The organism is Paracoccus sp. 228, assembly GCF_000967825.1.
In the GTDB taxonomy this organism is placed as follows: Bacteria; Pseudomonadota; Alphaproteobacteria; order Rhodobacterales; family Rhodobacteraceae; genus Paracoccus; species Paracoccus marcusii.
The window spans coordinates 825,880-873,379 of record NZ_JYGY01000002.1; the positions used below are offsets into that span (position 1 = coordinate 825,880).

General features: G+C 65.9%; 53 protein-coding genes and 1 tRNA gene. 41 read left to right on the forward strand and 13 right to left on the reverse strand.

Annotated elements, in window-relative coordinates; all coding sequences use genetic code 11:
* From SY26_RS09390 to SY26_RS09490, 22 genes are all read left to right on the forward strand, one after another.
* The coding region (locus SY26_RS09390; protein ID WP_198143129.1) for a helicase RepA family protein at positions 1-1,495 on the forward strand (1,495 nt) is incomplete at its 5' end.
* Positions 1,492-1,791: a hypothetical protein gene (locus tag SY26_RS09395; protein ID WP_046000214.1), complete on the forward strand. Its 300-nt coding sequence runs from the start codon at positions 1,492-1,494 to the stop codon at positions 1,789-1,791. The genes SY26_RS09390 and SY26_RS09395, both read left to right, overlap by 4 nt.
* Positions 1,784-1,981, forward strand: coding sequence for a YodC family protein (locus SY26_RS20475; protein ID WP_046000215.1), 198 nt, complete (start codon positions 1,784-1,786; stop codon positions 1,979-1,981). The genes SY26_RS09395 and SY26_RS20475 overlap by 8 nt, the downstream gene beginning before the upstream one ends.
* Before the next feature lie 358 nt (positions 1,982-2,339).
* Positions 2,340-2,591 (forward strand): AlpA family transcriptional regulator, encoded by a 252-nt coding sequence (locus SY26_RS09405; protein ID WP_046000216.1) that lies wholly within the window; start codon positions 2,340-2,342, stop codon positions 2,589-2,591.
* 71 nt (positions 2,592-2,662) lie between these two features.
* Positions 2,663-3,850, forward strand: a complete 1,188-nt coding sequence (locus SY26_RS09410; protein ID WP_046000217.1) for a phage portal protein — start codon at positions 2,663-2,665, stop codon at positions 3,848-3,850.
* Positions 3,847-4,047, forward strand: coding sequence for a hypothetical protein (locus SY26_RS21090; protein WP_157020457.1), 201 nt, complete (start codon positions 3,847-3,849; stop codon positions 4,045-4,047). Before SY26_RS09410 ends, SY26_RS21090 begins: the two co-directional genes overlap by 4 nt.
* Complete coding sequence (locus SY26_RS09415) at positions 4,034-4,426, forward strand: hypothetical protein (RefSeq protein ID WP_046000218.1); 393 nt, start codon at positions 4,034-4,036, stop codon at positions 4,424-4,426. Before SY26_RS21090 ends, SY26_RS09415 begins: the two co-directional genes overlap by 14 nt.
* Positions 4,423-5,952: a phage major capsid protein gene (locus SY26_RS09420; protein WP_046000219.1), complete on the forward strand. Its 1,530-nt coding sequence runs from the start codon at positions 4,423-4,425 to the stop codon at positions 5,950-5,952. Before SY26_RS09415 ends, SY26_RS09420 begins: the two co-directional genes overlap by 4 nt.
* 2 nt (positions 5,953-5,954) lie before the next feature.
* Positions 5,955-6,110, forward strand: a complete 156-nt coding sequence (locus tag SY26_RS21095; RefSeq protein WP_157020458.1) for a hypothetical protein — start codon at positions 5,955-5,957, stop codon at positions 6,108-6,110.
* Complete coding sequence (locus tag SY26_RS20480; protein ID WP_046000220.1) at positions 6,110-6,469, forward strand: HNH endonuclease; 360 nt, start codon at positions 6,110-6,112, stop codon at positions 6,467-6,469. Before SY26_RS21095 ends, SY26_RS20480 begins: the two co-directional genes overlap by 1 nt.
* Positions 6,466-6,939, forward strand: coding sequence for a hypothetical protein (locus SY26_RS09430; RefSeq protein WP_046000221.1), 474 nt, complete (start codon positions 6,466-6,468; stop codon positions 6,937-6,939). The genes SY26_RS20480 and SY26_RS09430 overlap by 4 nt, the downstream gene beginning before the upstream one ends.
* A complete protein-coding gene (locus tag SY26_RS09435) occupies positions 6,939-7,385 on the forward strand; it encodes a hypothetical protein (RefSeq protein WP_046000222.1) in 447 nt (148 codons plus the stop codon). Before SY26_RS09430 ends, SY26_RS09435 begins: the two co-directional genes overlap by 1 nt.
* Positions 7,386-7,388: 3 nt before the next feature.
* Positions 7,389-7,700, forward strand: a complete 312-nt coding sequence (locus tag SY26_RS09440; protein WP_046000223.1) for a head-tail connector protein — start codon at positions 7,389-7,391, stop codon at positions 7,698-7,700.
* Positions 7,700-8,110, forward strand: a complete 411-nt coding sequence (locus tag SY26_RS09445) for an HK97-gp10 family putative phage morphogenesis protein (protein ID WP_046000224.1) — start codon at positions 7,700-7,702, stop codon at positions 8,108-8,110. Before SY26_RS09440 ends, SY26_RS09445 begins: the two co-directional genes overlap by 1 nt.
* Complete coding sequence (locus SY26_RS09450; RefSeq protein ID WP_046000225.1) at positions 8,110-8,520, forward strand: DUF3168 domain-containing protein; 411 nt, start codon at positions 8,110-8,112, stop codon at positions 8,518-8,520. The genes SY26_RS09445 and SY26_RS09450 overlap by 1 nt, the downstream gene beginning before the upstream one ends.
* Positions 8,517-8,834 carry a phage head closure protein gene (locus SY26_RS09455; protein WP_046000226.1) on the forward strand — a complete coding sequence of 106 codons (318 nt, stop codon included), beginning with the start codon at positions 8,517-8,519 and terminating at the stop codon, positions 8,832-8,834. The genes SY26_RS09450 and SY26_RS09455 overlap by 4 nt, the downstream gene beginning before the upstream one ends.
* A complete protein-coding gene (locus SY26_RS09460; protein WP_046000227.1) occupies positions 8,831-9,217 on the forward strand; it encodes a phage terminase small subunit P27 family in 387 nt (128 codons plus the stop codon). The genes SY26_RS09455 and SY26_RS09460 overlap by 4 nt, the downstream gene beginning before the upstream one ends.
* Positions 9,217-10,875, forward strand: a complete 1,659-nt coding sequence (locus tag SY26_RS09465) for a terminase large subunit (RefSeq protein ID WP_046000228.1) — start codon at positions 9,217-9,219, stop codon at positions 10,873-10,875. Before SY26_RS09460 ends, SY26_RS09465 begins: the two co-directional genes overlap by 1 nt.
* Positions 10,876-10,911: 36 nt before the next feature.
* The gene (locus SY26_RS09470; protein WP_046000229.1) at positions 10,912-13,326 is read left to right on the forward strand and encodes a tape measure domain-containing protein; all 2,415 of its coding nucleotides are present in this window, start codon (positions 10,912-10,914) and stop codon (positions 13,324-13,326) included.
* The gene (locus SY26_RS09475; RefSeq protein ID WP_046000230.1) at positions 13,326-13,676 is read left to right on the forward strand and encodes a hypothetical protein; all 351 of its coding nucleotides are present in this window, start codon (positions 13,326-13,328) and stop codon (positions 13,674-13,676) included. Before SY26_RS09470 ends, SY26_RS09475 begins: the two co-directional genes overlap by 1 nt.
* Before the next feature lie 1,239 nt (positions 13,677-14,915).
* Positions 14,916-15,188 carry a hypothetical protein gene (locus SY26_RS09485; RefSeq protein WP_046000232.1) on the forward strand — a complete coding sequence of 91 codons (273 nt, stop codon included), beginning with the start codon at positions 14,916-14,918 and terminating at the stop codon, positions 15,186-15,188.
* Positions 15,185-15,385 (forward strand): hypothetical protein, encoded by a 201-nt coding sequence (locus SY26_RS09490; protein WP_046000233.1) that lies wholly within the window; start codon positions 15,185-15,187, stop codon positions 15,383-15,385. The genes SY26_RS09485 and SY26_RS09490 overlap by 4 nt, the downstream gene beginning before the upstream one ends.
* Positions 15,386-15,510: 125 nt before the next feature.
* Here the strand turns inward: SY26_RS09490 and SY26_RS09495 are convergent.
* Both SY26_RS09495 and SY26_RS09500 read right to left on the reverse strand, forming a co-directional pair.
* Positions 15,511-15,600, reverse strand: a tRNA-Ser gene (locus tag SY26_RS09495).
* Positions 15,601-15,642: 42 nt separating this feature from the next.
* The gene (locus tag SY26_RS09500; protein ID WP_052715207.1) at positions 15,643-16,146 is read right to left on the reverse strand and encodes a hypothetical protein; all 504 of its coding nucleotides are present in this window, start codon (positions 16,144-16,146) and stop codon (positions 15,643-15,645) included.
* A 119-nt stretch (positions 16,147-16,265) separates the two neighbouring features.
* Between SY26_RS09500 and SY26_RS09505 the strand changes: the two genes are divergently transcribed.
* Positions 16,266-16,676 carry a SufE family protein gene (locus SY26_RS09505; RefSeq protein WP_045982037.1) on the forward strand — a complete coding sequence of 137 codons (411 nt, stop codon included), beginning with the start codon at positions 16,266-16,268 and terminating at the stop codon, positions 16,674-16,676.
* On the opposite strand, the gene mnmA is transcribed toward SY26_RS09505, so the two are convergent.
* Positions 16,648-17,817 (reverse strand): tRNA 2-thiouridine(34) synthase MnmA, encoded by a 1,170-nt coding sequence (gene mnmA, locus SY26_RS09510; RefSeq protein WP_157020459.1) that lies wholly within the window; start codon positions 17,815-17,817, stop codon positions 16,648-16,650. The genes SY26_RS09505 and mnmA overlap by 29 nt on opposite strands.
* Before the next feature lie 177 nt (positions 17,818-17,994).
* Between mnmA and SY26_RS09515 the strand changes: the two genes are divergently transcribed.
* The 4 genes from SY26_RS09515 to recG all read left to right on the forward strand — a co-directional run bounded on the left by SY26_RS09515 (position 17,995) and on the right by recG (position 23,440).
* A complete protein-coding gene (locus SY26_RS09515) occupies positions 17,995-18,270 on the forward strand; it encodes a DUF1153 domain-containing protein (protein WP_042249233.1) in 276 nt (91 codons plus the stop codon).
* 99 nt (positions 18,271-18,369) lie between these two features.
* Positions 18,370-19,080: a response regulator transcription factor CtrA gene (ctrA, locus tag SY26_RS09520; RefSeq protein ID WP_042249236.1), complete on the forward strand. Its 711-nt coding sequence runs from the start codon at positions 18,370-18,372 to the stop codon at positions 19,078-19,080.
* 77 nt (positions 19,081-19,157) lie between these two features.
* Positions 19,158-21,347, forward strand: coding sequence for an NAD-dependent DNA ligase LigA (ligA, locus tag SY26_RS09525; protein ID WP_369799419.1), 2,190 nt, complete (start codon positions 19,158-19,160; stop codon positions 21,345-21,347).
* Positions 21,320-23,440, forward strand: coding sequence for an ATP-dependent DNA helicase RecG (gene recG, locus SY26_RS09530; protein WP_232303302.1), 2,121 nt, complete (start codon positions 21,320-21,322; stop codon positions 23,438-23,440). Before ligA ends, recG begins: the two co-directional genes overlap by 28 nt.
* A 273-nt stretch (positions 23,441-23,713) precedes the next feature.
* On the opposite strand, the gene SY26_RS09535 is transcribed toward recG, so the two are convergent.
* A complete protein-coding gene (locus SY26_RS09535; RefSeq protein WP_046000235.1) occupies positions 23,714-24,151 on the reverse strand; it encodes an iron-sulfur cluster assembly scaffold protein in 438 nt (145 codons plus the stop codon).
* A gap of 72 nt (positions 24,152-24,223) precedes the next feature.
* Here SY26_RS09535 and hisI point away from each other — a divergent pair, with 72 nt between their 5' ends.
* The gene (gene hisI, locus SY26_RS09540) at positions 24,224-24,580 is read left to right on the forward strand and encodes a phosphoribosyl-AMP cyclohydrolase (RefSeq protein ID WP_139599142.1); all 357 of its coding nucleotides are present in this window, start codon (positions 24,224-24,226) and stop codon (positions 24,578-24,580) included.
* Here the strand turns inward: hisI and gluQRS are convergent.
* The 3 genes from gluQRS to SY26_RS09555 all read right to left on the reverse strand — a co-directional run bounded on the left by gluQRS (position 24,577) and on the right by SY26_RS09555 (position 27,451).
* The gene (gene gluQRS / locus SY26_RS09545; protein WP_046000236.1) at positions 24,577-25,401 is read right to left on the reverse strand and encodes a tRNA glutamyl-Q(34) synthetase GluQRS; all 825 of its coding nucleotides are present in this window, start codon (positions 25,399-25,401) and stop codon (positions 24,577-24,579) included. The two genes, hisI and gluQRS, sit on opposite strands and share 4 nt — an antisense overlap.
* Positions 25,383-26,720 (reverse strand): methylenetetrahydrofolate--tRNA-(uracil(54)-C(5))-methyltransferase (FADH(2)-oxidizing) TrmFO, encoded by a 1,338-nt coding sequence (gene trmFO, locus SY26_RS09550; protein WP_046000237.1) that lies wholly within the window; start codon positions 26,718-26,720, stop codon positions 25,383-25,385. The genes gluQRS and trmFO overlap by 19 nt, the downstream gene beginning before the upstream one ends.
* 101 nt (positions 26,721-26,821) lie before the next feature.
* Positions 26,822-27,451, reverse strand: a complete 630-nt coding sequence (locus SY26_RS09555; RefSeq protein WP_045982043.1) for a 50S ribosomal protein L25/general stress protein Ctc — start codon at positions 27,449-27,451, stop codon at positions 26,822-26,824.
* 209 nt (positions 27,452-27,660) lie between these two features.
* Here SY26_RS09555 and SY26_RS09560 point away from each other — a divergent pair, with 209 nt between their 5' ends.
* Positions 27,661-28,620 (forward strand): acyltransferase family protein, encoded by a 960-nt coding sequence (locus tag SY26_RS09560; RefSeq protein ID WP_046000238.1) that lies wholly within the window; start codon positions 27,661-27,663, stop codon positions 28,618-28,620.
* Here the strand turns inward: SY26_RS09560 and SY26_RS09565 are convergent.
* The gene (locus tag SY26_RS09565) at positions 28,617-29,795 is read right to left on the reverse strand and encodes an alpha-hydroxy acid oxidase (RefSeq protein WP_046000239.1); all 1,179 of its coding nucleotides are present in this window, start codon (positions 29,793-29,795) and stop codon (positions 28,617-28,619) included. The genes SY26_RS09560 and SY26_RS09565 overlap by 4 nt on opposite strands.
* A gap of 58 nt (positions 29,796-29,853) precedes the next feature.
* Positions 29,854-30,102: a hypothetical protein gene (locus tag SY26_RS09570; protein WP_052714686.1), complete on the reverse strand. Its 249-nt coding sequence runs from the start codon at positions 30,100-30,102 to the stop codon at positions 29,854-29,856.
* 76 nt (positions 30,103-30,178) lie between these two features.
* On the opposite strand from SY26_RS09570, the gene SY26_RS09575 reads away from it, so the two are divergent.
* From SY26_RS09575 to SY26_RS09600, 6 genes are all read left to right on the forward strand, one after another.
* The gene (locus tag SY26_RS09575) at positions 30,179-30,763 is read left to right on the forward strand and encodes a TetR/AcrR family transcriptional regulator (protein ID WP_046000240.1); all 585 of its coding nucleotides are present in this window, start codon (positions 30,179-30,181) and stop codon (positions 30,761-30,763) included.
* 42 nt (positions 30,764-30,805) lie between these two features.
* Positions 30,806-32,716, forward strand: a complete 1,911-nt coding sequence (dnaG, locus tag SY26_RS09580) for a DNA primase (RefSeq protein ID WP_046000241.1) — start codon at positions 30,806-30,808, stop codon at positions 32,714-32,716.
* Positions 32,717-32,866: 150 nt separating this feature from the next.
* The gene (rpoD, locus tag SY26_RS09585; RefSeq protein ID WP_046000242.1) at positions 32,867-34,840 is read left to right on the forward strand and encodes an RNA polymerase sigma factor RpoD; all 1,974 of its coding nucleotides are present in this window, start codon (positions 32,867-32,869) and stop codon (positions 34,838-34,840) included.
* Positions 34,830-35,255 (forward strand): BLUF domain-containing protein, encoded by a 426-nt coding sequence (locus SY26_RS09590; protein ID WP_052715208.1) that lies wholly within the window; start codon positions 34,830-34,832, stop codon positions 35,253-35,255. The genes rpoD and SY26_RS09590 overlap by 11 nt, the downstream gene beginning before the upstream one ends.
* Before the next feature lie 63 nt (positions 35,256-35,318).
* On the forward strand, positions 35,319-36,722 hold the full coding sequence (rmuC, locus tag SY26_RS09595) for a DNA recombination protein RmuC (RefSeq protein ID WP_046000243.1): 1,404 nt from the start codon (positions 35,319-35,321) through the stop codon (positions 36,720-36,722).
* Positions 36,719-37,144 carry a secondary thiamine-phosphate synthase enzyme YjbQ gene (locus tag SY26_RS09600; protein ID WP_046000244.1) on the forward strand — a complete coding sequence of 142 codons (426 nt, stop codon included), beginning with the start codon at positions 36,719-36,721 and terminating at the stop codon, positions 37,142-37,144. The genes rmuC and SY26_RS09600 overlap by 4 nt, the downstream gene beginning before the upstream one ends.
* Here SY26_RS09600 and SY26_RS09605 read toward each other — a convergent pair.
* Positions 37,135-37,806, reverse strand: coding sequence for an SDR family oxidoreductase (locus SY26_RS09605; protein WP_046000245.1), 672 nt, complete (start codon positions 37,804-37,806; stop codon positions 37,135-37,137). The genes SY26_RS09600 and SY26_RS09605 overlap by 10 nt on opposite strands.
* Before the next feature lie 163 nt (positions 37,807-37,969).
* Between SY26_RS09605 and nrdR the strand changes: the two genes are divergently transcribed.
* Both nrdR and ribD read left to right on the forward strand, forming a co-directional pair.
* Complete coding sequence (gene nrdR, locus SY26_RS09610; protein WP_045982052.1) at positions 37,970-38,434, forward strand: transcriptional regulator NrdR; 465 nt, start codon at positions 37,970-37,972, stop codon at positions 38,432-38,434.
* The gene (gene ribD / locus SY26_RS09615) at positions 38,431-39,441 is read left to right on the forward strand and encodes a bifunctional diaminohydroxyphosphoribosylaminopyrimidine deaminase/5-amino-6-(5-phosphoribosylamino)uracil reductase RibD (protein ID WP_255352865.1); all 1,011 of its coding nucleotides are present in this window, start codon (positions 38,431-38,433) and stop codon (positions 39,439-39,441) included. The genes nrdR and ribD overlap by 4 nt, the downstream gene beginning before the upstream one ends.
* Here ribD and SY26_RS09620 read toward each other — a convergent pair whose 3' ends face one another.
* The 3 genes from SY26_RS09620 to SY26_RS09630 all read right to left on the reverse strand — a co-directional run bounded on the left by SY26_RS09620 (position 39,442) and on the right by SY26_RS09630 (position 44,042).
* Positions 39,442-41,448: a capsular polysaccharide biosynthesis protein gene (locus tag SY26_RS09620; protein ID WP_046000247.1), complete on the reverse strand. Its 2,007-nt coding sequence runs from the start codon at positions 41,446-41,448 to the stop codon at positions 39,442-39,444. It lies immediately after the preceding gene.
* A gap of 1 nt (position 41,449) precedes the next feature.
* On the reverse strand, positions 41,450-42,538 hold the full coding sequence (locus tag SY26_RS09625) for a polysaccharide biosynthesis/export family protein (protein WP_369799423.1): 1,089 nt from the start codon (positions 42,536-42,538) through the stop codon (positions 41,450-41,452).
* 157 nt (positions 42,539-42,695) lie between these two features.
* A complete protein-coding gene (locus tag SY26_RS09630; protein WP_084693792.1) occupies positions 42,696-44,042 on the reverse strand; it encodes a capsule biosynthesis protein in 1,347 nt (448 codons plus the stop codon).
* 188 nt (positions 44,043-44,230) lie between these two features.
* Between SY26_RS09630 and SY26_RS09635 the strand changes: the two genes are divergently transcribed.
* The 4 genes from SY26_RS09635 to nusB are packed head-to-tail and all read left to right on the forward strand — an operon-like array spanning position 44,231 to position 47,006.
* On the forward strand, positions 44,231-44,839 hold the full coding sequence (locus SY26_RS09635; protein ID WP_046000248.1) for a riboflavin synthase: 609 nt from the start codon (positions 44,231-44,233) through the stop codon (positions 44,837-44,839).
* A gap of 22 nt (positions 44,840-44,861) precedes the next feature.
* Complete coding sequence (ribB, locus tag SY26_RS09640; RefSeq protein ID WP_045982067.1) at positions 44,862-45,980, forward strand: 3,4-dihydroxy-2-butanone-4-phosphate synthase; 1,119 nt, start codon at positions 44,862-44,864, stop codon at positions 45,978-45,980.
* Positions 45,981-45,984: 4 nt separating this feature from the next.
* Complete coding sequence (locus SY26_RS09645; RefSeq protein ID WP_046000249.1) at positions 45,985-46,527, forward strand: 6,7-dimethyl-8-ribityllumazine synthase; 543 nt, start codon at positions 45,985-45,987, stop codon at positions 46,525-46,527.
* Entirely contained in the window at positions 46,524-47,006 is a 483-nt protein-coding gene (nusB, locus tag SY26_RS09650; RefSeq protein ID WP_045982058.1) for a transcription antitermination factor NusB, read from the forward strand. The genes SY26_RS09645 and nusB overlap by 4 nt, the downstream gene beginning before the upstream one ends.
* Positions 47,007-47,500 lie beyond the last annotated feature (494 nt).

Consider the following 47,500-nt stretch of genomic DNA (forward strand, 5'->3'; position numbering starts at 1 on the left):
TGTCGCCAGAAAGGGTAAAGGTGGACGACTTTTACGCCGCCCGCAGCAGGATCATCCCGCCGCTACCGTGGCCGACTTTTGCACCGCCGTTCTCAACTCGCCTGTTTCAATCGGCTGTCAGGAGCTGATCAATCAGCATTCTTCGATCATGTCCGGCCAGGGCCTCAGCATGAATGAGTTTGCGGAGCTCGGGCGACTGGACAAGGCCCATCGTACGGCGAACCCAGGCGTGCATTCGTCACCACTTCTCGGTCGAGCAAGTGATATTGCCGTTGCCATTCGCCCACTTAAGCGCGTTCGGCCGGCACTTCGATCACGCTATCTGGTTAAAGGGTGGCTGGATCGTGGAGCATTCAGCGTGATCTATGGCGAGTCCAACGTGGGGAAGACATTCTTCGCGATGGATTTGGGTCTGCACGTCGCTGCTGGTGCAAACTGGCACGGGCATCGAGTTCCAACGGGTGACAAATTCGCCGGGCCGGTTCTGTACGTTGCGGCAGAGGGCGGCAGCGGTATCAATAACCGCATTGAGGCGATGCGTCGCCAGTACCCTGATTTGATGAACCAGATTGAGGAGGCTGGTGACTTCAGTCTTCTAGCAGCGCCGCTGGACCTCTGTACCTCAAATGACGCGGATTATCTGATCGAAGCCATCCGGAGCGGCTTCCCTATAATGCCTTCGCTAATCGTTGTGGACACGCTGGCGCGAACCATGGGCAACGGCGATGAAAACATGGCGAAAGATATGGGTTTGTTTGTGCGCAATATCGACATGCTGCGCGAAGTAACCAATGCCCACGTCATGGTAATTCACCATAGCGGCAAGGACGCAAGCAAGGGCGCTCGCGGCTCTGGCAGCCTGCGGGCGGCAGCGGACACAGAGATAGAGCTGACGCGCTCTGACGACGTCGTAGTGGCCGAGGCACGAAAGCAGCGAGATATGCCCTGTGAGGGCGTCTTTGCCTACCGCCTCAAGTCAGTGTTCTTGGGCACTGATGATGACGGCGACAAAGTTACAAGTGCTGTTGTCGAGCAAGCGGACATTCAGAAGACAGACAAGCGCGAGCGTGTGTCCGGACGTGTCCAAGTAGCACTGAATGCACTGCACGACGCCCTACGCGACAAAGGGCGGGTTATTAGATCTTCAGAGTTGCCCAATGTCCCTGTGGTCGAACTGGCCGAATGGCAGGCGTACTGCGATCGTGTTGGACTGACCGACAGCGACAATGCCGATACCAAGGCCCGGACCTTCCGGCGTCACCGGGATGCATTGATGGACAAAAACCGAATACGAATTTTCGACAACTATGTCTGGGTGACGGACAAAGCGGACAAGGCACGGACAAACTCGGACTTGTCCGCGACAGATCCGGACGGACACGGACACCCCCCTATAAGGGTGTCCGTTTGTCCGTCCGCCCAATCTGCCTACGGCGATGACGCAGATGCGTTCCATGATCCGAATTCAAGCTACTGGCAAAGGACCGACCAATGACTGCCAACCAAGACTTTTCCATCATCAAGATGGTCGTGATCGATGCTGCCGTGAACATGCAGGGCAATCGCCTCTTGGCAGCATTCGATATGGCGATGAACGGCATGAAGGTCCGCGGGTGCGTGCTGACAGAGAAGGCCGACGGCGTAGTGAAAGCCAAGGGACCGATCGGCAAGACGCATCGCGGCGTCGACATCAGCGTCACCTTCGATGATCCGGCCATGGCCCGTGCTGTCACCCGCAAGGCTGCATTGGCCTACTGCACGCTGACAGGGCGTGAGGTGGCTGATGAGTAATCCCATCAAGGCAGGCGACGTGGTGCGTCTCAAGAGCGGTGGCAGCAAGATGACTGTGACCCATGTCGATCACAGCCCGCCGATCTGCAGCTGCGCATGGTTCGTCGAGGGCACGGTGCATCGTGCTGACATCTATGCCGTGGCCCTGACGACCGACCTGGGCAGCAGCACGACTCGGTTCATCGCATGATGTGCTGGCCGCTACCTTATTTGCGTCGGTTAAGGAGAGCTGTTGTCAGGGAGGTCGTTACAGTCTCAACAACTGCTACTGCTATGCTGGCAACTCCTTCAGCCAACGCATTGGACCCATCGCTGCCTTTGACCTCGCGGTTGGCGTGCGCCTTTCTCAGGGCATCGCGCAGCCAGTCGTCATTGGCCTGCTGTCTCTCGGTTCGCATCAGTGCCTCCATGAAGTCAGCGATCAATGAGATGGTGCGTCGCTTTGCAGAGTCAAGGTGCCGACCCCGGGTGGTCGCCAACTTTTCCCCTAAGGCGGGGACCGGCGCGTGGGGGTTCGTGCAAGATAGAACCGAATTGGAGATTTTCGGATGAGTGAAACCCAACAGAATGACGCCCCGCCGATCGACCGCTGGCGCCTCGATGCGGTGCTGGAGACGCCTGTGAAAGGCAAGTTATGGGGGCTGCCAAGCATCGCCGCCTTCCTGGGCGTGAGTAAGGCCACTGTGCGGCGGTGGGCGCGTCATCAGGAGGTGCCGATCTATCAGCCCCCAGGCACGAAAGCCTATTGCGCTTTTCAGAGCGAACTGCGAGCATGGCAGAGAAGCAAGCCGCTGAATTGAATAGCGAATTGCGACGTTTTGATACCCTCTGGCATCTGACGAACTGACTCTGGCCCCTGTATCGTGGGGCCATGAAGATCTGGTCCCTTTTCCGCCCGGCCTCCGCGCCCGACAAGAAGTCTCTAGCCGTCCCCGACGTGGCTCTGATGAGTATTCTCGGCGCCAATTTGTCCACCGGCAATGGCATCCCCGTCAGCATCATGGACGCCCTGCGGGTGCCTGTGGTGGCAAACTGCATCCAGCTCATTTCCGAAGCCGTGGCCTCCCTCGACGTGCATGTGACGTATCGGGATGGTGCCGATGAGATCGAGGTAACCGACCACCCGGTGCTATCCCTCCTTCGTGGCGAGGCAAACGACTGGACAAGTTCGTTTGAGCTGATCCGGTCCATCATGGTCGATGCAATGGTGTCCGATCAGGGCGGCATGGCCTGGGTGAACCGCGTGAATGGCCGTCCCCAGGAGGTCATCAGCTACCGCCAAGGCACGCTGACCTTTGAGACGGATCTGGATACGGGCGAGCGCAAGTACAGCTTGGGCAATCGCCGCATCGCAGGCCGCGACGTGATCCACCTGATGCCCCCGCTGCAGCACAGCCCCCTGACGCTGGCGCGCGATGCGATCGGCATCGCCGTTGCCCTCGATCGCCATGCAGCCCGCCTGTTCACCCGCGGCGCCAAGCCGGGCGGGGCTTTGAAGTTCCCGAAAGGGATGGCCGAAGATGCGGTGAAGAAGATCCGTGAGTCCTGGCGCGCGACCCACGAGAGCGAAGACAGCAGCGGCCGCACGGTGATCCTCTACGACGGCGCCGAGTTTGAGGCCATCACGCTCAACAGTACCGACGCCCAGTTCCTCGAAAACCGGAAGTTCCAAGTCGCGGAAATCGCGCGGGCCTTCAACGTGCCGGGCCCGATGATTGGCGACCTCAGCCAAGCCACCTGGAGCAACAGCGAACAGAAGGGCCGGGAGTTCCTGTCCTACACGCTGGAGCCGTGGCTGCGGGGCCTGGAGAGTGCCCTGAACCGGGCCCTGTTCACCGACGACGAGCGGGGCCGCTACCGCGTGCGCTTTGATCGCGACGACCTCACACGCGCCGATCTGTCGACCCGTGCCACCGTCATCAACAGCCTGATCGCCAGCCAGACCCTGAACCCGAACGAGGGCCGCAGCTGGCTGGGCCTGCCCCCGCGTGAGGGCGGTGACGCCTTCCTGAACCCCAACATCTCTGCGGCACCCTCGACAGAAGGCATCCCCAAATGAGCACCTATGAAACCGAGATTGCGCAACCGATCACCAGCAAGGGCAAGCCTCTGGCCGTTTTGGTCCGCATGTCGCCCTTCGCCCCGCAATGGCCCGCGGCAAATGTCCGTGGTCAGGTGGAAAAGGCATTTCCCGGGCTGCCCGTGATCTTCGTCGATCAGGGCACCACGGTCGAGGTGATCCATGCAGCTGAATGACATCCTTGCCGACGCGCAGGACCAGGACCGGGGCCGCGACTTTGAGCTGGCCGATCCGGTGACTGGCAAGCCCGCAGGCATCACCCTACGCCTTGCCGGCCCCGATAGCGCCACGCAGCACCGCGCCCGCCTGGCGCTGACGGACGAGCTTTCCGAAGCAATGGGCGACGACGGCCGCGTGAGCGCTGTCGATCGGGAGAAAGCCCGGCTGAACAGCCTCGCCCGCTGCATCCTGGGCTGGCACATCCTGGAGGATGGTGAACCGGTCCCCTTCACTCACGCCAACGCCCTGCGGCTGCTGAGAGGCGCCCTGTGGGTGCAACAGCAGGTCGACGCGTTCGCGTCTGATCGAGCAGCCTTCCGGGGGACTTCGGCATGAGCAAGATCGACGTCAAAGCGCAATTCACCGTGGACGAGGCTGGCGTGGTCGAGGGCATCGCATGGCCCTTCGGCAGCCCCGACCGCGTGGGCGACGTGATCGAGCTGGGCGCCTTCGCCAAGACCCTGCCGCCTATTCCGATGCTGGCCTTCCATGAGCAACGCGAGACCGTGGGTGTCTGGGACGAGATACTGGAAACCCCGGCGGGCCTGCAAGTGAAGGGGCGGCTTCTGATCGAGGATCTGCCCCGCGCCCGCGAGGTCCGGGCGATGATCCGTGAGCGCGCCCTGTCGGGCCTGTCGATCGGCTTTTCCACGACCAAGGCAGCCCCCCGCAAGGGCGGCGGCCGCACAATCTCTGCCCTCGAACTTCTCGAAATCAGCGTGGTGGCGGTGCCTGCCCACCCTGGCGCGCGCATCACCTCCGCAAAGGAACACGACATGAGTGAACAGACCCAAACCCCGGACATCGCGGCCCTCGAAGCCAAGATGACCGCCATGGAACAGAAGGCCGACACGTCGGCGCTGGTGAGCCGGCTGGACAAGCTGGAAGCCAAGGCGAACCGTCCCTTTGGTGGAACGGTTGAAGCGAAGCCCGATGCCGTCGAAAAGAAGGCATTCGAGAGCTTCATCCGTCGCGGGATGCACTCGCTGAACGAGGACGACCGCAAGACCCTGAACATGGGCACGGATACGGCTGGCGGCTATGTCGTCGCGCCGGAGTTCTCGACCCGCGTTCTGCAGACGCTGTCCGAGCGATCCTCGATGCGCGCCATTGCCAACATCATGGCGATCGGCACGACCGAGATCATCATTCCCACGCTGACCGGAAATGTTCAGCCGGGATGGGTTGCCGAGATCGGCCCACGCCCGGTGTCCGAACCCACCTTCGGCCGCAAGTCGATCACCGTTCACGAGCAAGCCGTGATCGTCCCCGTCTCGCAGCAGCTGCTGGAAGACAGCCTGATCGACCTGGAAGCGTTCCTGCGCAACCACATCGCCCGCGAGTTCGGGAAGATGGAAGAAGCGGCGTTCGTGAATGGCGACGGCGTGGGCAAGCCCCTGGGCTTCCTGGCGGAGGCTGCCGACTATGAGACGATCACCACGGCGGTCGACGGTTCCGGCCTGGTCGATGACCTGATCGCGCTGTTCTATGCCCTGCCCACGGAATACGCCCGCAATGGAACGTGGGTGATGAACCGCGCGACCATGGCGGCGATCCGCGGCGCGACGGACAATACCGACCGGATGATCTGGGGCGACAGCCTGAGCAACGGCCAGCCCGCGACCCTGCTGGGGCGTCCGATCCGCGAAATGGTCGACATGCCCTCGCTGGCCACCGGCGCCTATGCCGCTGCCTTCGGTGACTTCAACGCCGGCTACCAGATCGTTGATCGCATCGGCATCCAGACCCTGCGCGATGACTTCACCGGGGCCGATCAGGGCATCGTCAAGATCCGCGCCCGTCGCCGTGTCGGTGGCGCGCCGGTCATGCCGGAAGCCATCGCCGTTCTGCGGGGGGCGTGATCGTGAGCCAGACCAAGAGCCAAGCCCAGATCGACGCATTCGTGGCTGATCTGAAAAAGACCAAGGGCGGCGTCCAGGTTCGTGAGGAGGATGGCGAGACGATCGTCACCACCCGCGACGGCGACGTGCACCGCTTCAAGATCAAGAAGGCCGACTGATGCCGGTTCGCGCGCCCCGGATCTGTTCTTGCGGCAAGATGGTGCCTTCGGACGCCAAATGCCCTTGCCAGATCCAGCGCGCGGCAGAGCGGAAAGCCCGCTTCGACAAGACCCGGCCCAACAGCAGCCAGCGCGGATACAATCGGGAATGGGCCAATGCCCGTGCCCGGTTCCTGCGCCAGCACCCCTACTGCGTGGCCTGCGGTGCCAAGGCATCGCTGGTCGACCACAAGACCCCCCATCGCGGCGATCAGACCATCTTCTGGGACAAGTCCCGCTGGCAGTCGCTGTGCACCCCCTGCCACTCGGGCGCTAAGCAGAGACTGGAGCGCCGCCAGCATAGGACACCAACGCCATGACGATCTACACCACCGCAGGCACCCGCCTTTACATTGGCGGCCCTCTCGCGGCCAAATCCAGCGACTTCGAGGCGGCCGACTTCGCCAGCCAGATGTGGGTCGAGATCGATGAAACCGAGGGCCTGGGCTCGGCCGGTGACACCTCGTCGGAAGTCACCTTTGACGGCATCAACTCGGGCCGCACCCGCCGCCTGAAGGGCACCAAGAACGCCGGTACGATGGAGGTCGTCTGTGGCCTCGATCCCGCAGATCCCGGCCAGATTGCGCTGGTCGCGGCAGAGCGAGCCAAAGGCGACTATGCGTTCCGCGTGGTTCTGGCCGATGCCCCTGCCGGCGGCACGCCCTCGGAGCGCATGTTCGTGGCTCAGGTCGGCAGTGCGTCGGAAACTTACGACAGCGCCAACAGCGTAATGAAGTTCAACGCGACGCTCTGGATCAACAGCAACATCGTCAAGATCGACGCTGCCTGATGCTGTTCGCGACCGCCGGCACCCGCTTGTTTATCGCGGATCGTGACACGACACCCGTGCCGGCGGGAGCATGGGTCGAGATTGCTGAAACGGAGGCGGTCGGGTTCCTGGGCTCGCAATGGAACATGGCAGAAGCTGAAATCGCATACATGGGCGCGCCTGACGTGGAAATGGAGGTGGTTCAGCATAAGCGGTCCATTCGCCGTCTCCCCATGCAGGTTGTCATGGGGAACGACCCCACAGACCCAGGACAGCGGCTGCTGTGGGCGGCGCATTACTCGACCAGAGACTTCCAGTTCCGGCTCGCCTTTCCAGACGGCACCAATGCTCGCCAATGGCCCGGCCTCGTGACCGCGATGAGCGAAGTCTTCGATACCGCCAACAACGTGATGCGGCTTCAGGCTGACATCCTTCCGACTGCCCAACCCACCATGACGGGAGCCTGAACCATGCCGCTAGAGCCTGTCATGAGCCTGCCAGAGTTGAAAGCCCACCTGTCCCTGACCGTTGACCAGGACGAGGATGACGCCCTGCTGCAGGCTAAGCTGGACGGCGCTCAGACCCTGATCGAGCGGATGCTGGGCTTCGGCCTGGTGACACGGTTCGAGACAGAGGACGCGGTGCCGGCCGATCTTCGCGAAGCGATCCTGCAGCTGGCTGCGTGGTGGTACGAGAACCGCGAAGCTGTCATGGAGCCCGGCGCGCCGCTGCCCTTCGGTGTGGCCGACATCATCGACGCTAACCGCGATTGGACCTTCTGATGGCGGATGATGGCGGTCTGGCGAAATTCCAAAAACGCATGCGGGCGATCCCCGTCGCAGCGCGGGCGGCGGTCCAGCCGGCGCTTGCCAAAGGCGCCTATGAGATTGCTGACATCATCGAGGGTCTGGCTCCCGAGGATACGGGTGACCTGAAGAACTCAGTGGCCGTGACCCTGGGAGGCCACTCGACCCCGCCCTATTCGCAGCCCGGTGGCGCCGAAGTGGTCCCTGAGAACGCCGCGGCCATCACCGTCGGCAGCTCCGACGTCCGGTATCCGCACCTGGTGGAATACGGGACTAGCGACACGGAGGCGCAGCCTTTCTTCTGGCCGGGCTATCGCCTTGGCCGCAAGCGTGCCCTGAACCGCATCAAGCTGGCGATCGGCAAAGCCATTCGGGAGGCGCGGTGATGGAGCTGGAGGTTCAAAAGGCCCTGCGCGCCCGCCTGATCGGTCAGTCTGCGGTTAGTGAGTTGGTCCCCGCAGCCCACATCCTCGACACCAATCAGCGTCCTACGCCCAAGCCCTCGATCATCCTGGGCGAAAGCCAGTCCGTCGATGAGGGCACAAGCATTCACCGCACCCGCACCCGCATCTTCCACACTCTGCACATCTGGGCGCGTGAGGCGTCGCTGGAGCGGGCAAAGGCCATCGGGGGTGCCGTGCGTGCGGCAATCGCAACCGGGCGCCTGGAGCTGCCCCAGGGGCTGCACTGCGCCGATCTGCTGGTGACCAGCCAACGCTACATGCGCGACCCGGACGGCGAACACTCCCACGGCGTGCTGACCGTAGAGATCCTGGTGACGGAGGCCCGGCCATGAAATCCGGCAAGCTGATCGAAACCATTGAGATCGAGCATTCCACCGACACCGTGAACGATTACGGCACGCCCGAAACGGTCTGGCGGCCCTTTGCCAGCGTCCGCGCCGAACGGATCGACCAGACCACGGAAGAGTTCATGCGGGCCGGCGGTGCCATTGACGAGGAAGCCGTGGTGTTCCGCATCCGGCACCTCGACGGGGTGTCCAATGCTGATCGTGTTCTGTGGCGCGGCGAGGCGTTCAACGTTCGACAGGTGACGCCCATCGGCCGTCGCAAGGGCCTCGACCTGCGCTGCACGAGGCTGCCGGGATGAAGGGCACCAAACCTCAACTGCGAGAAGCTGACGCCCCTCTGGAGCTTACGGAGGCCCCGGCGTGGCTGTCGGACGCGGCTCGAAAGGAATGGGCGCGGGTGATGCCGGTCCTGATCGAACGCCGTATCCTGACCGATGCCGACCTTGGCGGCCTTGAAAGCTACTGCATCTGCATTGGCCGGGTGCGCCAGATGGAAGCCCTGATCCAGGCAGAGAGTGACGCAACCGCGATGCTGCCGATGATACGCGCCCAGGACAAGGCAATGGTCACAGCCAGGCAGCTGGGCGCTGAACTGGGTCTGACGCCTGTCAGCCGGTCCCGCCCGGCAATTCGCGACGATGGCGACGAGGACGATACTGACAACCCGCTGGATATGGGCTGATGAGCAAAGCGTCCTCGACCTTCCCGGAATGGATCTATGACGGTTCGGAGATCCCGGACCCCTACGGCTACGGTGAGCGGGCGGTGAACTTCCTGCGCGCCCTGCGTCATCCAAAGTCGATCCTGCCCAAACGCGGCTTTCAGTTGGACCCTTGGCAGGAGCGCATCGTCCGGAAGATCTACGGTCCGCGCCACGAGGACGGCACCCGGATCACTAACACCGTGGCGCTGCTGCTGCCCCGCGGCAACCGCAAGACCTCCTTGGCTGCTGCTCTGGCGCTGCTGCACACCATTGGCCCTGAACGCAGGCCGGGCGGGGAAGCCATCTTTGCCGCTGCGGATCGCAAGCAGGCCGGCATCGGCTTCCGCGAGGCGGTGGGCATCATCCGCGAGGACAAGCGCATCGTGGCAGCCACCGGCATCTATGACGCGCACAACGCCCCGAAGAAACTGATCTATCGCAAGGACGCGTCCTATTTGGAGGTCATCTCTGGTGATGGTGGCCCCCAGCATGGCCGCACGCCGGCATTCGTCCTGGCCGACGAGATCCACATCTGGAAAGGCCGCGACCTGTGGGAGGCGCTGACCACCGGCCTTGAGAAGATCGATGACAGCCTGCTGGTCGTGGCCTCAACGGCCGGGCGGGGACAGGACACGCTTGCCTTCGACTTCTTCGAGGATGCCCGCAAGGTTGCCCGTGGCGAGGTCGATGACGCTTCAATCCTGCCGATCCTCTTTGAAGCAGACCGGCGCGACGACTGGCAGGACGAGGAGCTGTGGCACCGGGTGAACCCCGGCCTCAAGTACGGCTATCCAAGCCTTGCCGGGTTCCGGCGCCATGCCAAGCGATCGCAGCGCAGCGTGGGCGACCGGCAGTCTTTCAAGCAGCTCAAGCTGAACATCTGGCTGGACGCCTCGACCGAGCCACTGGTGGACATGGACATCTACGACCAAGGCGCAAAGGACTATGACCTCGACACCCTCAAGGATCAGCCGTGCTGGCTGGCGGTGGACCTTTCCTCGACGGTCGACCTGTCGGTGATCGTGGGGTGCTGGCGGGTTGCGGAGGGGTATGCAGTCAAGGCGTGGTTCTTCTGCCCTCAGGATACGATCGACAGCAAGGACGATGGCGGAATGCTGGACGATGACGGCGTGGCGCAGCGTGAGAGCCAGTCCGGAGCACCCTATAGCCAATGGGTTGAAGATGGGTTGGTCACGGCCACGATGGGGTCGGTGATTGATTACGCCGAGATCGAGAGCAAGATCATCGAGCTTTGCGAGGAGCTGAACGTGCAGGAGATCGCGTTCGACCCGCACATGGCTCGACAGGTACAGCCGAAGATCCTCGACGCCGGATTGCCTGCCGTGGACTTCCGACAGGTGCCGTCCCTGATGATGCCCGCGGCGATGGAGCTGGAACGGGCCCTGTTGGGCGGCGAGTTCCACCACGGCGGCAACCCGGTCCTGCGGCACTGCTTCGCCAATGTCGTCGTAAAACGCAACGACCACGGGCATGTCGTCAAGTTCACCAAGCCTAAGAAGTGGTTGTCGATCGACGGCGCAGTGGCAGCGGCAATGGCCGTGTCGCGAGCGGCTGCGAACGAAGGCGGCTTCACCACCAATCAACCTTGGTTCGCTGACGACATGTGGACCGCATAGGAGGCGACAATGGCCGCAGGATCAGAAGAACGGCTCATGGTGATGCTGGAGGCCCGGATCACGGACTTCGAGCGGAAGATGCGCCAGGCCGAACAGCGCGGCACCCGGACCTATCAGGGCCTGCAGCGTGGGTCGCGAATGGCAACCCGGCAAATGAGCGGCGACATGAGCCGGATCGGCGGGCTTGCCACGGCGGCAGCCGCGAGCATCCTGAGCATCGGCGCGGCCATGAACAAGGTCCGCACGTCATCGGACGGCTATAAGACGATCATCAACCAGCTCCGGTCGATCGGGCAGGAGTCAGACGCAGCGGTGGACAAGCTGCTGGCTGTCGCTGTCCGGTCCCGCGCCCCGATCGAGGACCTGGCGACATCGGTGGCCCGGATCCAGAAAGCCACCGGCGACAGCTACGATGTCACTCTGCGCCGGGCCGAGACGCTGAACAAGATCCTGGCGGTTGGCGGATCGACCGCGGCCGAGGTCAGCTCGGTCGTCACGCAGCTCTCCCAGGCCCTCTCTGCCGGCGCGCTGATGGGCGACGAGTTTGCCAGCCTGCGTGAAGCTGCACCCGTGGAACTGCTGGACGCAATCGCGGCGGCGATGGGGACCACGCGGGACAAGCTGAAAGAGCTTTCCTCGGAGGGCGCCATCACGGCGGACGTCGTGACCAAGGCCCTCGACAGCATGGCTGAGTCCGCAGATGCGAACTTTGCCAAGACTGCGCAGACCACCGGGCAGGCGATGACCAACATCAACAGCGCCCTGACCACATTCATCGGTCGTGTGGACGAGGGCACGGGCGCGTCGGACACGATGATTGCCGCGCTGAATAACCTCGCGACATGGCTGGTCGAAAACGCTGACGAGGCCACGGCACTTGGGCAGTCTCTTGGCGCCATGTTCGACGTCGCCAATGAGCGCGTGGGCGAGTTCATGGCCCTGATCGACGGGATGGCGGATGCCCTGCGGGAAGGATTCGATGCCGAACCGATGGAGGGCTTTGGAGACGCCATTCAGCGCGTCATCGACTTCATTGCTGACATGAACGGCGTCATCGAAGGGTCTGCCGCAGTCGCCCGCGAGGCGTTCCTAAACATTGGTGACAGCGTTGCCGCAGGGCTTAACGCCGCCATCAACGCTGTCATCGGTGCCGTCGAGTCGATGGTGAATACGGTCATGGGAGGGGTGCGCAGGGTTGCCGGCGCCATCGATGCCGTTACTTCCGCCATGCCCGGCACGGAAGGGACCAATCTTGCAGCCGGTGTCCATGACGTGAAACTGGACCGACTGGACCCAATCCCCCCCGGTTCATCAGGCAAACCGCTGGCAGAGGTTTACACCGAAGCCAGGGACGCAGGCGCCGCCCGGGTGATCGACGCTATGGACGAGGCCAACAGGGATTACGGCGGCCGGCTGGCAGGACGTCAGATAGCCAACCAGACGCCTTTGCAGCTTGGGCTCCCCCCGGTAACCCCACCAGCGACAACAGCGCCTGGCACGGCACCTGGGGGCAGCTCCAATGCATTGAGCACTGGTGGCAGTGCCGGCGGTGGACGGAGGGGCCGTACCGGCCGCGCAGGCGGCAGAGAGGAAAGCCCGTTCTTCGGCAACATCGAGCAAGACCTGACAAATCTGGAACGCCAGATCAGCCTGATCGGCAAGTCCAATGAGGAAGTGGCGACAGCACAAGCCCGGTGGGAAATGCTGGACGAGGCCAAGAAGCGCGGCATCCCGGTCAACGAAGAGCTTTCAGCGCAGATCGATACGCAAGCCGAGCAGTTCGGTCGCCTGACTGGTGAACTGGAGAGAGCTGAGATTGCTCAACAGCAGTTCGATCAGGCAGTGGACGGCATTGCTGGTGCCTTTGCCGATGCTCTGGCGGGAGGCGAGAGCCTGCGGGAAGGCTTGGCGAACGTATTCCAGCAGATCGCGAATGACCTGATCAAGAGCGGCATCCAGAACATGATTGCCTCGCTGTTCAACGGGGGCTCTGGCGGGGGAGGCGGCGGCGGTGGATGGGCGGGTGCCATTCTTGGCGCGATCGGCGGGTTCTTCGGTGGCGGAAAGTCGGGGCCCTCGTTTGCAACGGGCGGCTTCACCGGCATGGGTGGCAAGCACGACCCGGCGGGCATCGTTCACCGCGGCGAGTACGTCATGAGCGCGCAGGCGGTACAGCGCCTCGGGGTGGGCAAGCTAGATGCCATGCACAAGAGCGCCTTGCGAGGCTACGCCAGCGGCGGCCCCGTTGGAGTATCGGCTCCCGCAGCCGCCAACGCATCCGACGAAGGCAAGACTACGATCATGGTCGAGCTATCTCCGGATCTAACCGCCCGCATCCTTGATCAGGCTCGCGGCCAAAGCGTCAAGATCAGCCAGGAAACTGCCGCAGCACAGGCCAAAGCACTGCCCTCGCAGATCCAGAGGGCGCAAGCCAATCCGAGGAGGCGCTGATGAGACGTCTGCAGAAAGCCCTATGTGCCACGCTGGAAGCCGTGCTGGAGGGAAAGAAGCCCCGGCTGCCTGACGCAGGGGCAGAAATCCTCGATGCCTTCATGGCGCTGTCACGGGCCCGGACCTATCACGCCCACGGGCCAAACCCGATTACCTGGGAGGCGATGGCGGCCTGGTCGCAGATGATGCGCCGCCCGCTGCCACCGCATCACGCCGAGATCGTCATGGCCCTGGACGATACCTGGATGCAGAACGCTGCGCGGAAGATGGCGGGAGGTGCTGCTACAATCCCGGCGGTGTCCAGCACCCCGCTGTCGGCCGGGCTGTTCGATGCGCTGACGGGTGGGTAAATATGGAAAATCAGCGGACTTTCCCGGCCCAAGGCTATTTTAGGGTCTCCGCTCACCTTTCGGAAGCGGTACACAGAACTGGCTCTTATCCAGTTGAGATAAAGTTAAGATGCCAAAATTCAGTATGTTCCTGCCGACCACAAAGTCAAATGGACCGAAAAAGGTGCCCGAAGAACCCGCACTGCAATCAGTAGAAATCACCATTGGGATTTGATCAAACAATAGGTGAATGCGGTAGTAGCTAGTCGGGGTTATCCCATCGGCTGTGTGGACATTTCCGGTTCTAATAAGCGTTGGCCTTAAACGGCGCACGGTTTCCATTGGCATTACGCAATGGTCTGCGCCGGTATCTATAAGGCCAACAGCCGGCACACAGTCAACTAAGTCCACTCCATTGTCTTTGGACGATATCACAAGACTGATCACAGGATACATAACGCCACCAGGCGCCGTTACCCAAGTGATGGGTTCGCAATTAAAAACAGAGGCCGCGCTGCCAGAGTTATCGGCACTCATCCAACAATTCCGAACAGCCTATCACATTCCGCCTGGTCCCTTTGCAGCTGATCCACGGCGCTGTCCTCGACCTCTAGACCGTCTGCGAAAGCGTCCAAGTCATAGCGGTCATAGAGACGGCGAGTGCCGAGGATCCGGCGCGGCAGGCCCAATGTGCGAAGTGTCGTTTCGCTGATCCCAATGTAACGAGCCGCCTGTGGCGCGGATAGCAAGCGGGGAGGATAAGTTAGGTCGACCCTGGGCAAGGGCTGTACTCCACTGTGGTCAGCTCAAATCGATTAGATCGCACGGGTGTATGTCTGGGTCATTCGCACCCACAAAAGTTACCCTGATCTCGCCATCCTTGATTACCAAGCTTGCGACCTTCACACCCTGCTTTTCCAAGGCCGCTACCAATCGCGCTGCGCGATGCTCGAGACTCAGTGCCATTAGGCCTTTTCTCGCGCGGACTGCAGGAGGTACCTAATCATCTCAGGCCGGGTTGGTTCAGGGTCTAACTTCGCACGCTCGCTGTCGAGCCAAGCAAGCATATCAGGCGCCAATCTTAGGTTGATCGCAGTCGAATTAACAGCTGGGCGACCCCGCGGCCTCTTTGTATTTTCTGGCACCTAAAAATAATCCTTGACCTGCAAGGTTAGATGGTGCCAGAAAAGAAGCGAGCTGGCAAGGTGCTACAACACCTGCCAGCCCTAACCGAAACCCGATCTTAGAAGGAGATCGAGAATGGCTGATAATTGCCATAACACCCCCGACTTGCCAGGGCAAAGCCCCTCGCATCAGGCCGAACGAAAAGCCCGCCCGCTGGAAGACATCATGCACGATGCCATCATGCTGCATGCCTTCGCCCAAGGCGTCTATGAGCTGCACGACACAATCAAGACTGACCAGTCCCCCGCATCCAATGCCATGCCCGCCATGTTCGACAGCCTCATTGAACGGGCACACCGTCTGGCCGAGGACATCGAGGCTTATGATTTTGTGGAGCGCCGGGGATGAAAACCGAACGCGATTACCGGGACGAGATCGATCGTGTCAGCGAAATTCTGGGCGATGTCGAATTGCTGGTTTCGGCGCTGTCTGTAGTTGCAGACCAGCTGCAGAACATGCCGGCGCACGGGGAGATACACATTTTGCGGAACGCCGTAGTCGGGATCAGCCGTGCGCTTGATCGTGAGATTGCAAACATAGGGTAACGTCACACACCGTTTAAACTCCCAAGCGTTCCCGCGTCTTCCAGTTCGTGATGGGGGGACGTGCGGGGGGATAACTATCCGAAATCGGAGATTAACCAATGAAGACAGCATCTTGCAAAGATGACTGGCGGAGGCGGTGGGATTCGAACCCACGGTGGACTTTCACCCACGTCGGTTTTCAAGACCGGTGCATTTAACCACTCTGCCACGCCTCCGACCGCTGCGGACTAGCGCGGCGCGGGCGTTTGCGCAAGCCTTCAGCGGGTCAGGGTGATCACGCGGTCGCCGCCCTCGACCTGGATCGCGGACAGGCGCGACAGGCGCAGGAAGCTGATCGGCAGCGCCACCGTGATCGTGTCCGTGACGGGATTTGCGGGCAGGGCCGCCGCGGGATTGTCCGCGACCGGGGGCGAGGCCACGAAGCGCAGGCGCAGGACGCCGTCCGGGTCGGGCTGCAGCTGGTCGCCGGACCGCGGCACCGACCGGACCAGGGCGGCCGAGTGATAGCCCTTGACCGGGGCAAAGCCGCGCAGCACCAGCAGGCGGCCGTCGCTGAGCGGTTGCCATTCGGCACCCAGGATCTGCGGCACCGCGGGGCGGGCGTCCTGGGCCGTGGGATAGCCGCCTTCCGGGGCCAGGGTTTCGGGGGTCGACGCACCCGCGCCACGCCAGCCAAGCGGGTTCCAGCCGCTGTCGCCGAACCGCCCGCAGCCGGACAGGATCAGGGCGCCGATCAGCAGCGGCAGGGTAAATCTGGTCATGGCATGTCCCCTTGGCGGTCCTTGGCCCCGTGATAGGCGATCCGGGCCGCGCCGAAAAGCCTCTTTGACCTGACCGCCGCGGCGCGCTAGGCCATGACCCCTGATATCAGGAGAGACCCATGGCCACCCCCGCCTTCGAGGACATCGCCGAAACCTTCGACTTTCTGGACGATTGGGAAGACCGCTATCGCCACCTAATCGAGATGGGCAAGGCCCTACCGCCCATGGACTCCGCGGTGCAGGTCCCGGCCACCAAGGTCGACGGCTGCGCCAGCCAGGTCTGGATCCTGCCGCGGATCGAAGGGCGCAGCTTTGACTTTCAGGGCGACAGCGATGCGCTGATCGTGCGCGGCCTGATCGCGGTGCTGCACGCGCTGTATGCCGGGTTGCCGGTGGACCAGGTCGAGGCGGTGGACGCCCAGGCCGCGCTGGCGCGCCTTGGGCTGGACGAACACCTGTCGGCGCAACGATCGAACGGCGTGCGCGCGATGATCGCCCGGATCAGGCAGCTGGCCGCCGACGCAGGCTGATCCAGCCGCCACCCAGGACGCGCGTGCCCTCGGCCTCGTAGAAAACGCAGGCCTGGCCGGGGCTGACGCCGTCCTCGGGATCCAGAAGTTCGACCTCGGCACGGCGGCCGGGCAGGGGGCGCAGGATCGCGGGCCGCGGCGGGCGGGTGGACCGGATGCGGACCAGGCAGGCGATCTCTCCCTCAAAGGGCTGATCGCCCAGCCAGTTCACCTCGGTCACGGCGACGGTGCGCGTCGACAGCGCCTCGCGCGGGCCGACGACGACGCGGCGCGTCTCCGGCTCCAGCCGCAGCACATAGAGCGGGCTGCCGCCGCCGATGCCCAACCCGCGCCGCTGTCCGATCGTATAATGGATCACCCCGCGATGGGTGCCCAAGACGGTGCCCTGCTGGTCGACGATCTCACCGGGATCTGCGGCACCGGGGCGCAGCTTCTCGATCACCGCGGCATAGTCGCCGTTGGGGACAAAGCAGATATCCTGGCTGTCGGGCTTGTCTGCGACGGACAGGCCGTAATCGGCGGCCAGGGCGCGCGTCTCGGCCTTGCTGACCAGATGGCCCAAGGGAAAGCGCAGGAAATTCAGCTGTTCCTGGGTGGTCGAGAACAGGAAATAGCTCTGATCGCGGTTCGGGTCGGCCGCCATGTGCAATTCGGCGCGATGCGCGCCGTCCTTGCGCTGGATGTAATGGCCGGTCGCCATGCAGTCGGCATCCAGGTCGCGCGCGGTTTCCAGCAGGTCGCGGAACTTGACCCGCTCGTTGCAGCGGATGCAGGGAACGGGCGTCGCGCCGGCCAGATAGGCATCGGCGAATTCGTCGATGACCGATTCGCGGAACTTGTTCTCGTAATCCAGGACATAATGGGGAAAGCCCATGCGTTCGGCCACGCGACGGGCATCGTGGATGTCCTGGCCCGCGCAGCACGCGCCTTTCTTGGCCAGTGCAGCGCCGTGGTCATACAGCTGCAGCGTGACCCCGATGACGTCATAGCCTTCGGATTTCAGCTGCGCCGCAACGACGGAACTGTCCACGCCCCCCGACATCGCCACGACGACACGCGTCTGCGCAGGGGATTTTGCAAAACCAAGGCTGTTCAGTTCGGTCGCGGGCGCATCGGCACGCAGGGCAGCGGTCAGGGTCATGGATGATCTTTCGGCCCGCCAGGGGCGGTGCTGGTCGGGCGGCAAAGGGATTTGCGTCAAAATATAGGCAAATTGGTCGGATTCTCAACCCCGGCCGGGGTCGAAATCCCGATCAGGCTAACCGTGCCTTAAGTGCTTTCGACCAGAACTTGCAGAACGTGACGGAAGGACGCTGCAATGTTCGTGAAAAAGACCACAGGCCCGCGGATCGTGACACTGGCGGATGGGCGCATCCTCAGCGTGGCGGATCTGCCGATGGCCGACACCAGATGGGTCGCCAGCCGCAAGCAGACGGTCGTGCTGGCGGTGTCGCACGGGCTGATCAGCCGCGACGACGCGCTGCGCCGCTATGGCCTGTCGGAGGAGGAGTTCGACGGCTGGTGCACCGCGGTCGCGCGCCACGGAAAGGCGGCTTTGAAGGTGACGGCGCTTCAAAAGTATAGACAACCATAAGGTGCATGACGCAGAAGGAATGCAAGTGGTAACGACATATTAACCTGTTCGTCAGATTGTCGGGACATGACCTTCGGCGAATCGGGGAAAGACCAAGCCATGCGAATCCTTCTGGTAGAAGACGACCCAAGCACTGCACGGGCGATCGAACTGATGCTGACGGCGGCCAGCTACAACGTGTTCCTGACCGACATGGGCGAGGAGGGGATCGATCTGGCCAAGCTGTACGATTACGATCTGATCCTGCTGGATCTGGACCTGCCCGACATGCACGGGATGGAGGTCCTGCGCCATCTGCGCCTGGCCCGCATCGACACGCCGATCCTGATCCTGACCGGGTCCGACGACACGGAAAGCAAGTTGCGCGGCTTCGGCTTCGGCGCGGACGATTACATGACCAAGCCCTTCAACCGCGAAGAGCTGCAGGCTCGCATCCAGGCGATCATCCGCCGCTCCAAGGGGCACAGCCAGGCGCTGATCCGGACCGGAGAGATCACCGTCAACCTGGACGCCCGTTCGGTCGAGGTGAAGGGCAAGCCGGTGAACCTGACCGGCAAGGAATACCAGATCCTGGAACTGCTGAGCCTGCGCAAGGGCACGACCTTGACCAAGGAGATGTTTCTGAACCACCTGTACGGCGGCATGGACGAACCCGAACTGAAGATCATCGACGTGTTCATCTGCAAGCTGCGCAAGAAGCTGTCCGAGGCCTTGGGCGGCGAGAGCCACATCGAGACGGTCTGGGGCCGCGGCTATGTCCTGCGCGATCCGGGTCCGGGGCAGGCGGAACGTCTGGCGATCGGGGCCTGATACGGGGCTTCTGGACGATTGCCTGCCCTTGGGCGATACCCACATCTGAGACGGTCGCGTGTTTCGGCCGGATGCGGATGATGGGGGCGGCGATGGCGCAGGACAAGTCGGTGGGGCAACCGGACCGGAAGATGGATCGCGGTCAGGCCGCGGACCGCATTGCGGATCTGGCGGCGCGGGTCGCCGCCGCGAACCAGGCCTATCACGCCGAGGACGCACCGCAGATATCGGACGCTGAATACGACGCGCTCAAGGCGCAGCTGGCGGCGCTGGAGCGGGACTTTCCCGATCTGGCGCTGCCCGACAGCCCGACCGGCAAGGTCGGCGCCGCCCCGGCCGACGGCTTCGGCAAGATCGTCCACGCGCAACGCATGATGTCGTTGGGCAATGCCTTCACCGAGGGCGACGTCGCCGACTTCACCGCCCGCGTCCGCAGCTTTCTGGGCCTTGCCCCCGACATGCCCCTGGAGGTGACGGCCGAGCCGAAGATCGACGGCCTGTCCCTGTCGCTGCGCTACGAGGGCGGCGTGCTGGTCCATGCCGCGACCCGCGGCGATGGCGTGGTGGGAGAGAACGTGACCGCCAACGCCCGCACGATTTCCGACATCCCCCACCAACTGGAGGGTGACGTCCCCGCCATCCTTGAGGTGCGCGGCGAGGTCTACATGGGGCATGACGACTTTGCGGCACTGAACGATGCGGGGCGGGTCTTTGCCAATCCGCGCAACGCGGCTGCGGGATCGCTGCGCCAGATCGACCCGACGGTGACCGCGCGCCGGCCGCTGCGCTTCTTCGCCTATGGCTGGGGGCAGCTGTCCGAACCGCTGGCGCCGACGCAGATGGCCTCCGTGGAGCGGCTGGCCGCCTTGGGGTTCCAAACCAATCCGCTGACGCGCCTGTGCACCGACACCGCGCAGATGATTGCCACCTGGGCCGAGATCGAACAGCAGCGCGCCACCCTGGGCTATGACATCGACGGCGTGGTCTACAAGGTGAACGACCTTGCGTTCCAGGGGCGGCTTGGCTTTCGGTCCACCACGCCCCGATGGGCCTTGGCGCACAAGTTTCCGGCCGAGACCGCCTGGACCCGGCTGGAGCGGATCGAGATCCAGGTCGGTCGCACGGGCGCCCTGTCCCCCGTCGCGCGGCTGGAGCCCGTGACCGTGGGCGGCGTGGTCGTGTCAAACGCGACCCTGCACAACGAAGATTACATCGCCGGGCAGGACAGTTCTGGCGCGCCCATCCGTGACGGTCGCGACATCCGCGAGGGGGACTGGGTCAAGATCTATCGCGCCGGCGACGTGATCCCCAAGATCGCCGATGTCGACCTGTCGCGCAGGCCCGCGGACAGCGTGCCCTATGTCTTTCCGTCGCACTGCCCCGAATGTGGGTCCGAGGCGATCCGCGAGCCGGGCGACAGCGTGCGCCGCTGTACCGGCGGCCTGGTCTGCCCCGCGCAGGCCGTCGAGAAGCTGAAGCATTTCGTCAGCCGCGCGGCCTTCGACATCGATGGGCTGGGCGCCAAGCAGATCGAGATGTTCTTCGCAGACGACCAGCTGCCCATCCGCGAGCCCGCCGACATCTTCACCCTGGCCGATCGCGACGCCCGGAACTTCACCAAGCTGAAGAACCGCGAGGGGTTCGGCGAACGCTCGGCCGAAAAGCTGTTCGCCGCGATCGAGGATCGCCGTTCGATCCCCATGGCCCGGCTGATCTTTGCCCTGGGCATCCGCCATGTGGGCGAGGTCGCGGCCGCGACCCTGGCCCGCCATTTCCACGACTGGCCTGCCTTGATCGCCGCCATCGACGGGGCGGTACGGGAGCCCGCCTTTGCCGCCCCGGACGACAAGGCCCGTCGCGCGGCGTTGGCCGACAGCCCGAACTGGGCCGAGCTGACCGGCATCGACGGCATCGGCGCGGTGCTGGTCGATTCGCTGGTGACGACGTTCGCGCAGCCGACAGAACGCGCCAGCATCGACCGGCTGGCGACCCTTCTGGACATCCGGCCGGTGGATACCGCTAACGCGGTGCAGACCGAGATTTCCGGCAAGACGCTGGTCTTCACCGGTACGCTGGAGCGGATGACCCGCGCCGAGGCCAAGGCGCGGGCCGAGGCGATGGGGGCCAAGGTCGCGGGGTCCGTCAGCGCCAAGACCGACCTGCTGATCGCGGGGCCCGGGGCGGGGTCCAAGGCCGCCAAGGCCGAGGCCCTGGGCGTCACCGTCATCGACGAGGACGAATGGCTGCGCATCGCGGGGGTCGGATGACCGCGCCCAAGGGCCGCCCGCCCGCGTTGTTCCCGCTGTTCGCGGCCATCGACACGCTGCCCGGCATCGGCCCCAAGGGCCGCGCCGCGCTGGAACAGATGGGCATCGACAAGCCGCGCGACCTGGTCCTGACGCTGCCGGTCAGCGGCATCACCCGCCGCCGCATCGCGCGCATCGCCGACGCCCGCGCGCCCGAGATCGTGACGATCACGGTGACCGTCACGCGCCACCACCCGCCCCAGGTCCGCGGCCGCCCGTTCCGGGTGCATTGCACCGACGGAGAGGGCGACCTGACGCTGGTGTTCTTCCGTCCGCGCGACAACTGGATCGAAAGCCAACTGCCCGTGGGCGCGCGCCGCATCCTCAGCGGCAAGCTGGAACTGTTCGACGGGCTGGCCCAGATGGTGCATCCCGACCACATCCTGGCGGATTGCGAGGCGCTGCCGCCCAGCTTCGAGCCCGTCTATCCCCTGTCGGCGGGGCTGACGCAGAAGGGCATGGCCAAGGCCGTCGATGCCGCGCTGTCCCGGCTGCCCGCGGTCGAGGAATGGATCGACCCGCAGCTGATCGCGCAGCGCGGCTGGCCTTCATTCGCCGAGGCGCTGCATCAGGCGCATGCGCCGCAATCGCCCGGCGCGCTGTCGCCCGACAGCCCGGCGCGGGCGCGGCTGGCCTATGACGAATTTCTGGCCCATCAGATGACCTTGGCACTGGTGCGGCGGGACAAGCGGCGGCTGAAGGGGCGGGCCAGTGCGGGTGACGGCGCCCTGCGCGCGCGGGTGCTGCAAAGCCTGCCCTGGCCGCCCACGGGCGCTCAGACCCGCGCGATCGCCGAGATCGCCGATGACATGGCCAGCGCGCGCCGCATGAACCGCCTGCTGCAGGGCGATGTCGGCGCGGGCAAGACGCTGGTCGCGCTGATGGCCGCCCTGGTCGCGGTCGAGGCCGGGGGCCAGGCCGTGCTGATGGCGCCCACCGAGATCCTGGCCCGCCAGCATGCCCGCGCGCTGGAACCGCTGGCGCGTGCGGCAGGGGTGCGGCTGGCCGCGCTGACCGGGCGTGACAAGCGCGACCTGCGCGGCCAGATCCTGACCGATCTGGCGGATGGAACCATCGACATCCTGGTCGGCACTCATGCGGTGTTCCAGAAGGACGTGACCTTCCACGACCTGCGCCTGGCCATCATTGACGAACAGCACCGCTTCGGTGTGGCCCAACGGCTGGAGCTGTCGGCCAAGGGCGACGTGCCGCCCGACATGCTGATCATGACCGCGACGCCCATCCCCCGCTCGCTGGCCCTGTCGCAATATGGCGATCTGGACGTGTCGGTGCTGGACGAAAAGCCGCCGGGGCGCCAGCCCATCACCACGGTGATGATCGCGGACACGCGGTTGGACCAGGTCACCGAACGCCTGCGCGCCGCGATGGCGCAGGGCGCGCGTGCCTATTGGGTCTGCCCCCTGGTCGAGGAGAGCGAGGTCACCGACCTGACCGCGGCAGAGGCGCGGTTCACCCATCTGCGGGCGATCTTCGGCGACAGGGTGCGGCTGATCCACGGCCAGATGCCCCCCGACCAACGCGACGCTGCGATGGCCGATTTCGCCGACGGCACGGCGCAGCTGCTGGTCGCCACCACCGTGATCGAGGTGGGCGTGGACGTGCCGCAGGCCACGATCATGGTGATCGAACGCGCCGAAAGCTTTGGCTTGGCGCAGCTGCACCAGCTGCGGGGTCGGGTCGGGCGCGGGGCAGGGGCCTCGACCTGTCTGCTGATGTATCATGGGCCCTTGAACGAGACCGGGGCTCGCCGCCTGACCACGCTGCGCGACACCGAGGACGGGTTCCGCATCGCGGAGGTCGACCTCGAGATGCGGGGCGCGGGCGATGTGATCGGCACCGCGCAATCGGGCCTGCCGCGGTTCCGCATCGCGGACCTAGAACACCAGGCCGGGCTGATGGCCGTGGCGCGCCAGGACGCACGGTCGCTGCTGGAACGCGACCCCACACTGGAGACCCCGCGGGGGCAGGCGCTGCGGCTGTTGATGTGGCTGATGCAGCAGGATCAGGCGATTCGACTGATCCAAGTCGGCTGACAAGGCGGAATGTTCTTAAAAAGTTCTTTACCGAATCGAGAGAACATGAGAACAAAGAGGCAACAGAGAGGAGTTGCCGTCATGACCAAAGACACCGCCATCGATCTGATCGGGGCCGCCGCGCTCAGCCTGACCACCATTGTCCTGCTGTGGCTGCCCGCCATGCTGCAGGTCTGACCGACTGCCCCGCGACGCAGGGATGGCGCCCCGCCTGTGCGCCATCCGTCCCCAAAGCTCGCGCACCTGGCCGGCCCCGCAGGGGGCCGGCCCTTTTCATACGGATGCCTTGTCCAGCGCCTCCAGCGTGGCGTCCCAGGCCAGCAGGATCGACGGATGGCGGTTGGGATAGGCGCGCGCGGGCGTCAGTGCCTCGAGGTCGGAAAAGGGCGCGTCGGGGGCGGGTGCATCCTGGGTCAGCATCGCGCGCAGCTGATCGCGCGCCTGCACGATGCCCGCCCGGTCCATGCCGATCACCGCCTGCCCCAGCACGGATGCCGAAGCCTGACCCAGGGCGCAGGCCCGCACCTCCTGCGCGAAATCGCTGATGCGGCCATCGGCCATCGACAGGTGCACTGTCACGGACGATCCGCATTGCGGCGACCGGCGCTGTACGCTGGCCTGCGCGTCGTCCAGCCGGCCCTGGTGGGGGATGGCGGTCGTCAGCGCGAGGATGCGTCGCGAGTAAAGCTGCATCAGATCGGTTTCGGCCATGCGTCATCCCTTGGGGTTTCATCAGCGCGGGTCGATGAGTAGATAGGGATGGCCATGCCGAAAGGAAACCCGATGTTCGACCCCCTCAGCCTGAAATATGACGCGGCCGGCCTGATCCCCGCCATCGCGCAGGACGCCGCCTCGGGCGAGGTGCTGATGATGGCCTGGATGAACGCCGACGCCGTGGCCCGGACGCTGGAGACGGGGCGTGTGACCTATTGGTCGCGGTCGCGGTCGTCGTTCTGGATCAAGGGCGAAAGCTCGGGCCACGTCCAGGCGCTGGTCGAGATGCGCGTCGATTGCGACCGCGACTGTCTGCTGGTGCTGGTCGATCAGACCGGGCCCGCCTGCCACACGAACCGGCGCAGCTGCTTTTACTCCGGCATCCGGGACGGGGCCGAGGTCGTGCTGACCGAACCGATGGTCTAAAGCCCGACCATGCGGCGGATGTCGTCGGGGGACGCGCCGTCCGCCCGGTACTGGCGGATCGCGCGGGCATCGTCGCGTTTCGCCAGCCGCCGCCCCGCCGTGTCACGGATCAGCCGGTGGTGCAGATAGGCCGGCGTCGGCAGGTCCAGCAGGTGCTGCAGCAGCACGTGGATATGGGTCGACGCGAACAGGTCCATCCCCCGCGTCACCAGCGTGATCCCCTGTGCCGCGTCGTCCATGACAACCGCCAGATGATAGGACGTGCCCATCCCCCGGCGCGACAGGACCACGTCGCCGATGCCCGCCAGGAACTGCTGACGGGTCAGGATGTGGCTTTGGCCCTGATCCGTGAACCCGATGCTGTCCAGCCCAAGCGCGTCGAAGGCGCGACCGGCGTCCAGCCGGATCACGTCGTCGGGGCCGGCATCGCGCAGGTCGCGGTGGCGGCAGGTGCCCGGATAGATCAGACCATCCGGTCCGGCGGGCAGGGTGCCCTCCTGCGGGGCGGACAGCGCCGCGCGGATATCGCCCCGGCGGCAGCGGCAGGGATAGGTCAATGGCGCCAGCCGCGCCAGCGCGTCGTGATAGGTGGGCATGCGGTCGGACTGGCGCATGACCGGCCGCGGCCAGTCCAGGCCCAGCCAAGCCAGGTCCTCGAAGATCGCGGCCTCGTATTCCGGGCGACAGCGGTCGCGGTCGATATCCTCGATCCGCAGGTGGAAATCCCCCTGCGCCGCCGCGGTCAGGGCCGAAAACGCATGGCCCAGGTGCAGCAGCCCCGTGGGCGACGGCGCGAACCGTGTTACTGGGCGGCCAGCCATGCGTTGAAATTGTCCTTGGCGCGCTGCGTGTAGGCGGGATAGCGGTCCTTGCGGCCGCGGCGACCCGACCGGCTGTCGGGCAGGGGCGGGAACAGGCCAAAGTTCACGTTCATCGGCTGAAAGGTCTTGGCCTCGGCCCCGCCGGTGATGTGGTTGACCAGCGCGCCCATCGCGGTGGTGAAGGGCGGCGGCGCCAGATCGCGCCCCAGGGCCTGGGCCGCGGCCATCCTGCCTGCCAGCAGCCCCATCGCGGCGCTTTCGACGTATCCCTCGACCCCGGTGACCTGCCCGGCAAAGCGCAGGTTCGGCGCCAGGCGCAGGCGCATGCGGTCGTCCAGCAGCGTCGGAGAATTCAGGAAGCTGTTGCGGTGGATGCCGCCAAGCCGGGCAAAGCCGGCATTCTGCAGGCCAGGGATCATCCGGAACACCTGGGTCTGCGCGCCGTATTTCATCTTGGTCTGAAAGCCCACGATATTGTACAGCGTACCCAGCGCGTTGTCGCGGCGCAGCTGGACCACGGCATAGGCCTTTTCCTGAGGCTTGTGGGCATTGGTCAGGCCCACGGGCTTCATCGGACCGTGGCGCAGGGTCTCGCGGCCGCGTTCGGCCATGACCTCGATGGGCAGGCAGCCATCGAAATAGCCCGCGGTCTCGCCCTCGTGGAACTCGGTCTTGTCGGCGGCCAGAAGCGCGTCGATGAAGGCCTCGTATTCGTCGCGGTTCATCGGGCAGTTGATATAGGCCTTCTGCTCGGCCTCCGTCTCGCCCTTGTCATAGCGCGACTGCTCCCAGGCGATCGACATGTCGATCGTGTCGGCATGCACGATGGGCGCAATGGCGTCGAAGAAGGCCAGCGCGTCCGTCCCCGTCACGCCGCGGATCGCCCCGGCCAGCGCGTCCGAGGTCAGCGGCCCCGTCGCCACGATCCAGTTGCCGGTGCCGGGCAGTTCGGTGATCTCTCCGGGAACGATGGTGATCAGCGGCTCCGCCTGCAGCGCGGCGGTGACGGCGGCCGAAAAGGCCTCGCGGTCCACGGCCAGCGCGCCGCCCGCGGGCAGGCGGTGGCGGCCCGCCATCTCCATGATCAGACCGCCGGCGGCCCGCATCTCCCAGTGCAGCTGGCCCACGGCATTCATCACATCGTCATCGGACCGGAAGCTGTTCGAACAGACCATCTCGGCGCAGTCGCCGGTCTTGTGGGCAAAGGTTTCGACCTGCGGGCGCATCTCGTGCAGCACGACGGGCACGCCCATCCGGGTGATCTGCCAGGCGGCTTCCGATCCGGCAAGGCCGGCACCGATGATGTGGACGGGTTCCATGCGTGTCTCCTTGACGGGTGGGCTAGCAAGGCCGTGGCGGAATGGAAAGGGGCGGCGCCGTCGGCACCGCCCCCAGGGTCATGCGACCGATCCGCGCGGGATCAGGCCTCGGCGGCTGCCTCGGCGGCGTCGCCGTCCTCTGCATCATCCTCGGCGCGCAGGGCCGACGGTGCGGCCAGGTTCGCGATGACGAAGTCGCGGTCGATCGTCGCCTTGGCGCCGTTCGGCAGCGTGACGTCGCTGATGTGGATGGTGTCGCCGATCTGGCGGCCTTCCAGGTCCACGGTCAGGTGATCGGGGATGTCACCCGCGGTCACGACCAGCTCGACCTCGGGACGCACGGTGACCAGGGTGCCGCCGCGCTTGAGGCCGGGGCACTTGTCCTCGTTGATGAACTCGACCGGAATGAACAGGTTCACCTTGGACGTGCGGCGCAGGCGCATGAAGTCGATGTGGATCGGCAGATCCTTGACGACGTCGCGCTGGACGCCGCGGCAGATGACGCGGACATCGTCCTGGCCCTCGACCTGCAGGTTCCACAGCGTGGACATGAAGCGGCCGGCGCGCAGCGTGGTCAGCAGCTTGTTGAAGTCGAACGCGATCGAGACGGGCTCTTTGCCGTCGCCATACACGATACCGGGCACCTTGCCTTCGCGGCGGGTCTGGCGGGCGGCCCCCTTGCCTGACCCCGCGCGTGCCTCGGCCACCAGATTCGGAATCTCTTTGGCCATTTTCTTAATCCTTAACCATGATTGAAGACGCCACCCTCCAAGGGTGCGTGGCGCCAAGCGGTGCCCTTAGCGCAGACCGGCCCGGATGTGAAGTCAGAAATGCCACGCCGCGCGACGCATGCGCGCAGGTGAATTGACTTGCCGGTCCCGCCGGCCCTATGGGCCGACAGGGCCTGCGCGCAAGGCGTGGGCGGGGCTTGGGGGCAGCGGTGGACAAGACGCAGGCGCGGCTGATGTCGGTGGACTATCTGCGGGTGGTGCTGGCCGCCTTCGTGGTCGTCGCGCATTCGGGCCTTGCCCGAGAGACGTTCCGGAGCTGGGGCGATGCGGGCCTGGTCGCGCTGGCCACGGGCAACAGCGTGCTGCGCGTCGCGGTGCCGGTCTTCACGCTGATCGCGGGGTATTTCCTGGCATCGGTGCTGCGGCGGGCGCGGCTGTCGGATTGGGTGGGGCATCTGCTGGTGCTCTATGCCGTCTGGTCCGTGGTCTATCTGCTGTTCCTGTCGCCCTATTACACGAACCGGCCCCTTGGGCTGACCGCGACCGAACTGACGCTCGGCTTCATGCACCTGTGGTTTCTGGAGGGGCTGGCGATCTCCGGCGTGATCCTGGGCGCGATGCGTCTGCTGGGATCGGGGGCCGTGGTCGCGTCGGCGGTCGTGCTGGGGCTGGTGGGGGTCGCGCTGCAATACGCGCGTATGACCGGCCTGTCCGAGATGCCCGTCGAACATTATCGCAACGGCCCCTTCTACCTCTATCCCTATCTGGTGATGGGCTGGTTGATGGCCGTGCATCCGCCGCGCCTGTCGACGGCCCTTCTGTGGGCGATGGTCGCGGGGGGGCTGGCCCTGACCATCGGCGAAAGCCTGTACTGGCTGCGCCGCATCGGAGAGGAGCCGCTGCTGGAGATCCCGGTCGGCCACCTGATCCTGTGTCCGGCGCTGCTGCTGCTGGTCATGCGGCTGCGGGTGCCCGACACGGCGCTGCCCTTGGGGCGGGCGGCGGCGGGGATCTATGTGCTGCACGTGATCGTGCTGCAGGGGCTGCCGAAATTGGGGGTGGACCACCCCGGCGTCACGGCGGTCCTGGGGATCGCCCTGCCGTTCCTGCTGGTCTGGGGCGTCAGCCTCGCGGGCCGACGCCACCGCTGGTTGTCGCGCCTGTTCTAGGCTGGCTGGCCGATCTGGTATTCGTCCAGGAAGTCGCGCGGGATCAGCAGATGCTTGGGCCCGATATTGTCCAGGTCGCGTTCGCCGCACAGCGCCATGCTGATGTCCAGCTCCTTGCGGATGATCTCCAGCGCGCGGGTCACGCCGGCCTCTCCCATCGCGCCCAGCCCGTGCAGCCAGGCCCGTCCGATCCAGGTGCCGTGCGCGCCAAGCGCCAGCGCCTTGAGCACGTCCTGACCCGACCGGATGCCGCTGTCCATGTGGACCTCGACCCGGTCGCCCACCGCCTTGACGATATGGGGCAGCATCCGGATCGACGACAGGGCACCGTCCAGCTGTCGCCCGCCATGGTTGCTGACGATGATCGCATCGGCGCCGAAATCGGCGGCCATGCGGGCGTCTTCGGGGTCCAAGATGCCCTTCAGGATCAGCTTGCCACCCCACATGTCGCGGATCCTGGCGATCTTGTCCCAGTCCAGGCGCTCGTCGAACTGCTCGGCCGTCCAGCTCATCAGGCTGGAGGTGTCGCCCACGCCCTTGGCATGACCCACGATGTTGCCGAAGAAGCGGCGCTTGGTCTTCAGCATGCCCATGCCCCACCGCCAGCGGGTGGACAGGTCAAGCATGGTGGGCAGGGTCATCTTGGGCGGTGCGGACAGGCCGTTCTTCAGGTCCTTGTGCCGTTGGCCAAGGATCTGCAGATCCAGCGTCAGGACCAGCGCGCTGCAGTTGGCGGCCTTGGCGCGTTCGATGATGGCGGCCACGAAATCCTGGTCCTTCATCACGTATAGCTGGAACATGAAGGGCGCGGTCGTGTGCGCGGCCACGTCCTCGATCGAACAGATCGACATGGTGGACAGACAGAACGGCACGCCGAACTTCTCGGCCGCGCGGGCGGCGTGGATCTCTCCGTCGGCATGCTGCATGCCTGTCATGCCGACCGGAGCCAGCGCCACCGGCATGGTCACTGCCTGACCCGCCATCTGCCGCGACAGGCAGCGGTCGGACATGTCCACGGCGACCTTCTGGCGCAGCTTCAGCCGCGCGAAATCAGTCGTGTTGTCGCGAAAGGTCTGTTCGGTATAGCTGCCCGATTCCGCATAATCGTAGAACATCTTGGGCGTGCGGGCGCGGTGCATCCGCTTGAGATCGTCGATGCAGGTGATGACGGGCATGGCATGGCCTTTCGCGAACTGGTCAAAACTTATTACCAGTTGCGCGGACCTCTGGCAATCACCCGCCCGCGCGTCCCCGCAGGCCCGGATCGACCACCGGGCCGCGCAGCGCATCGGCCCGCGCCTGCAGGGCGGCTGCACGGGCGGCGGTCGCATCCTCCAGCGGTGCGGGGTCGGTGCGGGCCGCGGTCGCATGGGCGGGCAGGGCGGGTTCGGCCAGCGCCTGTTCCGTCGGCAGCAGGCGGGGATAGTCCCCGTCGGCGGTGCAGGCGGCCAGCGTCAGCGCAAGGATCAGGGCGTGTCTCATGGCGGCGACGATACGCGGGCCGGGGGCGTCCGGCAACGCCTTCCCTCGGCCGTGGCCGCGCGCTAGACACGGGGCCATGGCCCGCACCACCGGTTCCCGCGCCGAAATCACCGGCCCCCTGATCCGCGACAAGGCCCGCCGCCTGTTCGCGCGGCAAGGCTATGCCGCCGTGTCGATGCGCCAGATCGCGGCCGCCGTGGGCGTGCAGGCCGGCGCGCTTTACGCCTATACGCCCGACAAGCAGGCGCTGCTGGCCGACCTGCTGGAAAGCCATATGCAGGAGCTGCTGGGCGCCTGGTCGGACGATCCGGCGGCCGATCCGCTGGGGCGGCTGGAACGCTTCGTGCGGTTCCACATCGATTTCAGCCTGGATCACAGCGACGCGGTGTTCCTGTCCTACATGGAGCTGCGCAACCTGACGCCCGACAATTTCGCCCGCATCGCGGCGCTGCGGGGCCGGTACGAGGCCGCGTTGGAGCAGATTCTCCGTGCCGGGGTCGCCTCCCGCTCCATGCGGATCGAGGATCCCAAGCTGACCACGCTGGCCCTGATCGCGATGTTGACCGGGGTGACGAACTGGTACCGCGAGGGCGGGCGCCTGGACAGGGGCCGCATCGCCCAGATCTATTGGGGGCTGGCCCGCGGCGCGGTGGGTGCCTGAAGGCGCTTGCTGCCCCCCGCGCCATGCCGGATAATCGCGCCCATGTCCCTGCCCCCCGGTTTCCTTGACGAGATTCGCAACCGCGTCCCGATCAGCCGGGTGATCGGCAAGAAGGTCACGTGGGATCTGCGCAAGTCGAACCAGGCGCGCGGCGATTGGTGGGCACCGTGCCCGTTCCACCAGGAAAAGTCCGCCAGCTTTCACTGCGACGACCAGAAGGGCTATTACTACTGCTTCGGCTGTCAGGCCAAGGGCGACGCCATCGGTTTCCTGCGCGACCATGACGGGATGGAGTTCATCGAGGCGGTCAAGCTCTTGGCCGCCGAGGCCGGGCTGACCATGCCCGAACCCGACCCCCGTGCCCGCGAAAAGACCGACAGGCGGACGCGGCTGCTGGAGGTGACCGAGGCCGCCTGCCGCTGGTTCCGCCTGCAGTTGCAGACCGGCGCCGCGGCGGATGCGCGCGATTACCTGGACCGCCGCGGCCTGGACGCGGCCGCACTGGACCGGTTCGAGATCGGCTTTGCCCCCGATCACCGCACCGCCCTGACCGCGGCCCTGCGCGACAAGGGCTTTGCCGAGGATCAGATCGTCGAGGCCGGCATGTCCGCCCGGCCCGAAGGCGGCGGCGCGGCCTATGACCGGTTCCGGGGGCGGATCATCTTTCCGATCCGCGACGGACAGGGCCGCTGCATCGGCTTCGGCGGCCGGGCGATGGACCCGAACGCGCGGGCGAAATATCTCAACAGCCCGGAAACGCCGCTTTTTGACAAGGGGCGCAACCTGTACAACCTTGGCCCTGCACGCAGCGCGGTCGCCAAGGGCCAGCGGCTGGTCGTGGCCGAAGGCTACATGGACGTGATCGCCTTGGCCCGCGCAGGGTTCGAGGGGGCGGTGGCCCCCCTGGGCACCGCCATCACCGAGGAGCAGCTGCGCCTGATGTGGCGCGTCTCGCCCGAACCGGTGATCGCGCTGGACGGCGATGCGGCGGGCCAGCGCGCGGCGCAGCGGCTGATCGACCTGGCGCTGCCGCTGACCGGACCCGGACAGGCACTGCGCTTTGTCATTTTGCCCGCGGGGCAGGATCCCGACGATCTGATCAAGGCATCCGGCCCGGGCGCGATGGGGGCGCTGCTGGATCAGGCACGGCCCATGCTGGACCTGCTCTGGGCGCGCGAGACGCAGGGGCAGGTCTTCGACAGCCCCGAACGCAAGGCGGCCCTGGATCGCCGCCTGGCCGAGGCTGTTGCCCGCATCCCCGATGAACGCACCCGCGCGCTGTACTCCGAGGATATCCGGCGCAAGCAGTGGGAGCTGTTCGGCGGTGGCGCCCGCAAGACCACCCCGCGGGGGGGCGCGGCCGGGCGTGGCCCGGCCCGGCGCCAAGGGGCCTCGATGGCCCCGCGGGCGCCGTCCCTGCCGGTGGGGATCAACGTCCCGGAGCAGGGAGAGGGGACGCTGGAGGGCGCTGCCTTGCTGATCTGTGCGTTGCGCCCTTCGGTCGTGGCGCATGTCGAGGCGCGTCTTGAACGCGTGCTGCCGCGCGACCCGGACCGCGCGGCGCTGCTTCATGATCTGCTGACCCACACCGACAGCCCGGCCGGGCGGCGCGGCCTTGAAACCCTGCGCCGCGACGCCCATCTGGGCCTGACGCCCGCAATCATCGAACGGAAGGACGACGACGGCGCCGTGACGATGCTGCTGGATCTTCTGGACCGCATCGAGGTCGCGCGCGCCACGACGCACGAACTGCCCCGCGCCGAATCCGAGATCCAGGGAGAGGCCGATGAGGGACTGACATGGCGCATCAGCCAGATCACCCGCGCCCGCCACCGGGCCGAGAACCCCGAGATGGAGACGTCGGGCGACATGAACGAGGATCGCGACGCCATGTCGGCGCAATTGTCGGATTGGCTGTCGGGCCAGATCTGGCGCAAGCCGCCCCGGCGGTGACCGCGATTCGCAACCCCCGGGGGTTGCGAATCATCAGCGCGCCCGGCCTTTGATTCGGCCGGGAAGCACGTTAGAACCGAAGCAACTTTGCGACGATTCGCACGCACATGCGAATCACCCGCCCACGATCTCGCCGAGAAGGAGCCCTGGATGGCCGCCAAGGACGATGACCACGACAAGACCGACAAGGACGACAATGCCCATACGCTGGACATGAGCCAGGCGGCGGTCAAGAAAATGATCGCCGAGGCACGCGAGCGTGGCTACATCACCTACGACCAGCTGAACGCCGTCCTGCCGCCCGAGCAGGTCAGCAGCGAGCAGATCGAGGACGTCATGTCAATGCTGTCCGAAATGGGCATCAACGTCATCGAGGACGACGACGCCGCCGAGGAGTCGGAGGGCGGGGCCATCGTCACCACCGGGTCCGGGTCGCGCGAACTGGCCGTGTCGGCCAGCGAGACCGAAAAGCTGGACCGCACCGACGACCCCGTCCGCATGTATCTGCGCGAGATGGGATCGGTCGAGTTGCTCTCCCGCGAGGGCGAGATCGCCATCGCCAAGCGGATCGAGGCGGGCCGCAACACCATGATCGCGGGCCTGTGCGAGAGCCCGCTGACGTTCAAGGCCATCACGCTGTGGCGCGAGGAGCTTCTGGACGAAGAGATCCTGCTGCGCGACGTCATCGACCTCGAGACCACCTTCGGCCAGTCCATGGACGACGAGGAGGCCGAGGAGGTCGAACTGACCGTCGAGGGCGAGGCCAGCCCTGCCGCGACCAAGCGCGAGGAGTTCGACGCCGACGGCAACCCGCTGCGCGTCGAGGATGACGAGGACGAGGACGAGGGCGCCAACCTGTCGCTAGCCGCGATGGAGGCAAGCCTCAAGCCCAAGGTCCTGGAGACGCTGGAAGCCATCGCCCATCACTACGAGGGGCTGGCCGACATGCAGGACCAGCGCATGTCCGCGACGCTGAACGAGGACAACAGCTTCTCGGCCAGTGCCGAGAGCGACTATCAGAACCTGCGGTCGGAAATCGTCGTCCTGGTGAACTCGCTGCACCTCAACAGCGGCCGGATCGAGGCGCTTGTCGATCAGCTTTACGGCATCAACCGCCGGATCGTCACCATCGACAGCGGCATGGTCAAGCTGGCCGACGCGGCCCGCATCAACCGCCGCGAGTTCATCGACGCCTATCGCGGCAGCGAACTGGACCCGAACTGGGTGGACCGCATGTCCGCGCAGGCCGGGCGCGGCTGGCAGGCGCTGTTCGACCGGTCGCGCGACCAGGTCGAGCGTCTGCGCGGCGACATGGCCGAGGTCGGCCAGTATGTCGGCGTGGATATCGAGGAGTTCCGCCGCATCGTGGCCCAGGTCCAGCGCGGCGAGAAGGAGGCCCGTCAGGCCAAGAAGGAGATGGTCGAGGCCAACCTGCGCCTGGTCATCTCGATCGCCAAGAAATACACGAACCGCGGCCTGCAGTTCCTGGACCTGATCCAGGAGGGCAACATCGGCCTGATGAAGGCCGTGGACAAGTTCGAATACCGCCGCGGCTACAAGTTTTCGACCTATGCGACCTGGTGGATCCGTCAGGCGATCACCCGGTCCATCGCGGATCAGGCGCGGACGATCCGCATCCCGGTCCACATGATCGAGACGATCAACAAGCTGGTCCGCACCGGCCGCCAGATGCTGCACGAGATCGGCCGCGAACCGACCCCCGAGGAACTTGCCGAGAAGCTGCAGATGCCGCTGGAGAAGGTCCGCAAGGTGATGAAGATCGCCAAGGAGCCGATCAGCCTGGAGACCCCGATCGGGGACGAGGAGGACAGCCAGCTTGGCGATTTCATCGAGGACAAGAACGCCGTCCTGCCGCTGGACAGCGCCATCCAGGAGAACCTCAAGGAGACCACGACCCGCGTCCTGGCAAGCCTGACGCCGCGCGAGGAACGGGTGCTGCGCATGCGCTTCGGCATCGGCATGAACACCGACCACACCCTGGAGGAGGTCGGCCAGCAGTTCAGCGTGACCCGCGAACGCATCCGCCAGATCGAGGCCAAGGCATTGCGCAAGTTGAAGCATCCGTCGCGGAGCAGAAAGCTGCGGTCCTTCCTTGACCAGTGATCTGGACGACCTGCAGGGCCTGGGCTTTGTCCTCTACCGCAGCACCGCGCGTGCTGGTCTGGACGGCTCGGCCATGCAGGACATCCTGCGCACCGCGCGCCATCGCAACCAGTCGCTTGGCCTGACCGGATGCCTGCACCACGAGGACGGCCTGTTCTTCCAGTGGCTGGAGGGACCGGCCGACGGCCTGCGGAAGGTGGTGGCGTCGCTGATGGACGACGACCGTCATTGCGATTTCGAGATTCTGGACCAGGGCGCTTTGGATCACCGGCGCTTTCAGGATTGGCGGATGCGTTTCTCGGACCGGGACAGGGCATCGCTGATGGACTGGTTCGCACGGTCCGACAGTTCGACCGTGCATCGCGGGGATTATGCGGGCGGCGTGGTCGCCTTCATGATGGGCCTCGATCTCTGACAGCGCCTTGCGCTTGCGGCACAAACTGTGAACACTGCCCCGAAACGACGGGGTGATGACAGGATGCAGTTCGACGATGCCGGGGCGTGGCTTTCCGACATGACGGTGATCGGGCCGGCCTTGGCGGTCGCGCTGGCGCTGCTGCTGTGGTGGCGCGGGCAGGTGGCACTGTCGCGGATGCGTGGGCGCGCGACACTGGCCGAGGATCGACTGCACGAGGCGAACCTGGACCGCACCCGCGCGCAGACCCGGGCCGAGGCGCAGGATGCCCGCCTTGCCGATCTGACCGAGGAGCGGGACGGTCTGACCGACGCGCTGCATCACGCCCGCCGGCAGGCGGCGCAGCTGGAGACAAGTCTGGCCGAAACACGCCTGCGCGCCGAGAAAGACGCCGAGGCCAGCGCGCGCGAGGTTGCCACCCTGCGGGAACTGCGCGCCGAGATGACCCAGCAGTTCAAGCTGCTGTCGGCAGAGACGCTGCGCGCGCAGCAGGACGATCTGCAGCGGTTGCAGAACGACCAGCTGGCGGCCCTGCTGACCCCGTTCCGCGATCAGGTCGGCCGGTTCCAGACAGAGCTGCAGGCCCGAAACAAGGTGCTGGACGAGGAATCGGCCCGCCTGCGCGAACAGATCCTGTCCCTGCACAACCGCAGCGAACAGATCAGCCGCGAGGCCGTCAACCTGACCCGCGCCCTGAAGGGCGACAAGCAGCAGCAGGGTGCCTGGGGCGAGATGGTTCTGGAACGCATCCTGGAGGATTCGGGGCTGATGGCCGGGACGCATTACGACCTGCAGTCCAGCTGGCGCGACGATGACGGCAAGCTGTGGCGTCCCGACGTGGTGGTCAAGATGCCGCGCGGCAAGGTCATGGTCATCGACAGCAAGGTGTCGCTGAACGATTACGAGGCTTCGGTGACGCTGGACGATCCGGCGGCCTCTGCCGCGGCGCTGCGCCGTCACGTGGCCGCCATCCGCACGCACATCGCCACGCTGTCGGGCAAGGGCTATCAGCGGATGGACGACAACTCCGTCGATTACGTGCTGATGTTCATCCCGATCGAGGGGGCGTTCTCGGACGCGCTGCGGGCCGATCCCGCATTGGCGGCATTCGCGATGGAACGCCGCGTGGGACTGACGACGCCCACGACGCTGATGCTGACGCTGCGCACGGTCGATCACATCTGGGCGGTCGAGCGGCGCGAAAGCAACGCGCTGGAGATCGCGCGCCGAGCGGGGCAACTGTATGACAAGGTCGCGGGCTTCGTCGAGGCGATGGACGACGTCGGCCGCGCGCTGGACCAGGCCAACCGTGCCCACGGTCAGGCGATGGATAGGCTGACGCGCGGGTCCGGCAATGTCATCCGTCAGGTCGAGATGCTGCGGTCCCTGGGCGCGCGTGCCAGCAAGCAGATCGACCTTGACCATGACCGCGACGATGCCCTGCTGGGCCCGGAGGCCGCCGAATGATGCATGTCCTGACCGTCGCCACGCAGGGGCCCGCCTGTCACGACATCACTGCGGAACTGGCCGATTGGCTGCGTTCCGGCGGCGCGGTCCGGGGGGTTCTGACCCTGATCGTGCAGCATACGTCCGCGTCTCTGTTGATCCAGGAGAATGCCGACCCCGAGGTGCAGGCTGACCTACTGGCATGGCTGGACCGTCTGGCCCCGCCCGCCGACGATCCGTCCATGGGCTGGATCACGCACCGCTATGAGGGGCCTGACGACATGCCCGCGCATCTGAAGGCGGCCGTTTTGCCAACGACCCTGCAGATCCCGGTCGACCGGGGTCGGATGATAATGGGCCGCTGGCAGGGCATCTATCTGGTGGAACACCGCCGGGCCCCACATCGGCGTCAGGTCGTGGCGATGTTCGCGCCTCAGGCCTGAGGTATCAGATACACCTCGCGGATCGCGGCGCGGTCCGGGGCGGTGATCATGTGTATGACGGCGGCGGCGACATCGTCCGGCTGCAGCTTGTCCGGGGCGCCGTCGTCAAAGAATGCGGTGTCGACCATCCCCGGTGCCACGACGCAGCAGCGCCCGCCCCATTCGCGCATCTCTTCGGCCAAGTTGCCGGCATAGCCATGCACGAACCACTTGGTCGCGCCATAGATCGAGCCCTTGATGTGCTGGCGTCCCGCCGCGGACCCGGTCAGTACCAGCGTTCCCCGCGTCTTGCGCAGATGCGGCAGCAGGGCGCGCGCCGTCAGGACCACGCCCATGACGTTCAGGTCGATCATCCCGCGAATGTCGTCCAAATCGCCCGCCTCGGTCCCCGGCTTGGAAAGGCCGCGCCCCGCATTGGCATAGGCCGCGTCGATGCCGCCGAAATGGTCGGCGACCTGGGCCGCGGCGGCGGTCAGCGCGTCGATGTCGGTGGCATCGCCGCTGACGACCATCGCCCGGTCGCCCAGTTCCTTCGCCAAGGCGGACAGCTTGTCCGCGGACCGGGCGAACAGCGCGACGTTCCAGCCGGCGGCAACGGCGGCGCGCGCGGTCGCCGCACCGATGCCGGAGGAGGCGCCGGTGATGAACAGGGTCTGGGTCATGGATGCCTCAATCGGTTGAATCCCGCAGGAAATTACGGGCGGCAACGCGGCATTCGGGCCACAGGTTCCAGGGGGCCTATCTTGTGGGCTGTGGATAAAGCTACCCAATCCCTGCCAAGGTGCCTATAGTGACGGTGGATCGCCTTGGCACAGGGACAACGGAATGCGCTGCCCGTTTTGCGGAAATGTCGATACCCAGGTCAAGGACTCGCGCCCGGCCGAGGATAACGTGGCGATCCGCCGTCGTCGCTTCTGCCCGTCCTGCAGCGGGCGTTTCACAACCTATGAACGCGTCCAGCTGCGCGATCTTGTCGTGGTCAAGACGAATGGCCGCCGCGAGGATTTCGACCGCGACAAGATGGCCCGGTCGATCCGCATCGCCATGCAGAAGCGACCGGTCGAGCCGGAACGCATCGAACAGATGATCAGCGGCATCGTCCGCAGGCTTGAAAGCACCGGAGAGACCGACATCCCGTCCAAGACCATCGGCGAGATCGTGATGGAGGCTTTGTCGCGCATCGACAATGTGGGCTATGTCCGGTTCGCCAGCGTCTACAAGAACTTTCAGGATGCGGACGACTTCGACAAGTTCGTGTCCGAGCTGCGCCCCGGCGCCGCCAACGATTGACCCCCGATCCGACAGAAGACGCCCGGCACATGGCCCATGCCCTGCGCCTGGCGCGGCGCGGCCTGGGCAACGTCTGGCCGAACCCCGCGGTGGGCTGCGTGCTGTTGCGCGACGGTCGCGTCGTCGGACGCGGCTGGACCCAGCCCGGCGGCAGGCCGCATGCCGAACGCATGGCACTGGACCAGGCGGGACCGCTGGCGGCGGGAGCGACCGCCTATGTCACGCTGGAGCCCTGCGCCCATCACGGCCGCACACCGCCTTGCGCCGCGGGGCTGGTCGGCGCGGGTGTTGCGCGGGTGGTGACGGCGCTGACCGACCCGGACCCGCGCGTGGCCGGGCGGGGTCACCAGATGCTGCGCGATGCTGGCATTCCGCTGATCGAAGGCGTGCTGGCGGATCAGGCCGCGGACCTGCAGGCGGGGTTCCTGCTGCGCATCACCGCGGGCCGCCCCTTCGTGACGCTGAAGCTGGCCAGCAGCCTGGACGGGCGCATCGCCATGGCCAGCGGGGAAAGCCGGTGGATCACCGGGCCCGCCGCCCGCGCACATGTCCATGCCCTGCGCGCGCAGCATGACGCGATCATGGTCGGCGGAGCGACGGCACGCACCGACCTGCCGCATCTGAACGTGCGCGGCATCCGCACGCCGCAGCAGCCGGTCCGCATTGTCGTATCGGCACAGGCCTTGCCACCATTGCCGCCGCAGGACGCCGATCACGGGCCGCTGTGGCGGGTCGACGGGCCCCCGGCAAAGGTCTTGGCCGATCTGGGGGCGCGCGGCATCACGCGGGTCTTTTGCGAAGGGGGCGGGCGGCTGGCTGCAAGCCTGCTGGCCGCGGGGCTGGTCGATCAGCTGGTCGGCTATACCGCCGGCCTGGCGCTTGGGGCAGAGGCGCGGCCGTTCTTGGGTCCGACCGGCTGGACGCATCTGGCCCAGGCACCGCGGTTTCGCCTGGCCGAGACGCGCGCCATTGGCGGCGATCTGTTCCATCGCTGGACCCGTGCCTGACTAGCGGCGCCAGATCCAGGCATGTCCGGCCAGCGCGCCCTGCGCCTTGGCCAGCAGCCGCAGGGCCGGTGGCGGATGCGCCTGTCCTTCCGCCAGCCGTTCCAGCGCCAGTTCGACCGGGCAGGGCAGGCCCGTCACCGGATCGCGATAGCGGGGATAGGCGATCAGGCACGCATGGACCAGCGCCGCCAGATCGGGGCGCGCCTGACGCCGGGCGGGCAAGGGACCTAGATCGCGCGTCAGCCCCCAGCCCGCATAGAAGGGCGCACCCAGCACCGTCACGGGCTTGCCTCGCAGCAGCGCCTCGAACCCCAGTGTCGAGGTGATTGTCCAAACCTCGTCCACGGCCTCGATCAGCGTGACAGGATCGGCGTGGGTGGCGACGTGATCGGCCAAGGCCGCCACCGATGCGGCATCGATCGCGCCGGGGCGTAACCCCGCCTCGACATCGGGATGCGGCTTGTAGATCAGGCAGGCATCCGGATTGTCCGCCCGCACCCGCGCCAACAGCGCCAGGTTGGTCCGTTCGGCGCCCGCGCCCTTCAGGATCGAGGCGTCATCTTCGACCTGTCCGGGCACCAGGATGCAGCGGCGCCCGTCGCGTGGGGGCAGGTCAATGGTCCCGCCCAGATTGTACTTGGTCAGCCGCGCGGCGATCAGCGCGGCGATCAGCCGTTCCGCCCTGTCCCGTCCGCAGGGCGGCGGGCCGCGAGAGATCAGCGCCTCCAGCCGCGAGGGCGCGGTTGGGTCGAAATAGATCCCCAGATCGTCGGCCACCACCGACAGGGGCGGGGTCAGCGCGGCACCAAGGCCGTTCGATCGCAGAAAGCCGTCCTCGACCCGGATCGCCTGCTGCACCTGAGGCGCAGCCCCAGCCCAAGCCAGGGTCACCTGCGGTCCGGGTTCAGCCGCAAAACACAGCGGGCGGGCATCGCCGAATTCACGGGCCAGAAAGCGGCGCTTCCACAGACGCATGCCATAGGCCGTGTGTCCGTGCCGATCCTGGCGAAAGGCGCGGGTCTCGGCCTCGATCTGATCCACCGCGCCTTCGAAATCGGTCAGACGGTCGCGGCAGGGGTCGTACCATGTGGGCCCGGTCAGGTGACTGGCGGCGAACAATGCCTCGCGCGTGGCGCGGCCGCGCCGGGCGGGCGGGGTTTCATCATCGCTGAGGCCCCAGCCTGCATAGAACGGCTGACCGAACAGGCGCGGTCGGTGCCCGGCCAGCAAGGCCTCGTATCCCAGTTGAGAGCTGACGGCATAGACCGCATGGGCCCTCTCGACCAGTCGCCACGGGGATACCGGTGCGTCGCACAGCGTGTCGCCGGGACGCAGGTCCTCGGCTGTCAGATGGCCGGGTCGCAGCCCCGCCGCGGTTTCGGGATGAGTGCGGATCACGATGCGGCAGCCGGGATGTTCCTCACGGGCGGCCTGCAGCATCGTCAGGAACAATCCGCGGTCCGCGCCCCGCAAGGATGCGTCGCCCCGCGTCTGATCGATGACCAAGACATAGCCGGGCGGCGGCAGCGGCGCGTCGGGATCATGAAGATTGTATTTCGACAGATCCGCCGCGCGCAGCCGGGCCAGCAGGCGAACCGCGCGGTCGCGCGTGGCGGGTGCCAGCGGTTGTCCGATGAGGTGTTCCAGGCGGGAGGGCCGGTCAGGATCGAAATGCAGCCCCTGGGGGTCGATGATCAGTCCGACCGGACCGCGAGCCGCCAGTGTCCCCCGCGCCCGGCCGGGCAGAACCGATCGCAGCAAGGCGTCCTCGACCGTGATCAGCGGGCAGCCGTGGCGTCGCGCAATGGCCCGACCGCGCCATGCCGTCGGGCTATCGCCCCAGATGCCCACCGCATCGCCAGGCCGGGGCAGGGCCAGGACCGGACGGTGGCCGGCCAGCGTCAGGATGCGTGCGATCCGGGGGCGGGTCAGGAAACCAAGGTTGAAAACGCAAAGCCGCCGGGTTTCCCCGGCGGCTGAACGATCGTCTTGCGGCGTCGGTAGCAGATCAGTTGCCGATGCTGGACAGGCTGTCTGCGGTGGCGGCGCTGCCGGTGACGGCGGACAGGGTCTTCTGCCACTGGACGTAGGGCGCCTCGGTTACATAGACGGTGTCGCCGTCGCGGATGACGAAGTCGCGGGCCAGGAACAGGCCGTTGGGGCGCGTCAGGTCCAGGACATAGGCGAAGCGCTGCGTGCCGACGACCGGCTTGCCCAGAACGCGCGAGGCGACCGATTCCGGCTCGTCGCGCAGGACGAAGACGCCGGTGGGGTCGGCCAAGGCGCTGGTCAGACCGCCGACCATGGCGATGGCCTCGGCCGCATTGATCACCTCATTGCCCAGGGGCACGCGGGTCTGGCCGCCCAGGGCGCCGAGGGCGGTGAAGGTCCGCTGGTCTTCCTCGACCACGATCAGGTCACCCGGACGCAGGGCGATGTCGTTGGTGGGGCTGCTGTAGAGGTCCGTCAGCCAGACGCGGCCGCTGTCGTTGCCGCGCTTGACGGTCACGACGGCGACCTCGGGCTCGATGGCCACGCCGCCCGCACGGGCCAGCATGGCCGACAGCGACCGGGTCGGACGCTCGATCGGATAGACGCCCTGAGCGCCGACGCGGCCCACTACGGACACGGTCGCACCGTTGCCTGCGACGCGCTGGACGGTCACCTGCGGGTCGGGGGTCTGCGCGCTGAGTGCGTCGGTGATGACCTGGCGCAGCTGGTCGGGCGTATTGCCCGCGGCGCGGACCCGGCCGGCATAGGGCACGAAGATGAAGCCGTCGCTGTCCACCTGGATTTCGGTCAGGGTGGTTGAGCTGGCGCCGAGCGAGGTCAGCAGACCGTCATCGACGTTCTCCCAGATCGACAGGCCAAGCGTGTCGCCGGCCCGGATCTCGTCCGCGCCGACCTGTCCGGCATTGCGGAAGCTGTTCGAGAACCCGTAGGCGGGTGCGAAGGCGGAGGCACGGGTGACGTGGTCGTTGACGTAGATCACCTGCGTGTTGCCGCCGCGTTCGACCGCGCCGTTGAAGATCTCGTTCTTGTTGGGGCCGGAACGGGGCAGCGCGCAAGCGGCCAAAAGGCTCATTGACGCGATCATCAGCATCCGCAGGGTGGTCGACGACCGGGATAAAACTGTCACCTCTGATACTCCATGTTGTCTGGTTCCGGCCTTGTATGCCGGTTTGCATCCACTGTAACCCTGTCCGCAAAGACAGGCTATATCATCTTGAGCAATGTCGGCGGGGCGTTGCCTTTCAGCCATGGCGGTCCGCCAGTTGCTGCCGCGGCAGGATTCGGCCGGTCGCCAGCGCCTGGTAGGGGTCGTCCGGCGACAGCAGCATGTCGGCCACCAGGCGCAGCGCGTGGGCGCGCGACCGACTGGCATAGAAGCCGCCGGGGATCTGGCTGGTCTGCAGCAGATAGTCGCGAAAGACGCGGTAGGCCTGCGGATCCGGGGCGTCAGGATCGGCCAGGAACTCCTCCAGCGTCTGCTCGGACACCAACCCCGGCTTGTCATAGACGGCGCGGCCCAGGGTCTTGACCGGAATCCCGCGCCACAGGGCCTGCTGGCCAGCGGTGGAATTGACGGTGACCACGGCGCGGGCATGGGACAGGATCTCGGCCAGCTTGCCGCCGCGGACGTAATGCACGCGGTCCGACACCCCATGTTCGGCAGCCGCCGCGTGGATGGCGGCGCGGTTCCCCGCGCGACCGTCCTCCAGCGGGTGGGCCTTGAAGATCAGGTGGTGGTGTCGGGGGGCGGCGCGGGCGAACCCCTCGATCACGGTGCGGACGAACTGGGCGTTGCGGGTGAAGGGCGAATGTCCCAGGAAGTTGGAATCGTGTTCCAGCTGCATCAGGACCAGGTTGTAGGGCCAGCCCGACAGGCGCAGGCGCCGCCATTGCAGCGCGCGGCCCAGGTTGTAGGCCGGGGCCAGCACCAGCCGCCGCAGGTTGAGGCGGAATTCCTGCACGACGCCGATCGCACGATGCCCCGAATAGGCGCGGTACCGGCCATTCGCGACCAGGATCAGGAAATGATAGAAGGCACCGTAGAACTTGTGATGGCGCATATCGCCCCAATGGGCGGGCGGGCGGCGCACCTCGTTGATCTGCTCGCGCAGGGCGGCACGCATCTGGGCCAGCGGAATGCGCATCAGAACCGAGTTGCCGTTCGATCCCTGACGTTCATAGCTGACCCAGTAGGGACGCAGATAGCCTTCCTCGAACACGTGGACGCGCAGGTCGCGGGCTGCGGCCAGGCGGCGGGCGGTGGCGTGGATCGGGCGGACATCGCCGTAGAGGACGATGTCGGTCACGCCCTTGGCGTCCAGGATCGCCGCCAGATGGTCGGGCCAGTCGTCGACGCTGCCCTGATGGCGGATGAAGCTTGTCGGGTCGGACCAGAAGAACTCGTCCCCCGCGTTGAAGCCGCAGCGCCAGACCACCGCCCCCGCCGCGCGCAGCAGCCGTCCAAGGCGGTCGAAGAACGGACCGTGGGGCCCCTGCAGCATCAGGAAGACCGGATCACCCTGCGCGGACACGCGGCCCGTCGGCGCGTGCGAGGTCTGGGGCAGGGGGGTGACGCCGGTCTGAATCATGGTCGACTTGAAAAGGAGGGGCGGCCGCAATGCCTGGGGCCATGCGTCAGACATGCCATGTCATGCACCACCGATCCATCATTTTGTGCATCAAGCTTTAGCGGCCCGGCGCGGGGGCGGGGGCTTGGTGCTTGAACGGACAGGGCCGATGGCCTAGTTCGGACCAGGATCATTAGGGAAGGGCTGCGATGTTCACGGGGATCATCACGGATATCGGCATCGTCTGCGCGGTCGAGATGCGCGGCGACATGCGCGCGCGCATTGGCTGTGCCTATGACATGGCCGGCGTGGATCTGGGCGCCTCGATCGCCTGCGACGGCGTCTGCCTGACGGTCGTGGCCAAGGGCCCGGACTGGTTCGACGTCGACATCTCGGCCGAGACGCTGTCCAAGACCAGCATCGGCGCCGAGGGTTGGTCCGTGGGTCAGCGCCTGAACCTGGAACGCGCGCTGCGCGTCGGCGACGAGCTGGGCGGCCATATCGTCAGCGGCCATGTCGATGGCGTGGCCCAGATCACCGCCGCCGCGAAGGACGGCGACAGCCTGCGCCTGACCTTCGAGGCGCCCGCCGACCTGGCACGCTTCATCGCACAGAAGGGTTCGGTCACGCTGAACGGTACCTCGCTGACCGTGAACGAGGTCTTTGGCAACAGCTTCGGCATCAACCTGATCCCGCATACCCAGCAGGTGACCACCTGGGGCGATGCGGCGGTGGGCGATGTCGTAAACCTGGAAATCGACACGCTGGCCCGCTATGTCGCGCGGCTGGCCGAAGCCGGACAACCGATCGGCGCGTGACGCCTGCGTGAAGGACGAACAGATGCAATTCGAAGAACCCGGACCCGTCGAACGCGACCTGTCGGCCGCCATCTCTCCGATCGAGGACATCATCAACGAAGCCCGCAACGGCCGGATGTTCATCTTGGTCGACCACGAGGACCGCGAGAACGAGGGCGATCTGTGCATTCCCGCCCAGATGGCCACGCCGGATGCCATCAACTTCATGGCGACGCATGGGCGCGGGCTGATCTGCCTGACGCTGACCGCCGACCGGATCGAGACCCTGGGCCTGACGCTGATGAGCCCTAAGAACTCCAGCCGGCACGAGACCGCCTTCACCATGTCCATCGAGGCGCGCGAAGGCGTCACCACCGGCATCAGCGCCGCCGACCGCGCACGCACGATCAGCGTGGCGATCGACCCGACCAAGGGCGCGCCTGATATCGCTACGCCGGGCCACATCTTTCCGCTGCGCGCCCGCGACGGGGGCGTGCTGGTCCGCGCGGGCCACACCGAGGCCGCGGTCGACATTTCCCGCTTGGCCGGGCTGAACGCGTCGGGCGTGATCTGCGAGATCATGAATGACGACGGCAGCATGGCACGCCTGCCCGATCTGGTGGATTTCGCGCAGCGCCACGGGCTGAAGATCGGCACGATCAGCGACCTGATCCGCTATCGCCGCCGCCACGACAACCTGATCGCCGAGCGGTCGCAGAAGGCGGTTCATTCCGCCCATGGCGGCGACTGGATGATGCGGGTCTTTGCGGACGAGACGCAGGGAAGCGAGCATATCGTCCTGACCAAGGGCGATCTGACGACCCCCGAGCCGGTGCTGGTGCGGATGCACGCGCTGGACCCGCTGCACGACGTGCTGGGCGTCGGGCGCGAAAGCGCGGGCAGCCTGCCCGCGGCGATGCAGGCCATCGCCGACGAGGGGCGGGGCGTCGTCGTGCTGATCCGCGACCTGTCCCATGCGATCGCCGATCCGGGCGATGTCGGGCCGCATACCTTGCGTCAATACGGCCTGGGCGCGCAGATCCTGTCGGCCCTTGGCCTGTCGGACCTGATCCTGCTGACCAATTCGGCGCCGGTGAAGGTGGTTGGGCTTGACGCCTACGGCCTTTCCATCCATTCCACCCGGCCTATCCCCAAGGACTAGGTACATGGCCTCGAACACGCAACATCACGAACTGGCGCTGCCGCGTCTGGATGCTCCGGTGCGCCTGCTGGCGGTCGTGGCACCCTATTACAAGGACATCACCGACGGCCTGCTGTCGGGGGTCCGCGCCACGGCGGATGCCGCGGGCGCCAGCCTTGACGTGATCGAGGTGCCCGGCGCGCTGGAGATCCCCACCGCCGTGGGCCTTGCCGCCCGCAGCGGTCAGTATGACGGCTTCGTGGCCCTGGGCTGCGTCATCCGCGGAGAGACCACGCATTACGACACCGTCTGCAACGACAGCTCCCGCGCGCTGACGCTGCTGGGGCTGCAGGGCGTCTGCCTTGGCAACGGCATCCTGACGGTCGAGACGATGGCCCAGGCCCAGGTCCGCGCGGACCCGGCGGGTCAGAACAAGGGCGGGGGCGCCGCGGCGGCCGCGCTGCATCTGGTGGCACTTGCGCGCCGTTGGGCGGCGACACCGCAAAAGGCTGCGGCCCATGACGTGATCCGCTTGGCGGGCGAACTTGAAGGGCAGGGCAAGGCATGACTGACCACGACCAGGACAAGCGGCCCGACCGGCGCGCCCTCAGCAGCGCGGCGCGGATGTATGCCGTGCAGGCGCTGTTCCAGATGGAGGCCGCGGGTCAGTCCGCAGACCGTGTCACGCGCGAATTCCAGAACTTCCGCATCGATTTCGACGACCGCGACGGCCCGACCGATCAGGCCGACGAGGCGCTGTTCACCCGCATCGTCGACGATGTGGTCATGTGGCAGTCCAAGATCGACCAGGCCACCGACCGCGGGTTGGTGGCGAAATGGCCCATCGACCGGATCGATCCGGTGTTGCGCGCCGTATTCCGCGCCGCTGGCGCCGAACTGGTGGCTGAACGTGCACCCGCCAAGGTGGTCATCACCGAATACGTCCGGCTGACGCAGGCCTTCTTTCCGGACGGCCGCGAGGCGCGCTTCGTGAATGCTGTGCTGGACCACATGGCACGTGACTTCAAACCTGATTCCCTTGGCTGACGGACAGTCCCGTCATGACGATGCGGCCCGGATCCCTGATCCGGGCCGTTTTCATTGGACGACCGGGTTCATTCGCTTGACAGACGCTTTGCACGTCGTGTCATTCTGACAGCGGGATCGTGGCATCTGTGCAACATTTATGATGCCTGAACGCCGTCAATATCTTGCCCAATATTAAGGCACTCACGCTGATGTTTCAGTCGTTTGTTTTTGCGGCCTTGAGTGACAGCATGGAACAAAACCCATAAAAACGTCGCGTTCCAAGTACGTTCGTCAAGTCGCGAAAAAGTTGCATCACCAAACATTACACGTCGTTTTCGGCAAGGTTTCGCCGTTTTCTGTCAAGACCCAAGCATGCTCACGATTGCGCGACTTGCAGAAGAAATGCGGTGGGCTTTGAACCGAAAGGGGGGGGCGCTAATTGATGTCCCAGCAGAGATGCTCTGGTGCCCGGAACGGGGCCGGGACAATCCTACTCAGCTCGTGAGGACGAC

Coding starts and splice junctions, on each gene's coding strand:
- SY26_RS09395 (WP_046000214.1), top strand. CDS start 1,492: ATGACTGCCAACCAAGACTTTTCCATCATCAAGATGGTCGTGATCGAT.
- SY26_RS20475 (WP_046000215.1), top strand. CDS start 1,784: ATGAGTAATCCCATCAAGGCAGGCGACGTGGTGCGTCTCAAGAGCGGT.
- SY26_RS09405 (WP_046000216.1), top strand. CDS start 2,340: ATGAGTGAAACCCAACAGAATGACGCCCCGCCGATCGACCGCTGGCGC.
- SY26_RS09410 (WP_046000217.1), top strand. CDS start 2,663: ATGAAGATCTGGTCCCTTTTCCGCCCGGCCTCCGCGCCCGACAAGAAG.
- SY26_RS21090 (WP_157020457.1), top strand. CDS start 3,847: ATGAGCACCTATGAAACCGAGATTGCGCAACCGATCACCAGCAAGGGC.
- SY26_RS09415 (WP_046000218.1), top strand. CDS start 4,034: ATGCAGCTGAATGACATCCTTGCCGACGCGCAGGACCAGGACCGGGGC.
- SY26_RS09420 (WP_046000219.1), top strand. CDS start 4,423: ATGAGCAAGATCGACGTCAAAGCGCAATTCACCGTGGACGAGGCTGGC.
- SY26_RS20480 (WP_046000220.1), top strand. CDS start 6,110: ATGCCGGTTCGCGCGCCCCGGATCTGTTCTTGCGGCAAGATGGTGCCT.
- SY26_RS09430 (WP_046000221.1), top strand. CDS start 6,466: ATGACGATCTACACCACCGCAGGCACCCGCCTTTACATTGGCGGCCCT.
- SY26_RS09435 (WP_046000222.1), top strand. CDS start 6,939: ATGCTGTTCGCGACCGCCGGCACCCGCTTGTTTATCGCGGATCGTGAC.
- SY26_RS09440 (WP_046000223.1), top strand. CDS start 7,389: ATGCCGCTAGAGCCTGTCATGAGCCTGCCAGAGTTGAAAGCCCACCTG.
- SY26_RS09445 (WP_046000224.1), top strand. CDS start 7,700: ATGGCGGATGATGGCGGTCTGGCGAAATTCCAAAAACGCATGCGGGCG.
- SY26_RS09450 (WP_046000225.1), top strand. CDS start 8,110: ATGGAGCTGGAGGTTCAAAAGGCCCTGCGCGCCCGCCTGATCGGTCAG.
- SY26_RS09455 (WP_046000226.1), top strand. CDS start 8,517: ATGAAATCCGGCAAGCTGATCGAAACCATTGAGATCGAGCATTCCACC.
- SY26_RS09460 (WP_046000227.1), top strand. CDS start 8,831: ATGAAGGGCACCAAACCTCAACTGCGAGAAGCTGACGCCCCTCTGGAG.
- SY26_RS09465 (WP_046000228.1), top strand. CDS start 9,217: ATGAGCAAAGCGTCCTCGACCTTCCCGGAATGGATCTATGACGGTTCG.
- SY26_RS09470 (WP_046000229.1), top strand. CDS start 10,912: ATGGTGATGCTGGAGGCCCGGATCACGGACTTCGAGCGGAAGATGCGC.
- SY26_RS09475 (WP_046000230.1), top strand. CDS start 13,326: ATGAGACGTCTGCAGAAAGCCCTATGTGCCACGCTGGAAGCCGTGCTG.
- SY26_RS09485 (WP_046000232.1), top strand. CDS start 14,916: ATGGCTGATAATTGCCATAACACCCCCGACTTGCCAGGGCAAAGCCCC.
- SY26_RS09490 (WP_046000233.1), top strand. CDS start 15,185: ATGAAAACCGAACGCGATTACCGGGACGAGATCGATCGTGTCAGCGAA.
- SY26_RS09500 (WP_052715207.1), bottom strand. CDS start 16,146: ATGACCAGATTTACCCTGCCGCTGCTGATCGGCGCCCTGATCCTGTCC.
- SY26_RS09505 (WP_045982037.1), top strand. CDS start 16,266: ATGGCCACCCCCGCCTTCGAGGACATCGCCGAAACCTTCGACTTTCTG.
- mnmA (WP_157020459.1), bottom strand. CDS start 17,817: ATGACCCTGACCGCTGCCCTGCGTGCCGATGCGCCCGCGACCGAACTG.
- SY26_RS09515 (WP_042249233.1), top strand. CDS start 17,995: ATGTTCGTGAAAAAGACCACAGGCCCGCGGATCGTGACACTGGCGGAT.
- ctrA (WP_042249236.1), top strand. CDS start 18,370: ATGCGAATCCTTCTGGTAGAAGACGACCCAAGCACTGCACGGGCGATC.
- ligA (WP_369799419.1), top strand. CDS start 19,158: ATGATGGGGGCGGCGATGGCGCAGGACAAGTCGGTGGGGCAACCGGAC.
- recG (WP_232303302.1), top strand. CDS start 21,320: ATGGCTGCGCATCGCGGGGGTCGGATGACCGCGCCCAAGGGCCGCCCG.
- SY26_RS09535 (WP_046000235.1), bottom strand. CDS start 24,151: ATGGCCGAAACCGATCTGATGCAGCTTTACTCGCGACGCATCCTCGCG.
- hisI (WP_139599142.1), top strand. CDS start 24,224: ATGTTCGACCCCCTCAGCCTGAAATATGACGCGGCCGGCCTGATCCCC.
- gluQRS (WP_046000236.1), bottom strand. CDS start 25,401: ATGGCTGGCCGCCCAGTAACACGGTTCGCGCCGTCGCCCACGGGGCTG.
- trmFO (WP_046000237.1), bottom strand. CDS start 26,720: ATGGAACCCGTCCACATCATCGGTGCCGGCCTTGCCGGATCGGAAGCC.
- SY26_RS09555 (WP_045982043.1), bottom strand. CDS start 27,451: ATGGCCAAAGAGATTCCGAATCTGGTGGCCGAGGCACGCGCGGGGTCA.
- SY26_RS09565 (WP_046000239.1), bottom strand. CDS start 29,795: ATGCCCGTCATCACCTGCATCGACGATCTCAAGCGGATGCACCGCGCC.
- SY26_RS09570 (WP_052714686.1), bottom strand. CDS start 30,102: ATGAGACACGCCCTGATCCTTGCGCTGACGCTGGCCGCCTGCACCGCC.
- SY26_RS09575 (WP_046000240.1), top strand. CDS start 30,179: ATGGCCCGCACCACCGGTTCCCGCGCCGAAATCACCGGCCCCCTGATC.
- dnaG (WP_046000241.1), top strand. CDS start 30,806: ATGTCCCTGCCCCCCGGTTTCCTTGACGAGATTCGCAACCGCGTCCCG.
- rpoD (WP_046000242.1), top strand. CDS start 32,867: ATGGCCGCCAAGGACGATGACCACGACAAGACCGACAAGGACGACAAT.
- rmuC (WP_046000243.1), top strand. CDS start 35,319: ATGCAGTTCGACGATGCCGGGGCGTGGCTTTCCGACATGACGGTGATC.
- SY26_RS09600 (WP_046000244.1), top strand. CDS start 36,719: ATGATGCATGTCCTGACCGTCGCCACGCAGGGGCCCGCCTGTCACGAC.
- SY26_RS09605 (WP_046000245.1), bottom strand. CDS start 37,806: ATGACCCAGACCCTGTTCATCACCGGCGCCTCCTCCGGCATCGGTGCG.
- nrdR (WP_045982052.1), top strand. CDS start 37,970: ATGCGCTGCCCGTTTTGCGGAAATGTCGATACCCAGGTCAAGGACTCG.
- SY26_RS09625 (WP_369799423.1), bottom strand. CDS start 42,538: ATGATCGCGTCAATGAGCCTTTTGGCCGCTTGCGCGCTGCCCCGTTCC.
- SY26_RS09630 (WP_084693792.1), bottom strand. CDS start 44,042: ATGATTCAGACCGGCGTCACCCCCCTGCCCCAGACCTCGCACGCGCCG.
- SY26_RS09635 (WP_046000248.1), top strand. CDS start 44,231: ATGTTCACGGGGATCATCACGGATATCGGCATCGTCTGCGCGGTCGAG.
- ribB (WP_045982067.1), top strand. CDS start 44,862: ATGCAATTCGAAGAACCCGGACCCGTCGAACGCGACCTGTCGGCCGCC.
- SY26_RS09645 (WP_046000249.1), top strand. CDS start 45,985: ATGGCCTCGAACACGCAACATCACGAACTGGCGCTGCCGCGTCTGGAT.
- nusB (WP_045982058.1), top strand. CDS start 46,524: ATGACTGACCACGACCAGGACAAGCGGCCCGACCGGCGCGCCCTCAGC.